The organism is Paracoccus sanguinis (assembly GCF_012689545.1).
Classification (GTDB): Bacteria; Pseudomonadota; Alphaproteobacteria; order Rhodobacterales; family Rhodobacteraceae; genus Paracoccus; species Paracoccus panacisoli.
In genome coordinates this window covers 2,686,546-2,740,600 of the sequence record NZ_CP051542.1, presented here as the reverse complement: position 1 = coordinate 2,740,600, position 54,055 = coordinate 2,686,546, and the positions used below count along the sequence as shown (strand labels likewise).

Here is a 54,055-nt window from a genome sequence, read left to right as displayed (position 1 = left end):
TTCGGCAGCATCCAGTCCAGCACCATCAGGTCCGGGTTCTCTTCGGCCACCAGCAGCAGCGCCTCGTCCCCGGTCTCGGCCGAGACGACGCGGAAGCCCTCGGCCTCGAGGTTGTAGGTCAGCACCTCACGCTGGGCGCCCTCATCCTCGACGAGGAGGATGCAGGGTTGCTGAATGCTCATCGGGTCTCCTCCGTGTCATCAGGGCGCGCGCGGGAAAATGCCGGCGCGCGCCGGGTTGGCAGCGGCGGGCGCGGCTCAGCCGGCGCCGGGGGCCGGACGCGGCGCCGGGCCTGCGCCGGGGTCGGCGGCGCGATCGGCCGCCGGGTCGGCTGGCACGGGGGGCCGGGCGACGCTGTCGCTTTTCGGGCGCGCATCCTCGGGCAGCGTGCCCGAGATGAGATACAGCACCTGCTCGGCGATCGAGGTCGCGTGGTCGCCCATGCGCTCGATGTTCTTGGCGATGAAATGCAGGTGCATGCACGAGGTGATGTTGCGCGGATCCTCCATCATGTAGGTGAGGAACTCGCGGAACAGCGCGTTGTACATCTGGTCGACCTCGAGGTCGCGCGCCCGCACGTCGGCGGCCAGCGCCGCGTCGCGGTGGACGTAGCTGTCGAGCGCGTCCTTGAGCATCGTCTCGACCGTCCCCGACATCCGCCGCAGCGCCATGCCGGCGCCGTCGATGGCCGGCAGATGCGACAGCACATGGGTGCGCTTGGCGATGTTCTTGGCGTAGTCGCCCACCCGCTCGAGGCTGCCCGAGATCTTGATGACGGTCAGCACCACCCGCAGGTCGGTGGCGTTCGGGGCGCGCAGCGCGATCACCCGCGCGGCTTCCTCGTTGATCTGCTGCTCGAGCGCGTCGATGGCGCGGTCGCGGCGACGGACCTCTTCGGCCAGCTCGTCGTCGCGGGTCTCGAGCGCGCGGGCGGCCTCGTTGATGGCGGTCTCGACGAGCCCGCCCATCTTGACGACCAGCGCCTGCACGGTCTCGAGGTCGCGGTCAAACGCCGAGGCGATGTGGCGGTCGGTGGTGTTCATGGGGCAGTCCTCCGGTCGCGTGCCTGCGGGTCAGCCGATACGGCCCGAGATGTAGCTTTCCGTCCGCGGGTCCTGCGGGCGGGTGAAGATGTCGTCGGTGTTGCCGTATTCCACGAGGTTGCCGAGGTGGAAGAACGCGGTCTTCTGGCTGACGCGGGCGGCCTGCTGCATCGAGTGGGTGACGATCACCACCGAGAACTCGGACCGCAGCTCGTCGATCAGCTCTTCGACCTGGGCGGTGGCGATGGGGTCGAGCGCCGAACAGGGCTCGTCCATCAGCAGGACCTCGGGCGAGGTCGCCACGGCCCGCGCGATGCAAAGCCGCTGCTGCTGGCCGCCCGAAAGCCCGGTGCCGGTCTCGCCCAGCCGGTCCTTGACCTCGTCCCACAGCGCCGCGCCGCGCAGCGCGCGCTCGACGATCTGGTCAAGCTCGGCCTTGTTGCGGGCCATGCCGTGGATGCGGGGGCCGTAGGCGACGTTGTCGTAGATCGACTTGGGGAACGGGTTCGGCTTCTGGAACACCATGCCCACCCGTGCGCGCAGCTGCACCGGATCGACGCGGCGGTCGTAGATGTCGTCGCCGTCGAGCAGCATCCGCCCCTCGACCCGCGCGATCGGGATGGTGTCGTTCATCCGGTTCAGGCAGCGCAGGAAGGTGGACTTGCCGCAGCCCGACGGGCCGATGAAGGCGGTCACGGTCTTGTCCAGCAGATCGACGTTCACGTCCTTGATGGCGTGCTTGGTCCCGTACCAGACCTGCACGTCGCGGCACTCGAACTTGATCTCCTTCGCGTCGGTGTCCACGGTTCTCTCCGCCAGTCGCATATCGTTCATCTTAGGGATCCCCGTGATCGCTCACCAGCGCCGTTCAAAGCGGCGGCGCAGATAGATGGCCAGAAGGTTCATCGCCAGCAGGAACACCAGCAGCACGATGATGGCGCCCGAGGCGCGCTCGAAAAACGCAGGGTCGGCGCGCTGGGTCCAGTTGTAGACCTGCACCGGCAGGGCCGAGGCGGGCTCGAACAGGCCCTGCGGCGGGGCCGAGGGGTAGTTGGCGACGAACGCCACCATGCCGATCAGCAAGAGCGGCGCGGTCTCGCCCAGCGCCTGCGCCAGCCCGATGATGGTGCCGGTCAGGATGCCCGGCATGGCCAGCGGCACGACGTGGTGAAAGACCGTCTGCATCCGGCTCGCCCCCACGCCCAGCGCGGCGTCGCGGATCGACGGCGGCACCGCCTTGAGCGCGGCGCGGGTCGAGATGATGATCGTCGGCAGCGTCATCAGCGTCAGCACCAGCCCCCCCACGATGGGCGCCGAGCGTGGCAGCCCCACCAGGTTGATGAAGATCGCCAGGCCCAGGATCCCGAACACGATCGAGGGCACCGCCGCGAGGTTGGCGATGTTGACCTCGATCAGGTCCGTCAGGCGGTTCTGGGGGGCGAACTCCTCGAGGTAGATGGAGGCCGCGACCCCGATCGGCAAGGACAGCACCAGCACGATCAGCATCATGTAGAACGACCCCAGGATGGCGATCCCGAGGCCAGCCGCCTCGGCCCGGTTGTCCGAGCTGTCGGTGCCGGTGATGAAGCTGGGGTTGAAGCGGGTTTCCAGCTCGCCGCGCGCCTTCAGCGCCTCGGCGAGATCGAACTGCGCCACCGAGGTGCGGGCGTCGCCGGCCGCGGATTCGCGGCTGACCCGGCCCTTGAACATCCCGTCCACGCGCGAGCTGGTCAGCGCCGGCACCTCGATCACCGAGCCCACCAGCCCCGGATCGGCCAGCACCGCCTGCCGCAGGTCGGCGCGGGCCTGGGCCGAGAAGAACCCGGCCAGGTCCTTGTCCGCGAGGTCGGGGATGGCGATGCCGTTCGTCTCGACGAAGCCGCGCAGCGAGTTCTCGAGCAGCTTGCCGTAGCTCGTGGTCAGCACCTTGCTCATCGCCGCCGGGTCGCGGCTGCCCTGCGGATCGACGACCGAGGCCTCGATGGTCACCGGGATGGTGGCATAGGTCTGCACGAAGGCCGTCGAGCCGTCGCGAATGATGGTGAAGAGCAGGAACACCAGCGCCAGGATCGCCGTGGCGATGGCCGCGACGCCATAGGCGCGGAACCGCCGCTCGGCCGCGTTGCGGCGCTTGGTGCGGGCGTCCTGCACCAAAAGCGACTTGCGGGCGCGCGGCGCGGCGCTGCCGCCCACGGGGCGCGGCGGGGTCGAGGTGACGTCGGTCATTCGTACTGCTCCCGATAGGTGCGCACGATGTAGAGCGCGAAGACGTTGAGCCCGAGGGTCAGGACGAAGAGCGTGAGGCCCAGGGCAAAGGCGACCAGCGTCTCGGGGCTGGCGAAGTCGTTGTCGCCGGTCAGCTGGCCGACGATCTTGACGGTGATGGTGGTCATCGCCTCGAACGGGTTGGGGCTGATGCGCGCCATGGCGCCGGCGCCGAGCACGACGATCATCGTCTCGCCGATGGCGCGGCTGGCGGCCAGCAGCACGGCGCCGACGATCCCCGGCAGCGCCGCGGGCAGCACCACCTGGCGCACGGTCTCGGAGGGCGTCGAGCCCATGGCGAGGCTGCCGTCACGCAGCGACTGCGGCACCGCGTTGATGATGTCGTCCGAGAGCGAGCTGACGAACGGGATCAGCATCATCCCCATCACCAGACCCGCGGTCATCACCGAGGACGCGCTGTTGCCCAGCCCCATCGGCTGCGCCAGCCAGTCGCGGATCAGCGGGCCGACGGTGACGAGCGCGAAGAGGCCGTAGACGATGGTCGGGATGCCGGCCAGCACCTCGATCGCGGGCTTCACCAGCGAGCGCACCCGGGGCGTGGCGTATTCGCTCATGTAGATCGCGGCGAACAGGCCGATCGGCACCGACACCAGCAGCGCGATCAGCGAGATGTAGAGCGTCCCCCACAGAAGCGGCAGCATCCCCAGCTTCGAGCCGCCGCCGAAGGACGGCGTCCACTCGGTCCCGAAGAAGAAGTCCTGCCACGGGTAGAGCTGGAAGAAATGCACCGATTCGAAGACCAGCGAGAGCACGATCCCGATGGTGGTGAAGATGGCGATCATCGAGCAGAGGATCAGCAGGCCGCGCACGACCTGCTCGACCACGTTGCGGGCGCGGAACTGCGGCGTCGTCCGCATCAGCGCGAAGGCCAGCCCGCCCAGCGCCAGCACCAGCGCGAGCCCGGTCAGGATCCGCCCGCCGGTGCGGGTGAAGTCGCCATAGGACTGCGCGGCGCGCAGGATGTGGGGCGTGGTCGAGACGCGCAGCCCGGCGGCGCTCAGCCGGTCGAAGGCGGCGCTGTCCTCGGGGGTGAGGGCGGCGACCTCGGCCGGGGTCAGCACGTCGCGGGCGACGGCGGCGTTGAGCTGGCTGGCCGAGCGGCGCACGTCCTCCATCACCAGCCGGCGGCTGTCGCTGTCCGACATCGCCTCGGCCGGGATGGCGCGGTGCACCACGCGGTCGATGACCAGCGGCTGGGCGATGCCCCAGAGCAGCAGCACCAGAAGCGCCGGGACGGCGGTGAACAGCGCCACGTTCCAGCCATAGTAGGTCGGGCGCGAGTGCAGCGCCCTCGTGTTGCCGTCCACGGCCCGGACCGAGCGAGTGCGGCCGAGGACATAGCCCACGACGGCTAGGGCCAGGACGATGAGGGTGATCCAGAGGGTCGGCATGGTGCCTCGCAACATGGGTGCGCCCGTCGAGCGGCCGGGACGCGGGGAAGCCGGCCCCGCCGGGCGGACGCGGGCCAGCCTCGGAAGGCGGCGCGACGGACGCGGCGGCGGCGGTGCCGGCAGTCTAGCAGATGCGAACGCCCGAGATCACGAGGGCAGACTCGGTCCGGGCGTCCGGGGTGAGGCGGCCCCGGAAGGGACCGCCCGTCGGCATCGGGTGGCGCAGGCCCGGCCCCGCGGGGCCGGGCGCGCGCCGTCCCGGATCAGGGCATGGTGATCGTGGTGCCGTCGGCGACGGTCTTCTGCACGTCGGCCAGCTTGGGATCGGGCACCAGGCCATAGGTCGCCAGGGGGCCGCCGGGGCCGGCGATGGCGTCCGAGACGAAGAACTCGGCATATTCCTTGAGGCCCGGGATGACGCCGATGTGGTCCTTCTTGACGTAGAAGAACAGCGGGCGCGACACCGGGTATTCGCCCGACGCGATGGTGTCGGTCGAGGGGGTCACGCCGTTGATGGTGGCGACCTTCAGCTTGTCGGTGTTGTTCTCGTAGAACGACAGGCCGAACACGCCCACGCCGGTCTTATTGCTGTCGATGCGGGCCAGGGTCTCGGTGTAGTCGCCGTCGATGTCGACCGACTTGCCGTCGGTGCGGACCGCCTTGCAGGCGCCCTCGCCCTTCTTCTCGTCGCCGCCGTTGGCCGCGACCAGCGCCTCGAGCGCGCCGGCTTCCTTGCAGCCCGCGATCAGGACCTTTTCCTCGAACACTTCACGGGTGCCGTGCTTGGTGCCGGGGATGAAGGCCGTGATGTCCTGGTCGGGCAGCGACGGGTTCACGTCCTTCCACTTGGCGGCGGTGTTCGGGACCACCTTGCCGTCCACGACCACGTCCTTGGCCAGCGCCAGGAACACGTCCTTGGGGGTCAGCGCGAAGTCGGCGCCGGCCTTGTCGCTGGCGAAGACGATGCCGTCGTAGCCGAACTGGACTTCGACGATGTTGGTCACGCCGTTGGCCTTGCAGGTCTCGAGCTCGGCCGGCTTGATCGGGCGCGAGCTGTTGGCGACGTCGACGGTGTTCTCGCCCACGCCCTCGCAGAACTGCTTGAGACCGGCCGACGAGCCGCCGCCCTCGACCACGGGGGCCGGGAAGTCGGTGTTTTCGGCGAAGGCCTCGGCGACGATGGTGGCGTAGGGCAGCACGGTGGACGACCCGGCGACCTGGACGTTGTCGCGGGCGGCGGCGGCGGTCGCCGACAGCGCGACGATGGCCAGCGCCGAGGCGGAGAAAGTCAGCTTGTTCATGGCAGGCTCCTGCAGTTGGGTGGCGTGGCCGCCACGCGGCGCGACCTATCGCGGAAGTGCGACGGTTTCGTGACAGTCTCTTGACGGTTTCATGGCGCCGCCGTCGCCAACGCCGGTTGACGCCGCGTCGGAAACCCGCGTTGTCTGGGCCACGCCCGATCCGGGCCGCCCTCACGGAGAATACCGCAGATGCTGACCATCCACGGCGTCACCCGCTCGCGCGCGTCGCGGCTGATCTGGCTGTGCCACGAGCTGGACCTGCCCTTCCGGCAAGAGCCGGTGATCCAGGCCTACCGGCTGGCCGACGCCGACGCGCCCGACGCGCCGTTGAACACCCGCTCGCCCGCGTTCCTTGCGCTGTCGCCCGCGGGGGCGATCCCGGTGATCGAGGATGACGGGCTGGTGCTCTTCGAATCACTGGCGCAGACGCTGTATCTGGCGCGCAAGCATGACGCGAACGGCATCGGCCCGCGCGATCCGGCCGAGGACGCGCTGATGATGCAGTGGTCCTTCTATGCCGCGACCGCCATCGAGCCCGACGCGCTGACGATCCTCTTCCTGCACGCCCGCGGGCAGGAACAGTCGGGCGAGGATGCCGCGATGGTCGCCAACGCCGCCGAGCGGCTGGTACGCCCGCTCAATGTGCTCGAGGCGCATCTGCCCACCCACGGGCACCTCGTCGGCGAGCGGTTCACCGTCGCGGACCTGAACATGGCCGAGGTCATCCGCTACGCGCAGGGCTACGGCACGCTGATGGCGCAGTTCCCGGCCGTCGAGGCGTGGCTGGCCGCCTGCCAGTCCCGCGACGGCTTCCGCCGGATGTGGGAAGCGAGGATGGCCGAGCCGGAATAGCGGCTTGGGGCGCAGGCGGGGGTGCCGATGGAAATATGCACCCGGATATGCAATATTCCGTGCATCCACCCGGAGAGAGCCATGACCCGCCTGCTCACGAACCACATCGCCACGATCACCGAGCTGCGCGAGCCGCACAAGGTGCTCGAACGCTCGGGCGGCAAGCCGGTGGCGATCCTCAAGAACAGCGCCGTGGTCGCCTATCTGGTGCCTGAGGAGGCGACGGTCCCGAACGTGCGCTATGCGACGATGGACGAGGTGATGGAGTCGCTCGAGCGCACCCGCGAGATCGCCCAGCCGGTGCTCGACTATCTCAAGGACAAGTAATGTCCGCCTATCTGCTTCCCTCGGCCGCGATGGTCGAGGCGATCCATGATGCGGTCCTGAACCCGGGCGAGCTGGCCGGCCGGGCCCGCGACAAGTCGCTCGAAGGCGCACTGGCGCGGGTCGAGAGCCGTCTTGCCTACGGCCTCGTCGAGGATGTCGTCGGTCTGGCTGCGGCCTATGCGATGGCCATCGCGCAGGGCGATTGCGTCAACGATGCCAACAAGCGGACGGCGTATCGGGTGCTGATCGTCGTGCTCGACATGAACGGGGCGCCGGTCCCGGTCATGGCCGAAGACATCATCGGCCAACAGATCATCGCGCTGGCGCAGGGCAAGATCGACGACGGCGCGCTCGCCGACTGGCTGCGCGAGCGGACCTGACCCGCCCTGCCCCGGCGGCGCTGCGGGTCGCTGGCGCCCGTCCGGGGTATTTGGGCCAGAAAGCCCCCCCACGCCCGCAAGGGTTGCCCCGCCGCGGCCCGGCGTGGGATAAGCCCGCAAACGACAAGCCGAGCAGCCTTCATGTCCGATGATCTTCTCAGCGGCGCCAGCGCCGCGACCGACAGCTATTCCGCCGCCTCGATCGAGGTGCTGGAAGGGCTGGAACCCGTCCGCAAGCGGCCGGGGATGTACATCGGCGGCACCGACGAACGCGCCCTGCACCACCTGGTCGCGGAAATCCTCGACAACGCCATGGACGAGGCCGTGGCCGGCCACGCCAGCCGCATCGAGGTCGAGCTGCTGGCCGACCACTCGGTCGTCGTGCGCGACAACGGCCGCGGCATCCCGGTCGATCCGCACCCCAAGTTTCCGGGCAAGTCGGCGCTCGAGGTGATCCTCTGCACGCTGCACGCGGGCGGCAAGTTCACCGAAGGCGCCTATCAGACCTCGGGCGGTCTGCACGGCGTCGGCGCTTCGGTCGTCAACGCGCTGTCCGACCGGATGGTGGTCGAGGTCGCCCGCAACCGCGAGCTGTGGCGGCAGAGCTTTTCCCGCGGGATCCCGCAGGGGCCGGTCGAGAAGATCGGCCCGGCCCCGAACCGGCGCGGCACCACCGTCACCTTCCACGCCGACGAGCAGATCTTCGGCCACCACCGGCTCAAGCCCGCGCGCATCATGCGGATGGTCAAGTCCAAGGCCTATCTGCATTCCGGCGTCGAAATCCGCTGGCGGACCGAGATCGACGACGGTGAGACCCCGCGCGAGGCGACCTTCCACTTCCCCGGCGGCCTCTCGGATTACCTCGCCGAGCAGCTGGGCGGCGCCACCACCTATGCCGACCGCCCCTTCGCCGGGCTCGTCGAGTTCCGCGAGCGCTTCGGCGTGCCGGGCAAGGTCGAGTGGGCGATCAACTGGACGCCCTCGCGCGACGGCTTCATCCAGTCCTACTGCAACACCGTGCCGACCCCCGAGGGCGGCACGCATGAGGGCGGGTTCTGGACCGCGATCCTCAAGGGCATCCGCGCCTATGGCGAGCTGACGAAGAACCGCAAGGCCGAGAACATCACCCGCGACGACCTGCTGACCGGCGGCTGCGCGCTGGTCTCGTGCTTCATCGCCGAGCCGGAATTCGTCGGCCAGACCAAGGACCGCCTCGCCACCACCGAGGCCGCAAGGCTGGTCGAGGGCGCGGTGCGCGACCATTTCGACAACTGGCTGGCCGCCGACACCAAGTCCGCCGGCGCGATCCTCGATTTTCTGGTGCTGCGCGCCGAGGAACGCCTGCGCCGCCGGCAGGAGAAGGAGACGGCGCGCAAGTCCGCGACCAAGAAGCTGCGCCTGCCCGGCAAGCTGGTGGACTGCTCGGCCACCGCGCGCGAGGGCACCGAGATCTTCATCGTCGAGGGCGACTCGGCCGGCGGCAGCGCCAAGGCCGCGCGCGACCGGGCGACGCAGGCGCTGCTGCCCCTGCGCGGCAAGGTGCTGAACGTGCTCGGGGCGGCGTCCTCGAAGCTGTCGCAGAACGCGGAATTGAGCGACCTCTGCCAGGCGCTCGGCGTCGGCATGGGGACGCGCTTCAACGTCGACGACCTGCGCTATGACAAGGTCATCATCATGACCGACGCGGACGTGGACGGGGCGCATATCGCCTCGCTTCTGATGACGTTCTTCTTCACCCAGATGCGGCCGCTGATCGACAAGGGGCACCTCTACCTCGCCTGCCCCCCGCTCTACCGGCTGACGCAAGGGGCCGAGCGGGTCTATGTCGCCGACGAGGCCGAGAAGGAGGCGTGGCTTGCCAAGGGCCTTGGCGGCAAGGGCAAGATCGACGTCCAGCGCTTCAAGGGTCTGGGCGAGATGGACGCCAAGGACCTGAAGGACACGACGATGAACCCGGCCTCGCGCAAGCTGATCCGGGTGTCGATCGACGACGAGGACGGCGGCGAGACCGGCGATCTGGTCGAGCGGCTTATGGGCAAGAAGCCCGAGCTGCGGTTCCAATACATCAGCGAGAACGCGCAGTTCGTGGAGGAGCTGGACGTGTGAGGGGGGGACGGTCGGGAGGCGGCTGTTGCCTAAGGCGCGACCTGATATTGGTCGTCTCTGCCACGGCCCGCAGCTGACAGACCTGTTTTCGCTATCTAAGTCCGCAGGGCAAGAACGTTGTCGCGGCAGGCTTCAAGACGACGGGTAGAAGCCGGTCAACCCTCCGTTCCAGGGTGAGGGTTGAATAGCCAGACCGGCCGGAGGGCCTCTTCGGCATCGGCCTTATCTTCGACCGATCGGGAACTGTGCCAAGCGCTGACCCGCATTTGCTGCTCTTCAAGTCCGATGCGAACGATGTTCACGAACTCGATTGCCTCATCCTTCCCGCGTGCCCACCAGCTTGAGTCAGTCTCTTCGACGCCCAAGGTCCTCGCGACCACGGACAAGATATGCCCGATTTCATCCAGCACAGCCGTTATGTCCGCACGACAAACGTCCGGCAGATCCTTGGCGCCGAGCCGCCACGTCCGGTCCGTGTGCGCCAGTCGACTGCTCCTGTGCTTTCGGACGTGTCCGCACAGGCTAGAGAGCCGTGAAGTGACGTCCTCCGACAACCCGGTGTCGGCAACCAGCGCGTGAAGTGAGGCATTTCGGTTGGAACCCTGTCGGGCAGGGTCGGTGAGCTTTGCGATGCCCAGAAACACCAGACTGTCTATCGCCTCCTGCATCAGACCCGTCGTCGGGCCCGACGCTTCGTTGAGAAGCTCGACAACCCCTCTCTGCCCGTAGACAAACTCGTAGAAGGCCCAGTCACTTCGCAACTTGATGAAGTCACTTTGGATGGCGTCGTAGAGCGGCCGGACGCAAAGGTCACTGCAGGGCTCATCCGCATCAAGCGTTGATGCAACCCACCCGGCACGCCCGGTCGTCATCGCCTCACCTTCGGCTGCCCCCTACCGCTGCAACGTCTCCACATACCCCTGCAGCGCCACCAGCCGTGCGGGCGTGGGCACACGCAGGCCGTCGCCCGCGTCGAACATCACCTTCGGGCCGCGGCCGATCTCTTCGCCGAACTGCGGCATCGGGCTGTCGGTCTTGCCCATCGTGTAGCCGTCGATGCGCGCCATCACCCGCAGCCGCGGGAAGGTGCCGCCGTTGCGGCGCGCAAGCTGCGTGAGGTCCGTGGGCCGGGGCGAGAGGCCCGCGGCCGCCGGACCGTCGCCGCGACCTGTCGGGCCGTGGCAGGCGACGCAGTATCGGGCGTAGTCGGCGGCACCTTGCGCGGCCTGAGCGGCGGCGGGGCCGGTGGGGCGCGGGGCCTCGGCCTCGGGCACGCAGCCGGTCAGCAGCAGGGCGGCGCCCATTGCGGCCAGGGTCGGTCTGGCAAACATCATCCTCGGTCCCTCGCTGGTTTTGCCCGCGACTCTGCCCGCCCGGGCCACCCCGCGCAACCCTCGCGCGGCCTCACCCCAGCCGCACGACCCGGTCCATCCGCCCCGCCAGCTCCATGTTGTGGGTGGCGATCAGGGCGCTGAGGCCGGTCTCGCGGACGACCTCCATCAACACCCCGAACACCTGATCCGAGGTGGCGGGGTCGAGGTTGCCGGTCGGCTCGTCCGCCAGAAGCAGCGCCGGCCCGTTGGCGAGCGCGCGGCAGAAGGCCACCCGCTGCGCCTCGCCGCCCGACAGCTCCGCCGGGCGGTGATCGGCGCGGGGGCCAAGGCCGACGCGGCCCAAGAGGCCCGCCGCCCGCGCCCGCGCGGCCGCGTCGGGCACGGCGTTGGCGAGCTGCGGCAGGACGACGTTTTCCAGCGCGGTGAACTCGGGCAGCAGGTGGTGGAACTGATAGACGAAGCCCAGCTCGCGCCGCCGCGCCTCGGTCCTCGCGCGGTCGCCAAGGCCCGTCATGTCGCGCCCGTTCAGCCAGACCCGGCCCGCGTCGGGCGTGTCGAGCAGCCCCGCGATGTGCAGCAGCGTCGATTTCCCCGCCCCCGAGGGCGCGACGAGCGCCACCACCTCGCCGCGCGCCACGCTCAGGTCCAGCCCGCGCAGCACCTCGACGGCGGCGGGCGAGCCGGGGTTGTAGGTCTTGCTGACCCCCTCGAGCCGCAGCACGTCCTCTCGCACGTCACTCATGGCGCAGCGCCTCGACCGGGTTCATCCGGGCCGCGCGGCGGGCCGGAAAGATGGTGACGAGGAACGACAGCACCAGCGACAGACCGACCGCCTTGGCGATGTCGATGCCCCTGAGCTCGGCCGGCAGGCGATAGATGCCGCGCACCGCGGGGTCCCACGCCCCCCCGCCGGTCAGCCAGTTGATGCCCGCCATGATGCCGTCGATGTTGAGCGCGAGGAGAACGCCGAGGATCACCCCCGCGATGGTCCCGATCACCCCGGTGAGGGCGCCGCAGAGGAAGAACACCCGCAGGATTGCCCCCTCGGTCAGCCCCATCGTCCGCAGGATGCCGATGTCGCGGCCCTTGTTTTTCACCAGCATGATCAGACCCGAGGTGATGTTCATGGCCGCGATCAGCACCAGCACCGACAGGATCACGAACATCACGTCATCCTCGATGTCGAGCGCCGAGAGGAACGACCCCGAGGCGTCGCGCCAGGTCCAGACGACGCTGCCCGGCACCGCCTCGGTCAGCGCAGGCGTCAGGCGGTCCACCCGCTCGGGGTCGGAGGCGTAGACCTGGATCTCGTCCACCTCGCCCTCGCGGTTGAAATAGGACTGCGCCTCGGGCAGCGGCATGTAGATGCGGGTGCGGTCGATGTCGTATCGCCCGGCGGTGAAGACATAGACGACCTCATAGGTGGCGATCCGCGGCGTGGTGCCGAACGCCGTCTGCGCCCCTTGCGGCGAGATGAGCTGCAGCCGGTCGCCCACCGAGGCGCCGAGGTCGCGGGCGATGCCCGAGCCGATGGCGATGCCGCGGTCGAAGGCGTCGATGTCGCCCGCCCCCGTCTCGGGATCGGCGACGCGGGGGATGGCCTTGAGGTCCGCGAGCGACAGCCCGTGCACCTCGGCCACGTTCGATCGGTCGCCGACGCTGGCCATCACCTGCCCCTTCACCACCGGGTCGGCGCGGGTGACGCCGGGGATCGCCTCGATCCGCGCCACCGCGTCGGGATAGTCGCTGATGGTGCCGGCGACGGTATAGACCTCGTCGGTCAGGTCATTCACGATCTGGCCGGGCGGCATGTAGACGGTGGTGTGCGCGTTGGCGCCGAGGATCGTGTCCACGAACTCGGTGCGAAAGCCCGAGCGCACGGCGAGGGTGGCGATCAGCGCCATCACCCCCAGCGCGATGCCGATGAGGCTGATCCAGGTCATGGTCGAGACCCCGCCCTCGGCGCGGCGGGCGCGCAGATAGCGCCAGGCGATCAGGAACTCGTAGCGCGAGAACGGAGGGGGGTTCGCCATGCCGGGCGGCCTTTCGTCGGGGTCGCGGCAAACTGGCCGCGGCGGACGGGGTTGGCAAGCCGACATTGGCGTGAGGCGGGGGCGAGGGCGCCGCGCCCCGACACGACAAGGCGCGCGCGCCCCCATGCAGCGCGCGCGCCCGTCGAACCGTCGTGCGCCGAGGCAACCCATGCCTGCCCCGCGCTGTCGCCGGGCCGCGCGGCTTAGGCCCCGCGGCCCGGCGTGATCTCAGAGCAAGAAGTCTCCGCTGGTATAGGCGCTCGCCACCACGGCGCCGTCGAGGATGCGGATCGCCATCTCGGCCACCGCATCGGCGTCGGTGTTGAAATAGACGAGCGTGTCGGTGCCGCTGGTCCCCGCCCAGGCGGTGCCGGCGCCGCCGGGGGCGGTGCCGCGCCAGATGAAGGCCTGGTTTCCGGCGATCAGGTCGTTGGCGTCGATGGCCTGGACGTTGATCCGGTCGCCGCCCGCGACGCCGGCGCCGTCGAACCCGTCGATCCAGTCGATGCCGCCGGTGGTCGAATCGGTGGTGGCGAGGAACTGGAAGATGTCCTCGCCGATCCGGCCCATCAGCCGGTCCGACCCGTCGCCGCCCTGCAGCACGTCGTTGCCCGCACCGCCGACGAGGATGTCGAACCCGCCGCCGCCACGCAGCACGTCGTCGCCGCCGTTGCCCCAGATCCGGTTGCTGTCGCCCGACCCGATGATCGTGTCGTTCGCGCCCCCGCAGGTGACCCATTCGAAGCCGGTGAAGCTCTCCCCGGCCTGGTTGGTGGCCCCGCTCGCCATGTCCATGAAATAGGCATAGTTGCCGTTGCTGATGTAGAGCAGGTCCGTGCCGGCGCCGCCGTCCATCGTCTCGGTGCCCACCGGGGCGCCCGCCACCAACACGTCGTCGCCGTCCTCGCCCAGGTAGGTGCCGAACCCGCCCGAGATGATCCGGTCGTTACCGGTCCCGCCCCAGATCGAGTTGACCGACCCGCCGCCGTTCAGCGTGTCGTTGCCGGCGTTGCCGCGGATGGTGTCGTTGTCCTCCTGTCCGAAGATGACGTCGCTGCCGTTCGACCCGGCGATCAGGTCGGACCCGGTCCCGCCATACAGCGTGTCGCCGACGGTCGACCCGAGTTCGCTGGTCGAGGTCATGGCGTAGATCGAGTCGTTCCCGTCGTTGCCGTAGATGACGTCGGCGTCGAAGTTGCCGCCGATCAGGTCGCCACCGCTGGTGCCGTAGACGGTGTCGTTGCCGGCGCCGCCGTCCATCACGTCGCCGACCCCGTTGTCGCCGCCGCCGGCATCCAGCCGGTCGGCGCCATCGCCGCCCCACATCGTGTCGGCCCCGCCGTCGCCATAGAGCGAGTCGTTGCCGTCCCCGCCGTCGAGCGAATCGTTGCCGCCGCGGCCGGCGAGCTCGTCGTTGTCGGCCTCGCCCAGCAGCGTGTCCGCGCCGAGCGAGCCGACCATGTCGTCGTTGCCGGCGCCGCCGTACATCCGGTCGGCATAGCCCGAGCCGTCGATATTGGCGGCGGTCATCGCATACATGCGGTCGTCGCTGCCACCGCCATAGAGAACGTCGGCGAAGAAGTTGCCGTAGATCGTGTCGGCCCCGTCGGCGCCGTAGATCGTGTCGTTCCCGTCGCCGCCGTCCATCAGGTCGCCCACGGCGCCCGCGTTCTGCAGCACGTCGTTGCCCAGCCCGCCGCTGAGCTGGTCATAGCCCAGACCGCCATACAGGCTGTCGTTGTCGGCCCCGCCGTCCATCACGTCGTCGCCGTTGCCGCCGCTCATGTAGTCGGTCCCGGCCGCGCCGAGCATCGTATCGGCGCCGCTCGCGCCATAGAGCACGTCATTGCCCAGCCCGCCGGTCATCCAGTCGCCGACGAACGACCCCGCCACGTCGCTCGAGGTGTTGGCGTAGATGGTGTCGGCGCCGTCCCCGCCGTTGAGCGAATCGCCGTCCAGACCGCCGTTAATGATGTCGTTGCCCGAGCCCGCCACGACGGTGTCGGCGCCGCTGAGGCAGTTGATGATGTCGCCCGACCCGTCCGACAGCCAGAAGAGCGGCGGGAAGAAGGGCTGGTCGTCGGTGAAACCGATGACGTTCGACCCCGCGATGGCGGTGTCGTTGCCGTTGGTCCCGGTAAAGATGGCCATGAAACTCGTCCTCGATAAGGCCGGCGGGACGCAAGGCGCACCGCGCCGGCGGCATTGTACACGTCGGCCTCTCGCGGGGTGCGCGGATGCGCCGGCGGCTCTGCCGGCCCCTCGCGGGCCCCACGGGCCCACGGCATCAATCTACCACCGGGGTCTGGGGGCAGCGTCCCCCGTTCGGGGGATGGGCGCGGGTCGAACGGGTGCGCGGGGGCCGGGCGCGCGAACTCTCGCGCTCCCCCCCCCCCGCGACCGGCTCACGCCTCGCGCGAGACCAGCGCCACGAGTTGCGCCTGCCGGTGGGTGTCGGTCTTCTGGAAGATCTGCTTGAGGTGATGCCGCGCGGTTTCGCGCGACATCCCCAGCGCCGGGGCCGCGTCGGCCAGCGAGCTGCCGCAAGCCAGAAGCGCGGTCAGCTCGGCCTCGCGCCGGGTCAGGCCGAACCCGTCCATCAGCGCGTGCGGGTCGCGGCTCGGCGGGTCGTCGCCCGCGGGGTCGAGCGTCACCAGCAGCGCCGCCGCCCCGTGCCAGCTCGTCGGCACCGCCTGCAGGCGCTGCTCGGGCAGCGACGGGTCGCGGGGCCTCAGCGTCAGGTCCACGCCCCGGCCGAAGCGGGCGGCGAGTCCGATGCGGGCGCGGATGAACTCGGCATTCTCCCACCCCGCCAGCGACAGCCGCCCGCTCTCGCCGCCGGTCTCGCGCACCAGCGGCGGGCGATGGGCGAGTGCAGCGGCATTCGCCTCGAACACCCCCTCGTCGGGGCCGATCAGCACCGCCGGCCCCGGCAGCGCCCCGAGCAGCGAGGGGCCCTGCGGCCGCGCCTCGGCGGTCGGGTCGCGCAGGCCCAGCGTCACGCTGCGCACCATGTGCGGGCGCAGCCGATTGAGCCGCCCCACCGCCTCGCGCGAGAACCCGGCGGCGCCGGCCTCGCGCTCGAAGGTGAAGACGAAGCGGCGGCCGTCCGGGGTCCGGTGCAGCGTCGCGGTCTGGTCCCAGAGGCCCAGCCGGTGCAGCGTCTCGACCGCCGGGCGGCGGGCGACGGCGGCGGGAAAATCGGCCTCGTGGACGAAGAGCGCGTCCCCCACCCGGTCGAGCCGCCCCGCGCACGAGGCAAAGAGCCCCGCCTCGACGAAGTCGCGCAAGGCCCGCTCGGTCCGCCGGGTGGCGTAGAAGCTGGTGCCCGACGCGCTGCCCGGGGCGGCGCTGCCCATGATCAGGCAGCCGCTCGCGAACCCGGTCGAGGCGCAGATCGCGGCAAGGATGTCCGGCCAGCGCTCGGGCTCGAGCGTCGCCTGATAGATCAGGTCAAGGATCGCCTCGGTCTGTCGTGACACGCGCAGCCCCCCCGCGTTGGCAGCGTCCACTCGAGCCTTAAAATCGCACGCCAGTATAACGCGGATCACGGCCGCGGTCGCATCATTCTTGCGTCGGACTGTGCCAGCGCCCGCCCCCTCGGCCGCGCCCATTGCCCGCCCCCGCGCGGCCTGCCACAAGGTGGGCCATGGCCAAGCCCGTCACCGCCTTCACCTGCACCGCCTGCGGGGCCGCGCACCGCAAGTGGTCCGGCCGCTGCGATGCCTGCGGCGAATGGAACTCGATCGTCGAAGAGGCGCCGCTGAGCCAGGGGCCGGGCCGCGGCCTCGGCGCCCAGCGCGGCCGCGTCGTGGCGCTGAGCGGGCTCGCCGCGGACGAGCCGCCGCCGCCGCGCACCCCCTCGGGGATCGAAGAGCTGGACCGGGTGCTGGGCGGCGGGCTGGTGCCGGGCAGCGCGATCCTCGTCGGCGGCGATCCGGGGATCGGCAAGTCCACGCTGATGCTGCAGGCTGCCGCCGCCTTCTCGCGCAAGGGCGCCAGCGCCATCTATCTGTCGGGCGAAGAGGCCGGCGCCCAGCTCAGGATGCGCGGCCAGCGCCTCGGCCTCGCCGACGCGCCGGTGCGGCTGGGGACCGAGACGAGCCTGCGCGACATCCTGACCACGCTCGACGCCGAGCGGCCCGAGGTCGCCGTGATCGACTCGATCCAGACGCTGTGGAGCGACACGGTCGAGGCCGCGCCGGGCAGCGTCGGGCAGGTCCGGGCCGCCGCTCACGAGCTTGTGACCTTCGCCAAGCGCACCGGAGTCGCGGTCGTCATCGTCGGCCACGTCACCAAGGACGGCCAGATCGCCGGGCCGCGGGTGGTCGAGCACATGGTCGACACCGTGCTCTATTTCGAGGGCGAGCGCGGCCACCAGTTCCGCATCCTGCGCGCGGTCAAGAACCGCTTCGGCCCCTCGGGCGAGATCGGGGTGTTCGAGATGACCGGCGCGGGGCTGGCCGAGGTCACCAACCCCTCGGCGCTGTTCCTGTCCGAACGCGGCCAGCCGGTCGCCGGCAGCGCCGTCTTTGCCGGGATCGAGGGCACCCGGCCGGTGCTGACCGAGGTGCAGGCGCTGGTCGCGCCCTCGACCCTCGCCTCGCCCCGCCGCACGGTGGTGGGGCTGGACGGGGGGCGGGTCTCGACCATCCTCGCGGTGCTCGAGGCGCGCTGCGCGGTGCCCTTCGCGGGGCTCGACGTGTTCCTGAACGTGGCGGGGGGGATGCGGGTCGCGGAACCCGCCGCGGACCTCGCCATCGCGGCGGCGCTGCTCAGCGCGCGCGAGGATCATCCGCTGCCGGCCGAGACTGTCTTTTTCGGCGAGATCAGCCTCTCGGGGGCGCTCAGGCCGGTGGGGCAGGCCGAAAACAGGTTGAAAGAAGCGCGGAAACTTGGTTTTTCCCACGCGATGCTGCCCGCGGTCCAGAAGGTCGAGGGCGGCGAGGGGCTGACACTCTCGCGGGTGGCTGACCTCACGAGTTTCACGGGCGAGACGTTCGGGGCCGGCTGACCCCACGCCGCCCCCAAAGCACGGGCCGCGCGGGCGGTCCGCATCGAGGGCGGAGACACATGGACGGATTCACCCTGATCGACGGCATCGTCGCCGCGATCATCATCCTGTCGGCCATCCTGGCCTATTCGCGCGGCTTCGTGCGCGAATCGCTGGCGATCCTGGGCTGGATCGGGGCCGCGGTGCTGGCCTTCATCTTCGCCCCGGCGGTGCGGCCGCTGATCGCCCAGATCCCCTATCTGAACAGCCTGATCGCCGGCAACTGCGAGCTGGGCACCATCGCCGGCTTCGCCGTGGTGTTCGCCCTCGCGCTGGTGCTGTTCTCGATCCTGACGCCGCTGTTCTCCTCGGTCGTTCAACGCTCTGCGCTGGGCGGGGTGGATCAGGGCATGGGCTTTCTGTTCGGCGTGGCGCGGGGCATCCTGCTCGTCGTGATCGCCTTCATCGTCTATGACCGGATCATGACGACCGAGCGGGTGGCGATGGTGGACCAGTCGCGCTCGGCGCAGGTGTTCCAGCAGATGAGCGGGCGGCTGAACCAGCAGATCCCGCAGGACGCGCCCGGCTGGCTGGCCGCGCGGTTCGAGCAGCTGGTGCGCGACTGCGGCCCGACCGCGACGGCCCCGGCCGCGGCGGGCACCTCGGCCGCGACCACCACGACGACGACCACGACCACCACGACTCCGGCGACCCCGGCCGCGCCGGCCAACTGACGGCGTTGCGCGCCCGCCCCGCGCGGCGGGCGTTGCGCCGGGCGTATGAACGGCGCGGGGCGGCACGGCGGAAATCCCCATTTTTGCCGGAAACGGCGATGCACGACCCGCGCGGGGTTCGTGCATCGTTCATGCGATGTTCATGCACAGTTCATGCGAACGATTTCGTCCGCCCCCTCCCCGCGCCCCGGCCCCCGCAACCGGGGGATGCGACGTCTCGCGGGCGGGGCGCCCTGACCCCGTGACTTTCCCGCGCCGAGTGCCTATCTCTGCCTCATCCCGACAGACCCTGTCCTGCCCTTCCCGACTCGGCCGCGCGTCCGGCCAGAAGCCCCGAGCCCCAGCCATGTCCCAGCAGCCTTTCCTCGCCGACCCCTTCGACAGCGACCGGCTGCACGAGGAATGCGGCGTCTTCGGCGTCAACGGCGTCGCCGAGGCGGCGAACTTCGTCGCGCTCGGGCTGCACGCGCTGCAGCACCGCGGGCAGGAGGCGGGCGGCATCGTCGCCTTCGAGCCCGACAAGGGGTTCAACAGCGCCCACCGCTTCGGCTACGTCCGCGACAACTTCACCAAGGCCTCGCTGATGGAGACGCTGCCGGGCGAGCTCGCCATCGGCCACGTCCGCTATTCGACCGCCGGCGCCAAGGGGCCGGCGATCCGCGACATCCAGCCCTTCTTCGGCGAATTCGCCATGGGCGGCTGTGCCATCGCCCACAACGGCAACATCACCAACGCGCTGGCGCTGCGCCGCGAGCTGATCGAGCGCGGCTCGATCTTCCAGTCCGGCTCGGACAGCGAGTGCATCATCCACCTCATGGCGCGGTCGATCCAGCGCAACATCCCCGAACGGATGAAGGACGCGCTGCGCCGGGTCGAGGGCGCCTTCTCGGTCATCGCCATGACCCGCACCAAGCTGATCGGGGTCCGCGACGCGCTGGGCGTGCGCCCGCTGGTGCTGGGCCGTCTGGGCGAGGGCGCCTATGCGCTCGCCTCCGAGACCTGCGCGCTCGACATCATCGGGGCCGAGTTCGTGCGCGAGATCGAGCCGGGCGAAATGGTGGTGATCTCGAAGGGCAAGGTCGAGACCTCGCGCCCCTTCGGCCCCTCGACGGGGCGGTTCTGCATCTTCGAGCACGTCTATTTCAGCCGCCCCGATTCGATCATCGGCGGGCGCTCGGTCTACGAGACCCGCAGCCAGATCGGGGTGGAACTCGCCCGCGAGGCGCCGGTCGAGGCCGACCTCGTCTGCCCGGTCCCCGACTCGGGCACCCCCGCGGCGATCGGCTATGCGCGCGAAAGCGGCATCCCCTTCGGGATGGGGATCATCCGCAACCAGTACATGGGCCGGACCTTCATCGAGCCGACCGAGCAGATCCGCAACATGGGCGTCCGGCTCAAGCTGAACGTCAACCGGGCGCTGGTGCGCGGCAAGCGCGTGGTGCTGGTGGACGATTCGGTGGTGCGCGGCACGACGAGCCGCAAGATCAAGGACATGATCCTCGATGCGGGCGCGGCCGAGGTGCATTTCCGCATCGCCTCGCCCCCGACCGCCTGGCCCTGCTTCTACGGCGTGGACACGCCCGACCGCGACAAGCTGCTGGCCGCGCACATGACGCCTGACGAGATGCGCGAGTGGATCGGGGTGGACAGCCTCGCCTTCGTCTCGCTCGACGGGCTTTACCGGGCGGTGGGCGAGGCCAGGGGGCGCGACGCCCGGGCGCCGCAGTATTGCGATGCGTGTTTCTCGGGCGACTATCCGGTGGCGCCGTTCGACCAGCTCGAGCGCGGGTTCCGCATGAAGCAGGACCCGATGTCGGGCGATTGCGAGGCGGAGGAGGACCAGTCGGGCTATGAGCCGCTGGACCACACGCTCAGCCCCAACAGCGCCACCCGCGCCGCCGAATAGGCCCCCTCAGCGCGACCAGTCGAGGACGGCGGTGGCCACGCCCCCGGCGATGCCGGTGGTCAGCCGCGCGCCGGACTGCTCGGCCAGCTTGGCGGCGATGGTCAGGCCGAGGCCGGTCCCCTCGGACGCCGGGTCGCGGTCGAGCCGGCCCATGCGGAACCGCGCCCCGGGCCCGACCGGGTTGGTGACCGTCAGCCGCGGTCCCGCCGCGAGCGTGACCCGGACCGGGCCGGTCCCGTGGCGCAGCGCGTTCTCGGCCAGGTTGCGGATCAGGATGGCGATGCCGTCGGCGTCGCCCTCGACCACCGCGGTCTCGAGGTCGCCGTCGTCGTAGCCGAGCGGCCGCCCCGCCAGCACCGGCAGGTCGTCGAGCGCCAGCGGCACCAGCGCCGCGAGGTCCACCGGCCCGCGCGCCAGCCCGATCCCCGATTCGGCGCGGGAAAGCTGCAACAGCCGCTCGGTCAGCGCGGTGATGCGGTCGAGCGCCGCGACGATCCGGCCGGCGTCGGCCGCGACCTCGGGGCGGCGGGCGAGCAGCTGCGCCTCGGCCCGCGCCGCGGCGACCGGGGTGCGCAGCTCGTGGGCGGCATGGGCGGCGAAGTCGCGCTCGGCCGTCATCAGCCCCTGGATGCGGGCGAGGTAGCGGTTGAGGTTGGCCGCCACCGGCGCCAGCTCGGCGGGCAGCCCGGCGCTGTCGAGCGGTGCGAGATCGGCCGCATCCCGCCCGGAGAGCGTCGCCGACAGCGCCGCCACGGGCCGGAGCGCCTGCCCCAGCGTGCGCCGCACCACCCACATCAGCGCCAACGCCACCGGCAGCATCGCGGCGAGGAGGCCGCGCAGGCTCTCGATCAGCTCGTGCCGGCGCAGCGCCAGCGGCTCGCCCAGTTCGAGGCGGCGGCCGTCTTGCAGCGTGACCCCGGCCACCACCCAGCCGCCGCGCCGGGTGATCTCGGCCTTGCCGGGGGGCGTGGCGGGGGGCGTGGCGGGGCCGGGCGCGGGCGGCCACGGCGGCGCGGGCGGCCCCGCCGGCCGGGGCGCTGCCCCGGACCCCGGGATATTTGCGGGCAAGGAAGAGGGGGGGATCAGGGCGAGGATGCGGTCGTCGCTGGGCAGCGCCGGCAGCGCCGCGCCATTGGCCGCCATCGCCGCGAGGAGTTGCGCCTCGCGCCCGAGCGCGTCGTCCAGCGTCTCGCCCGTCTCGTGGTCGAGGACGGCGATGGCCACCGCCACCGCGAGCAGCCAGCCCGCGCCGGTCAGCGCCAGCACCCTGAGCGAGAGCCGCCGGGTCAGGCTGTAGCCGGCCGGCGCGCGGGGCGGGGCCGAAGCGTGAGGCATGGCGGGGGGCATGGCTGGGGCGCTCACGGGATCAGGTAGCCGAGGCCGCGGCGCGTCTCGATCACCCCCTGCCCCAGCTTGCGGCGCAGGCGGCTGACGTAGACCTCGACGGCGTTGCCCTCGATCTCGGCGTCGAAGGCGAAGAGCGCGTCCTCGAGCGCGGGCTTGCCCAGCACCCGGCCGCGGGCGCCGAGCAGCGTGTCGAAGAGCGCCCATTCGCGCTGGGTCAGGCGCACCTCGGCGCCGCCGGCGTGGACCCGGCGGCGGGCGCGGTCGACGGTGACGCCGCCGAGGTCGATGACGGTCGCCGGGCTGTCCTGCCCGCGCCGGGCATTGGCGCGGATGCGGGCGGCGAGCTCCTCGAGGTCGTAGGGCTTGACGACGTAGTCGTCGGCGCCCGCGTCGAGGCCCGCGATGCGGTCGCTGATCTGGTCGCGGGCGGTGGCGATGACGATCGGCGTACGGTCCTGGGCCGCGCGGCGGGCGCGCAGGAACCCCAGCCCCGAGCCGTCCGGCAGCCCGAGGTCGAGCAGGATCAGCGCGTATTCGGCGACCGCCACGGCATCCTCGGCCTCGGCCAGGGTGGCCGCGCGGTCCACGGCATGGCCCTGCGCGGTCAGGTGGCGGGCCACGGCCTCGGCCAGGGGCGCGCTGTCCTCGACGATCAGAAGGCGCATGGGGGGTCCTTTCGGCGGGGATCGGGCTGGGTTGCGGCGGGGGCATCCTGCCCCGCGCATCCTGCATGGCGTCGCAAGCTGACCGCAAGCTGACCGGGGCAAACACCCCCCATCGCAACTGCATCTTCACGGGAGACATCCGATGCGTCTGACGATTGCCGCCGCCGCCCTGATGGGCCTGACCGCCCTGACCCCCGCCTTCGCCGCCGAGGTCGAGTGCAAGCAGCCCGAAGCGAGCTGGAAGCCCGTCGAAGAGCTGAAGACCAAGCTGACCGCCGAGGGCTGGACGATCAAGAACGTCAAGACCGACGAGGGCTGCTACGAGGTCTATGCCACCGACAAGGACGGCAAGAAGGTCGAGGTCTACTTCGATCCGGTCACCTTCGAGCCGGTCGGCGAGGACAGCTGAGATGGCCGCCGCGACCACGCCGATGGTTCCCGTCTGGGACCGCTTCGTCCGGGTCTTTCACTGGTCGCTGGTGGGGCTGATCGCCGCGGCCTGGCTGACCGAGGACGCCAAGCGGGTCCACATCTCGATCGGTTACACGGTTCTGGCGCTGGTCGCGGCGCGCCTGGTCTGGGGCGTCGTCGGCAGCCGCCACGCGCGGTTCGCCGACTTCGTCGCAGGCCCGGCCCGGGTGCTCGGCTATCTGCGCGACCTCGTCCGTGGGCAGGAGCGCCGGTACCTGGGCAACAACCCCGCCGGCGGCGCGATGATCGTCGCGCTGCTGGCCACGATCCTCGTGACCTGCATCTCGGGCTGGCTGATGGGCACCGATCGGTTCTGGGGTTCGGAGCTGATGGAAGGCATCCACGAGACCGCCGCCACCCTGATCCTGGTGCTGGTGGCCGCCCACGTCGCCGGGGTAGTGTGGGAATCGCTGCACCACGGCGAAAACCTGGTGCGGGCCATGATCACGGGACGGAAACGCGCATGACGGAATACTCGCAGGACGCCTCGGCCCACCCCGAGGCGCCGCACATGATCAACCGGGCCAACTGGCTCAGGGCGGCGGTGCTGGGGGCGAACGACGGCATCGTCTCGGTCAGCGCGCTGATCGTGGGCGTGGCCGCCGCCGACCCCTCGCCGCAGGCGATCCTGATCGCCGGCGCCGCGGGGCTCGCCGCGGGCGCCATGTCGATGGCGGCGGGCGAGTATGTTTCGGTCTCGAGCCAGTCCGACATCGAGCGCGCCGACCTCGACCGTGAGCGCACGGCGCTGGCCGAGATGCCGGACCAGGAACTCGCCGAACTCGCCGCGATCTTCGAGAGCCGCGGGATGACCGCCGCCACCGCGCTGCAGGCGGCGCGCGAGGTGACGCTGCACGACGCGCTCGGCGCCCACGCGCGCGAGGAACTGGGGCTGCATGACGTGAACCAGGCCAATCCGCTGCAGGCGGCGCTGGCCTCGCTGGTGACCTTTGCCATTGCCGCGGCGGTGCCGCTGGCGGCGGCGGTGCTGGCGCCGGCCGGGATGGTGATCCCGGTGGTGCTGGTCGTGACGCTGGTCGCGCTGGCGATCCTCGGCGCGGTGGGGGCACGGGCCGGGGGCGCGCCGCTGTTGCCGGCGACGATCCGGGTGCTCGTCTGGGGCGCCTTCGCGATGGCCGTCACCATGGGGGTGGGCCGGATCTTCGGCATCTCGGCATGACCCTGCGCACGAGAGGGTGCCCGTGAAGGGGCTCGCCACCCGGGCCGGAATGCTGGTGCTGGCCGCGCTGATGCTGGCCGTGGGCTGGTTCGGCGGGCTCTACCAGTCGGGCAACTACCACGCCGTGCTGCCGGGCGAGCTCTACCGCTCGGCCCAGCTCAGCGGCGAGGAGCTGAGCGACCGGATCGCCCGCGACGGCATCCGCAGCGTGCTGAACCTGCGCGGCTCGAACCCCGGCGCGGCGTGGTACCCGCCCGAGGTCGCCGCCGCCTCGGCCGCAGGCGTGGCGCATTACGATGTGCCGCTGCTCTCGTCGCAGTCGCTGAGCCGGGCGGATGCCGAGCGGCTGGTGGCGCTGATGCGCGACGCGCCGAAGCCGCTGCTGGTCCATTGCGAGGGCGGGGCGGACCGCACCGGGCTGGCCACGGCGCTCTATCTCGCGGCGACCGGGCATCCGCTGGACCAGGCGGCGGGGCAGCTGTCGGCGCGCTACGGCTTCGTCGGGATCGAGGGGGTCACGCGGCCCTGGCCGATGTGGGAAAGCTGGGAACGGCTCGGCCCGGCGCTGGCGGGGTCGGCACAGGTCGGGGCGCACGGCGCCGACGTGGCGTCCTCCGAGCCAGCCGAGGGGGCCGCGGACCCCATCCCGGCGCCTGCGCCGCCCGCGGGCGGCGACGGGACGGGCGGGGCCTAGACCAGCGCCTCGATCAGCGCGCCATAACGACGCTCGGTCTCGGCCTGCGCCTCGGCCACGCCGGGCAGCGCCAGAAGCCGGGCGTATTCGGCGCGCAGCCGGTCGCCGTGGCGGGCCGCGAAGCCGGTGTCCTGCACCCGCAGCCGCGCCAGCCGGTCGAAATACAGCGTGTCGTGGCGGGTGTTCGCCTCGCTCACCGGCCGCGCGCCGCGGCCGCGCAACTGCCGCAGGCAATAGGCGGCGAGCGATTTCACCGCGTAGTGGTTGTAATGCGCGAGCCCGTGGCGGATGTCGGCCACCGGCAACCGGCGCAGGTTGCGCCACAGATGCGGGTCGTCGCCCGGCAGGGTGAACCGCGTCCCGTCCCCCCGCATCACCGTCAGCGGCGCCGCCCCGGAGTAGGCGGTGACGCTGTGGTTGTGGATGGCGCCGAACCGCTCGAGCCCGCGGGCCAGCGACTTGACCGGCGCGTTGTGGGCCGAGCGCGCGGCGGCGCGGCGGGTGAACTGCTCGGTGACGAGGCCCGGATGCCAGAGCGGATCCTCGGTCGAGCCGAAGGTGTGGGGGTTGAGGATGATGATGTCGGCATCCGCGCCCGCCGCGTCGGTCAGGTCCTGCACCCGGCCCGCGCCGGTGGTCACGTCGAGGAACTCGTCGGCGTCCAGCACCATGAGCCAGTCGGCGCGGTCGAGCCCGTGCGCCTTGCGCATCGCCGCATAGGCGGCGTGCTGGGGGATGTCGCGGGGCGCGAGGGTGCTGCGGTGGTGGGTGACGGCACCCGCCGCGTCGAGTGCGTCGAGCACGAGATCGGTCCCGTCGCGGCAGTCGTTCGAGGCGATGAACAGGCGGTCGAAGCCGATGGCGCGGTGATGGGCGACGTATTCGAGGACATAGGGCCCCTCGTCCCGCATCGACGAGAGCAGGACGTGGCCGAGCCCGCTCACGCGCCCGTCCCCGGTCGAGGGCCGGCGGGGCCGCGCGAGACGGGACGGGAAGGGCGGCGCATGGCGGTGGTCCGGCTGGGGGCGGGCGGGGTGGAGAGGGAGGTAAGCCCGGGTGGACGGCGGGGCAAGGGGCGGGCTAGTGCCTGGGGGTGAGGCGGATGACCAGTGGCGCACTCTTTCGCAACCCAGCGCCCCCTACCTCGCCCCTACAGTTCAGTCGGCGTCCGGAACGGCGTTCATCGAGGGCAGGCCGTGGGCGGGCGGCTTGAAGCGGGTGGATCGCGCCGGGGGACGGCAGAGCAAGCCCGCGGCCGGCAGCCGCCGAGACGCTGGCGTCGGGTTGTCGATGCTGACCCGCGCCCCGCTTAACGCGTCCGACCGGTTGATCGTCGACCCGGCAAGGACCCGCGGCGACACCCCGCCGGGAGGCGGGGGCACATGAGCTCATGCTAGGGGCAGGAGGCGGACAGCCGAAAGATGCCCGGGGGTGGCGCTACCCCCCCGCCCCTACCCCGCCACCACCGTCCAGTCGGCGTCGTAGCGGTATTCCTCGAGGTTCGGGCCGTCGCCGCAGCGGTCCACCACCGCGAACAGCCCCGGCTCGGCCAGCGGCGTCAGCACCCCGTGCCATGCCCCGCGCCGCAGGTTGATCCCCTGCCCCGGCGCGGTCAGGAACGCCTGCGGGCGGCCCGGCACGCCGCCCTCGTCGGGGGCCACGATGACCAGGAACGGGTGCTCGGTCATCGGCAGGAACGCCTGCGAGCCGAGCGGGTGGCGCTCGACCAGACGGAAGGCATAGGGCAGCGTCACCGCGCCCGAGCGGAAGAGCGACAGCCCGACCGGCTCGGCATCCAGCCGGGCACGGTCGTGCCAGCGCCCGCAGCGCCCCTCGTTGATGATCCGGTCGGGCGCGCCCGCGGTCTCGAGCACCTCGCCCCAGGGGGCGAAGGCGGCGGCGGTCAGCGGGGCGGCGCGGAGTGTGCGGTCGGGGGGCGTCATGCGCGGTCCTTGTCCATTCTTCGCCGAAACGAGAGGCTGAATGTCGTTTCGCAATATTGTCTGCCCGCCATCCTGCGGTATCACCGGACCAGATACCATGCTTGAACGGGGGGCTCATGCCCGGTTTTCTGACCACCCACGTGCTCGACACCGCCGGCGGACGCCCGGCGGCGGGGATGCGCATCACGCTCTACGCGCTCGACGGTGAGCGGCGGCAACTGGCCGAGGTCGTGACCAACGCCGACGGGCGCACCGACGGCCCGATCCTGCCCGAGGCCACCTTCCGCACCGGCCGCTACGAGCTGGTGTTCCACGTCGGCGACTGGCTGGACGCGCAGGGGCATCAGGCGGCCGGGCCGCGGTTCCTCGACGAGGTGCCGATCCGCTTCGGGATGGCCGAGGACGACCACTACCACGTCCCGCTGCTCGTCTCGCCCTACGGCTTCTCGACCTACCGGGGCAGCTGACGCATGGACCCCATCATCCTGCACGACTGGGCGGCGCTGGCGATCCGCTGGCTGCACGTCGTCACCGCCATCGCCTGGATCGGCTCGTCGTTCTACTTCATCGCGCTGGACCTGGGGCTGCAGAAGGCGCCCGGCCTGCCCGAGAACGCCCACGGCGAAGAGTGGCAGGTCCACGGCGGCGGCTTCTACCACATCACCAAGTACCTCGTGGCGCCGGCGCGGATGCCCGAGCACCTGACCTGGTTCAAGTGGGAGAGCTATGCCACCTGGCTGACCGGCCTCGCCATGCTCGCCGTGCTCTACTGGGCGCAGAGCGAGCTGTTCCTCATCGACCCCGCCAAGATGGAGCTGGCGCGCTGGCAGGCGATCGCGATCTCGGCCGGCTCGCTGGTCGTGGGCTGGGTGATCTATGACACGCTCTGCAAGAGCCGGCTGGGCGAGAACCCGACCACGCTCATGCTGCTGCTGTTCGTGCTGCTGGTGGCGATGGCCTGGGGCTATGATCAGGTGTTCACCGGGCGGGCCGCGCTGCTGCACCTCGGCGCCTTCACCGCGACGATCATGACCGCGAACGTGGCGATGGTCATCATGCCGAACCAGCGCATCGTCGTGCGCGACCTCAAGGCGGGGCGGCGGCCGGACCCGAAATACGGCAAGATCGCCAAGCTGCGCTCGACCCACAACAACTACCTGACGCTGCCGGTCGTGTTCCTGATGCTCTCGAACCACTACCCGCTGGCATTTGCGAGCCGCTACAACTGGCTGATCGCGGCGCTGGTGTTCCTGATGGGCGTCACCATCCGGCATTTCTTCAACACCAAGCACGCCCGCAAGCCGTGGCCGTGGTGGACCTGGGGGGTGACGGCGCTGCTGTTTGCCGCGGCCGTGTGGCTCTCGACGCTCGGCACCCAGCGGCTGCCCGACGAAGAGCGGCTGACGACCGCGCAGGCGCGGCTGATCGAGGACCCGCATTTCGACGACGTGCGCAACATCGTGCTGGGCCGCTGCTCGATGTGCCACGCCGAGACGCCCGGCTGGCCCGGCATCGCCACCGCGCCGCGCCGCATCGTGCTCGAGACGGACGCCCAGATCGCCCGGACCGCGCGGGACATCCTCACGCAGGCCGGGCTGACCGACGCCATGCCGCCCGCCAACGTGAGCTTCATGGAGCCCGCCGAGCGCGCCGTGATCCGCGCCTGGATCGACAGCGCCGGGCGGGGGTGAGCCAGCGGGCGCGCGCGGCCCTTGGCCCGTCGCGCGCCGGACTGGGGCGGCGCCTCTACGCCGCCCTCCCCGTCCATGGCGCGGGTGCCTCCGCTCAGATCAGAAAGAAACTGTCGCGGAACTCGTCGAGCGTGACCCCGGTCACGATCAGGTCGTTCGCCCCGGCTGCGTCCACCATGATGCCGTTGCCCCACACGCGGCAGGCGGCGAGCACGTCGGCGCGGCTGGCCAGACCCAGCGCGTCGGCGTCGAGCGCCACGCGATCGACGCCGTCCTGAAAGTCCAGCACCACGTCGCGCCCGCCGGTGAAGACAAAGCGGTCGGCCCCGGCCCCGCCGGTCAGCCGGTCGTCGCCCGCCCCGCCCGCCAGCGTGTCGTTGCCGCCGTTGCCCCAGAGCGTGTCGTTGCCCGCAAGCCCGTCGAGCCGGTTGGCGCCGCCGTTCCCGGCCAGCCGGTTGGCACCCGAATTGCCGGTCCCGGCAAGGTTCGCGGTCCCCTCGAGCGTCAGGTTCTCGAGATGCGCGCCGAGCGTCCAGCTGACCGTGCTGCGCACGCTGTCGGTGCCGCCGCCGGCGAGCTCCACCACCGTGTCCCCCTGCGTCACCACATAGCTGTCGTTGCCGCCCAGCCCGACCAGCCGGTCGCGCCCGAGGCCGCCGTTCAGCACGTTGGCGCCGTCCGTGCCGGTCAGCACGTTGTCGAGCGCGTTTCCGACGCCCCAGGCGGCCGCGCCGGTCAGGCTCAACCGCTCGATCCCGTCGCCGAGGCGATAGCCGGTGGCGGCGAAGACGTGGTCGGTGCCGGCGCCGGGCGCCTCGATCACAACGTCGCGGCTGTCGTCCACGATGTAGCGGTCGTTGCCGGCGCCGCCCTCCATCCGGTCCACGCCGGCGCCGCCGATCAGCAGGTCGTCGCCGCCGTTGCCGAGCAGCGTGTCCGCCCCGGTCAGCCCGATCAGCGTGTCGTTCCCGCCGCTGCCCGAGATCCGGTCGGCGCCGCGCAGCACGTCGCGCAGGATGCCCTCGATGTCGCCCTGGTCCATCATCTGGACGAAGCGATAGGCGTCGAGGTTCAGCCCCGTCGCCGTATAGGAGACCGCGCCCCCGACCGTCTGCGTCACGCTGGTCAGCTGGCCGTAGACGCCATAGGCGTCGAAGGTGAAATGCCCGCCGTAGCGGGTCACGACCTGCCCGGCGGTGATGGTGATGTGGGTGCTGCCGTACGAGGTCAGCGCCCCGTAGGAGATGCCGAGGTTGCTCATGTCCGCGGCCATGCGGATGTCGATGTTCGCCATGTGCGAGGGTACCTTTTAAGAACGCGCCGGGCGGCGCCGCGGGACCAGCGTTAGCACGCCGCCGGCACCGATCAAGCGCGCCCGTTGCCCGCTGCGTCACCGCGCCACGGGCAAGGCGCCGCGCCGTCAGGCCACCGCCCCCTTCAGCGCCTTCACGGCGAAGTCCACGAAGAGCCGCACCTTGGGGTCGAGGAACTCGCGGTGCGGGGTCAGCACCCCGAACTCGACCGGCAGCGGCGGGGTCTCGGGCAGCAGCTCGACCAGCCGCCCGGCGGCGAGGTCGTCCGCCACCTCGTAGCGCGGCCGGTTGGTGATCCCCGCCCCGGCCAGCGCCCAGTCGGTCAGCACCGAGCCGTCGTCGGTGTCGAACCCGCCCGCCACCATCAGCTTCACCGGCCCCGCCGGGGTGTCGAGCACCCAGTAATACTCGGGCGAGCGCGGAAAGCGCAGCAAGAGGCAGGTGTGGGCCTTGAGATCCTCGGGCGCCGTGGGCGTGCCGCGGGCGGCGAGATAGGCGGGGGCGGCCACCAGCACCCGCGGGCAGGGGCCGATCTTGCGGCGGATCAGGGCGGATTCCTCGGGGTGGCCGAGGTAGAAGGCGACGTCGATCCCCTCTTCGACCATGTTCACGGCGCGGTCCGAGAGGCGCAGGCGGACCTGCACCTCGGGGTTCTCGGCCACGAACCGCGGGACCAGCGGCGCGACCAGCCGCCGCCCCACAACCAGCGGCGCCACCACCCGGACGATGCCCTGCGGGGTGCCCGAGGCGGTGGCGACCGCGGCCTCGGCCTCGTCCAGCGTCGCCAGCACCCGGCGGGCGTTGTCGTAGAGCACGCGGCCGATCTCGGTCGGGGTCAGGGTCCGCGTGGTGCGGTTCAGCAGCCGCACCCCGAAGCGTTCCTCGAGGTCGCGGATGCGGGCCGAGGACGCCGCCGGCGACAGCCGCATGTCGCGCCCGCCCGCGGTGATCGAGCCGAGCTCGACCACGCGGACGAACACGCGCAGGCTCTCGAGGTAGGACATGGGGGCCTTTCTTTCGCCGGGGCGTAAACTGTTCACGCACGGACGGGGTTTCTGCAAGGGCGGGCTTGCCCCAGAATGGCCGCGGCAGCAGCATGGACCGATCATGGGCGACCCGATCCGCTTTCTTCTCAACGACACCGAGATCAGCCTGACCGAGGCGGCCCCGGGTGACACGCTTCTCGACTTCGTGCGTCTCGGGCGGCGGCTCACCGGCACCAAGGAGGGCTGCGCCGAGGGCGACTGCGGCGCCTGCACGGTGCTGGTCGGGCGGCTGACCGAGGGCGGGCTGGTCTATGAGCCGGTCAACGCCTGCATCCGCTTCCTCGCCGCCTGCCACCGCTGCCACGTCGTCACGGTCGAGCATCTGAAGGGCGCGGACGGCGGCCTGCATCCGGTGCAGGCGGCGATGGTCGAACATCACGGCAGCCAGTGCGGGTTCTGCACCCCGGGCTTCGTGATGGCGCTCTACGGGCTGTGGATGACCAACCCCGACCCCTCGGTGGTCGAGATCGAGACGGCGCTGCAAGGCAACCTCTGCCGCTGCACGGGCTACGCGCCGATCGTGCGGGCGGCGCAGGCGGCGGGCCGCGCGGGGGGCCAGCTGCAGGACGCGCTGGCGGTCGAGCGCGCCGCGGTCGGGGCGCGGCTGGCGGCGATCCCGCCGGGGGCCGAGGTCCAGCGCGGCGAGGCCCGCGCGGTGGTGCCCGCCGACACCGACGCGCTGGCGACGGAACTTGTTGCCCACCCCGAGGCGACGCTCGTCTCGGGCGCGACGGACGTGGGGCTGTGGGTGACGAAGCTGATGCGCCCGATCGCGCCCGGCATCTTCATCGGCCATCTGATGAAGGACATCGAGGAAACCGACGCCGACCTCCGCATCGGCGCGGGCGTGACCTATTCCGAGTTCGCCCCGGTGGTGCGGGCGCATTTCCCCGAGGTCGAGGATTACCTTCTGCGGATCGGCGGCTGGCAGATCCGCAACGCCGGCACGCTCGGCGGCAACATCGCCAACGGCTCGCCCATCGGCGAGATGCCGCCGCTGCTCATCGCGCTCGGGGCGCGGATCGTGCTGCGCCACGGGGACGCGCGGCGCGAGATGGCGCTCGAGGATTACTTCATCGACTACGGGCGTCAGGACCGCCGGCCGGGCGAGTTTCTGGAAACCATCATCATCCCGCGCAAGGGGGATGCGATCATCGCCGCCTACAAGCTGTCGAAGCGGGTGGCGGCGGACATCTCGGCCGTGGCGGCGGGCTTCCGCCTCACCGTCGCGGACGGGCGGATCACCAGCGCCCGGGTCGCCTTCGGGGGCATGGCGGGTGTGCCGAAGCGGGCCCGGGCGGCCGAGGCGGCGCTGGAAGGCGCGCCCTTCGCGGCCGAGAGTTTCGAGGCGGCGGCCGCGGCGGTGGCGGGCGATTTCACCCCGCTCAGCGATTTCCGCGCCTCGGTCGCCTATCGGCAGGCGGTGGCGGCCAATTTCTTCCGGCGGTTCTGGCTCGAGCAGGCGGGGATCGCGGTTCCGGTGCGGCTGGACCGCGCGGTGGCGGAGGCAGGATGATGGACCAGCGCACCCCTTATGCCGAGGTCACGGCCAGCCGCGACGTGCCGCACGAATCCGCCACGCTGCACGTCACCGGGCGGGCCGACTATACCGACGACCTGCCGATCCCCGAGGGCGCGCTGCATGCGGCCTTGGGGATCGGCACCGTGGCGCACGGCACGATCCGGCGCATGGACCTCGACGCGGTGCGGGCCGCGCCGGGGGTGGTGGGGGTGCTGACCGCCGCTGACATTCCGGGGCGCAACGACGTGAGCCCGATCGGCCGCGGCGACGACCCGATCCTCGCCGAGGGCCGGGTGATGTTCCACGGCCAGCCGGTCTTCGCGGTGATCGCCGAGACGCGCGAGGCCGCGCGCCGGGCCGCGACGCTGGCCGAGATCGACTATGACGACGCGCCCTTCGTTCTCGACCCGGTGCAGGCGCTGGCCGCAGGCGGCGCGCTCGCCGTCGAAGGGATGACGCTCAGGATCGGCGAGGCCGAGGCCGCGCTCGCCGCCGCGCCGCGCCACGCAGAAGGGCGGTTCGTGATCGGCGGGCAGGACCATTTCTACCTCGAGGGGCAGATCGCGCTCGCGATCCCCGGCGAGTGCGACGAGATGACCGTGTTCACCTCGACCCAGCACCCGACCGAGGTGCAGCACATGGTGGCGCACGCGCTGGACGTCGCGGCGCACGCGGTGGTGGTCAACGTCCGGCGGATGGGGGGCGGGTTCGGCGGCAAGGAAACGCAGATGAACCTGTTCTGCTGCATCGCCGCCATCGCCGCGCGGCGCTGGGGGCGGGCGGTCAAGCTGCGCCCCGACCGCGACGAGGACATGATCTCCACCGGGAAGCGGCACGACTTCGTCGTGGACTACCGCGTGGGCTTCGACGACGCGGGCCGCATCCTCGGCGTCGAGGGCGACTGGTACGCGCGCTGCGGGTTCTCGGCGGACCTGTCGCAGGCAGTGACGGACCGGGCGCTGTTTCACGCCGACAACGCCTATCGCTATCCGGCCGCGCGGCTGACCTCGCATCCGCTGCGCACCAACACCGTGTCGAACACCGCCTTCCGCGGCTTCGGCGGCCCGCAGGGGGTGATCGTCGCCGAGCGGATCATCGAGGACATCGCCTATGCCACCGGGCAGGACACGCTCGCCGTGCGCAAGGTGAACCTCTACCGGAACGGCGACCTGACCCCCTATCACCAGGAGGTCGAGGACCAGATCCTGCCGCGCATCTTCGCCGAGCTCGAGGCGTCCTGCGACTATGACGCCCGCCGGCAGGGAGTGCTGGACTTCAATGCCCGCGCCGAGGCCGCCGGCAGCCCGATCCGGCGCGGCATCGCGCTGACGCCGGTGAAGTTCGGGATCAGCTTCACCGCCACGCATTTCAACCAGGCCGGGGCGCTGGTGCACCTCTATGCGGACGGCTCGATCCAGCTCAATCACGGCGGGACCGAGATGGGGCAAGGGCTACACACCAAGGTGGCGCAGGTCGTGGCCGAGACCTTCGGCGTCGATCTGGCGCTGGTTCGGGTGACCAAGACGACGACCGAGAAGGTGCCGAACACCTCGGCCACGGCGGCCTCCTCGGGGACCGACCTGAACGGCATGGCGGCGCTGGACGCGGCGGGCAAGATCAAGCGGCGGCTGGCCGAGTTCCTGGGCCGCGCCAAGGGTGTTGCGCCCGAGGCGGTGCGGTTCGAGGGCGGCGAGGTCATCGCCGGGGAGGAGCGGACGCCCTTCGCCGAGCTGGCGCAGATGGCCTATCTCGCCCGCGTGCCGCTGTCGGCGACGGGGTTCTATGCGACGCCGAAGATCCACTGGGACCGCAAGGCCGGGCGCGGGCGGCCGTTTTATTACTACGCCTATGGCGCGGCCTGCGCCGAGGTGGCGGTGGACACGCTGACCGGGGAATACGTGATCGAGCGCGCGGACGTGCTGCACGACGTGGGCCGCTCGATCAACCCGGCGATCGACGTGGGCCAGGTCGAGGGGGCCTTCGTGCAGGGCACCGGCTGGCTGACGAGCGAGGAGCTGGTCTGGGACGACACCGGGCGGCTGAGGACGCACGCGCCCTCGACCTACAAGATCCCGCTCGCCTCGGACCGGCCCAAGGTCTTCAACGTGGCGCTGGCCGACTGGTCCGAAAACCGCGAGCCGACCGTGCGCCGGTCCAAGGCGGTGGGCGAGCCGCCGTTCATGCTGGGGATCTCGGTGTTCGAGGCCATTGGCCATGCGGTCGCCTCGGTCGCGGGCTACCGCGTGGCGCCGCGGCTGGATGCCCCGGCGACGCCAGAGCGGGTGCTGATGGCCGTGGCGCGGCTCAGGGGCGCGGCATGACCCGCGGGGCGCGCAGGGGGACCGGTGCCGCGGGGGATGCGGGCCGGACCGACGCCATCCGGGTGCGGGTGGCGCAGGTGCGCGGCTCGGCCCCGCGCGAGGTCGGGGCCGAGATGATCGTCACCGCCGACGCGGTCACCGGGTCGATCGGCGGCGGGGCGCTGGAATACATGGCGATGGACCGCGCGCGGGCGATGCTGGCCAAGGGCGAGCGTGAGGCCACGATGGACGTGCCGCTCGGCCCCGAGATCGGCCAGTGCTGCGGCGGGCGGGTGGCGCTGAGCCTCGACCGCGCGCCCGCGACGGTGCCGCCGCCCGGGCCCGAGGTGCTGGTCTTCGGCGCGGGCCACGTCGGGCGGGCGCTCGCACGCGCCTTGACCCCCCTGCCCGTCCGGGTGCGGCTGATCGACAGCCGGGCCGAGGAACTCGCGCAGGCCGGCTGCGTCCCCCAGACCCTGACCGCGCTGCCCGAGGCCGAGGTGCGCCGCGCGGCCCCGGGCGCGGCCTTCGTCATCGTCACCCACGATCACGCGCTGGATTTCCTGATCGCGGTCGAGGCGCTGGCGCGCGCGGATGCGGGCTATGTGGGCATGATCGGCAGCGCCTCGAAACGCGCGGCCTTCCTGCGCCACGCCGCGCGGGCCGGGGTGGACGCGGGGCGGCTGACCTGCCCCATCGCCGCCCACGCCCCCCGCGACAAGCGCCCCGCGGTGATCGCTGCCTTCGCCGCGGCCGAGATCATGGCCGCGCTCATGACCCACGCGCGCGTGCCCGCATGAGCGAGACGCTGATCCGCGGCCGGGTGCTCGGCTTTCACGCCGACCCCGAGGAGGTGGCAGACGCTTACCTCTACCTCGAGGACGGCGCGGTGCTGGTCCGCGACGGGCGCATCGCCGCGGTGGGCGACGGTGCGGCGCTGTCCCGCGCCCATCCCGAGGCGCGCGAGATCGACCACCGCCCGCACCTGATCCTGCCCGGCTTCATCGACCCGCATATCCACTTCCCGCAAGGGCAGGTCGTGGCGAGCTACGCCGCGGCCCTGCTCGACTGGCTGAACGACCACACCTTCCCCGCCGAGGCGGCCTTTGCCGACCCGGCCCACGCGGCGCGGATGGCCGAGGCGTTCCTCGACCTGCTGCTCGCGCATGGCACGACCACCGCCTGCGCCTTCGGATCGGTCCATCCGGGGTCGATCGACGCGCTGTTCGCCGCCGCCGAGGCGCGGGGCATGGCGATGCTGGGCGGCAAGGTGATGATGGACCGCAACGCTGCGCCGGCGGTCCACGACACGGCGCAAGCCTCGTATGACGACAGCCGGGCGCTGATCGCCCGCTGGGCCGGGCGCGGGCGGCTGACCTGTGCCATCACGCCGCGCTTCGCGATCACCTCGAGCCCCGAACAGCTCGACGCGGCCGGGGCGCTGGCGGCCGAGTTTCCCGATCTGCCGATCCAGACCCATCTGAGCGAGAACCGGGCCGAGATCGACTTTACGCTGAGCCTCTATCCCGAGGCGCGCGACTACCTCGACATCTACGACCGCTTCGGGCTTCTGGGGTCGCGCAGCCTGATGGGCCACGCGATCCACCTGACCCCGCGCGAGATCGCGCGGATGGCCGAAACCGGCACGCGGGCGATCCATTGCCCGACCTCGAACCTGTTTCTTGGCTCGGGGCTCTTCGACCGCGCGGGCCTGCGGGCGGCGGGGATCGTGACCGGGGTGGCGACCGACATCGGCGGCGGCACCTCGTGGTCGATGCTCAGGACGCTGGACGAGGCCTACAAGGTCAGCCAGCTCCGCGGCGCGCGGCTGAACCCGCTGGCGGCGTTCCACTGGGCGACGCGCGGCAACGCGCTGGCGCTGGGGATGGCGGACCGGATCGGGACGCTGGCCGAGGGCTCGGACGCCGATCTGGTGGTGCTCGACGCCCGCGCGACCCCCGCCATGCGGCTCAGGGCCGAGCGGCTGCGGGGGCTCGAGGACGAGCTGTTCCTGCTGCAGACGCTGGGGGACGACCGGGCGGTGGTCGAGACCTACGTCGCCGGTCGGCCGGCCAAGTCCACCGCGGCCTGACCCCCGCTTCGGCCGGAACGGCGGCGGCGGCGGCGCTTTGCCCGGCGCCGCCCGAAAATCGGGCAGAGCGCCGGGTTTACAAGCGGAATCCGGCAGCTAACGTAACGTCCATTCGCCACCTGCGCGCCCCGGACAGCCTGCCGGGCGCCATCACCAAGGGATCCTTCATGAGCGCCGTCCTCACCGCCCCGCCCGCCGCCTCGTTCCGCGATTCGGTGGACCGGATGTTCACCGAGGCCGCCCAGCTCATGGACCTGCCCCCGGGGCTCGAAGAGAAGATCCGGGTCTGCAACTCGACCTATGTCGTCCGCTTCGGCGTCCGGCTGCGGGGCGAGATCCACACCTTCACCGGCTACCGCGCCGTCCACTCGGAACATCAGGAGCCGGTCAAGGGCGGCATCCGCTATGCGCTCAACGTGGACCAGGACGAGGTCGAGGCGCTGGCCGCGCTGATGAGCTACAAATGCGCGCTGGTCGAGCTGCCGTTCGGCGGCTCGAAGGGCGGGCTGACCATCGACCCGCGCGCCTGGGACGAGGACGAGCTGGAAAAGATCACCCGCCGCTTCACCTATGAGCTGAGCCGGCGGCGGCTGATCTCGCCCGCGCAGAACGTCCCCGCCCCCGACATGGGCACCGGCGAGCGCGAGATGGCGTGGATGGCCGACGCCTACAAGCGGCTTCACCCCGAGGACATCGACGCGCGCGCCTGCGTCACCGGCAAGCCGATCAGCTTCGGCGGCATCGCCGGGCGGATCGAGGCGACCGGGCGCGGCGTGCAATACGCGCTGCGCGAGGTGTTCCGCACCCCCTCGGTCCTGACCCGTGCGGGGCTGTCGGGCACGCTCGACGGCAAGCGGATCGTGGTGCAGGGCCTGGGCAACGTGGGCTTCCACGCGGCGCAGTTCCTGTCCACCGAGGACGGCGCGCGGATCGTCGCGGTGGCCGAGCGCGACGGCGCGGTTATGAACCCCGCGGGGCTCAACATTCTCGAGCTGCAGGCGCACATGAAATCGACCGGCGGGGTCCGCGACTTCCCCGGCGCGACCTTCGAGCCCGACTCGGCCAAGGCGCTGGAGCTTGACTGCGACATCCTCATCCCCGCGGCGCTCGAGGGCGCGATTCACCGCGGCAACGCCGAGGGCATCCGCGCCCCCCTCATCGTCGAGGCCGCGAACGGCCCGATCACCGCCGAGGCCGACGCGATCCTGCGCGCCCGTGGCGTGGTCATCGTCCCCGATCTCTACGCCAACGCGGGCGGCGTCACGGTCAGCTACTTCGAGTGGGTCAAGAACCTCGGTCACATCAGCTTCGGCCGGATGGAACGCCGGCAGGAGGAGGCCCGCCACCGCATCCTCGTCGAAGAGCTCGAGCGGCTGTCGGCCGACGAGGGGCTGGGCTGGACCCTGTCCGAGGGGTTCAAGCAGAAATACCTGCGCGGCGCCGACGAGCTCGAGCTGGTGCGCTCGGGGCTGGACGACACCATGCGGGGGGCGCTGCAGAACATGGTCGCGGTGCTTGAAAGCAACGACAAGGTGCCGGACCTGCGGACCGCGGGCTATATGGTGGCGATCTCGCGCATCGCCGCGAGCTATCGCGCGCTGGGGCTCTAGGGTCGCGATGGCGCTGGATGCGGGGGTGACGATCCGCGAGGCGGGACCGGCGGATGCCGGGGCGATCGCCGCGATCTACAACGACGCGGTGACGGGGACGACGGCGGTCTGGAACCTGACCCCCGTCGACGCCGCCAACCGCGCCGCGTGGATGGCGGCGCGGCAGGCGGCGGGCTATCCGGTGTTCGTCGCCACCGGCGCCGAGGGCGCGGTGCTGGGCTACGCGAGCTTCGGCGACTGGCGGGCCTTCGACGGCTACCGCTTCACCGTCGAGCATTCCGTCTATGTCCGGGCGGACGTGCGCGGCGGCGGCATTGGGGCGGCCCTGCTCACCGCGCTCATCGACCGGGCGCGGGCGCTGGGCAAGCACGTCATGGTGGCCGGGATCGCGGCCGAGAACACCGGCTCGATCCGGCTGCACGAGCGGATGGGGTTCCGCCAGACCGGGCATCTGCCGCAGGTCGGGGCCAAGTTCGGGCGCTGGCTCGACCTCGCGTTCCTGCAGCTCGAGCTCGACGACCGGCCCGCGCCCGGTCCCGACCCCGCCCCCTGACGTGCCCCGGCCCGCCCGAGCCTTGCACCGGCGCCGCGGGCGGCTTATCTGACAGTTAACTGCTCGTTGGGGCGCCCCGCGCGGGGCTGAGATGTGCCAGGCACAGCACCCATCGAACCTGATCCGGGTCATGCCGGCGAAGGGAACGGGCCACGCCGCAGACCTCTCTGCGGTCCATTCCCCCGCACCGGACGACCCCACCTTGTGGGGACGACATGGCGATTGCGCTGACCATCGCGGGGTCGGACAGCGGCGGCGGAGCCGGCATTCAGGCTGACCTGAAAACCTTTTCCGCGCTCGGCGTCTACGGCGCCAGCGCCCTGACCGCGGTCACCGCCCAGAACACCCGCGCGGTGACGCGGATCGAGGGCGTGTCGCCGGCGATGATCAGGGCGCAGATCGCGGCGGTGCTGGACGACCTCGACGTGGCCGCGGTGAAGATCGGGATGCTCGGCACGGCCGAAGCGACCGAGGCGGTGGCCGACGCGCTCGACGGCTGCGCCGCACCCATCGTGCTCGACCCGGTGATGATCGCCAAGTCCGGCGACCGGCTGATCGACGCGCCGGCCATCGCGGCGATGATCGACCGGCTTCTGCCGATGGCCACGGTGCTGACCCCGAACCTGCCCGAGGCGGCGCGGCTTCTGGACCGGATGTTGGCGCAGGACGCCACCGAAACCGCCGCGCAGGGCGAGGCGCTGCGCGCCATGGGGCCGGCGTGGGTGCTGATGAAGGGCGGCCACGCCGAGGGCGACACGCTGACCGACCTGCTCACCGGCCCCGAGCCCCGGCGCTTCGCCGCCCCCCGGATCGCCACCCGCAACACCCACGGCACCGGCTGCACGCTCAGCGCTGCCATCGCGGCGGGCCTCGCCCAGGGCCTGAGCGTGCCCGAGGCGGTGGCCCGCGCCCACGGCTGGCTGCACCAGGCCATCGTCGCCGCCGACCGGCTGCGCGTCGGCTCGGGGCACGGGCCGGTGCATCACTTCCACGCCTGGTGGCCCGCATGAGCCGCGCAACGATCCTCGGCGCCGGGGTCATGGGCCTCTGCGTTGCGACCGAGCTGGCCCGGCGCGGTCATGCGGTGACGCTGGTGGACCCCGCGTCCGGCCCCGGTGGGCACGGCTGCTCGTGGTGGGCGGGCGGGATGCTCGCCCCCTTCTGCGAGTTCGAGAACGCCGAAGAGCCGGTTCTGCGCCACGGCCAGGCCGCCCTCGACTGGTGGGAGGCGAACGCCGGCGGCGTCACCCGCGCCGGAACGCTCGTGGTGGCGCTGGGGCGCGACCGGCGCGAGCTGGACCGCTTCGCCCGCCGGACCCACGCCTTTGACCTGCTCGACCCCGGCGCGATCGGCGCGCTCGAGCCCGACCTCGCCGGGCGGTTCGAGCGGGCGCTGTTCTTCTCGGGCGAGGCGCATCTCGACCCCCGCGCGGCGCTGGCCGCGCTGGTGGCGGGGCTGGCGGCGCAGGGCATCACCGTCCAGCCGACGCTGCCCGCCGATCCGGGGCAGATCATCGACTGCCGCGGGCTCGCCTCGCGCGACATCCTGCCCGACCTGCGCGGGGTGCGGGGCGAGATGCTGGTGCTGCGCTGCCCCGAGATCAGCCTTGCCCGGCCCGTGCGGCTTCTTCATCCGCGGGTGCCGATCTACCTCGTGCCGCGCGGCGACGGGGTGTTCATGATCGGCGCCACGATGATCGAGAGCGACCGCCGCGGCGTCGTCACCGCCCGCTCGGTGCTCGAACTGCTGAGCGCGGCCTTCGCGCTGCACCCGGCGTTCGGCGAGGCCGAGATCCTCGAGCTGGGGGCCGATGCGCGCCCGGCCTTCCCCGACAACCTGCCCCGGATCGGGCGGGCCACCCACCCTGACGGGGGCGAGAGGCTCTACGCCAACGGCCTCTACCGGCACGGCTACCTGCTGGCGCCCGCGGTCGCGGTGCAGCTGGCCGACCATTTCGAGACGGGCGCACAACCGGAGTTCTGGCATGAAACTGACGATCAACGGTGAGCCGCGCGAGATCGACGCCGCGACCGTGGCCGAGGCGCTCGCCGCCGAGGGGCTGGCCGAGGCGCGCGTCGCCACCGCGCTGAACGGCGCCTTCGTTCCGGCCGGCGCGCGGGCGGATACGGCGCTGTCGCCCGGCGACGCGCTGGAAATCGTCGCGCCGATGCAGGGGGGCTGAGATGGCGGTTTTCTATGGCACCGAGGTCGCCTCGCCGTTGATGCTGGGGACCGCGCAATACCCCTCGCCCGCGATCCTGGCCGAGGCGTTCCGCGCCTCGGGCGCCGGGGTCGCCACGGTCAGCCTGCGGCGCGAAGCGGGCGCGGGGCAGGATTTCCTGCGCCTGGTCGAGGGGCTGGGGGTGCGGCTGCTGCCCAACACCGCCGGCTGCCACACCGCGCGCGAGGCGATCACCACCGCGCAGATGGCGCGCGAACTTCTCGGCACCGACTGGATCAAGCTCGAGGTGATCGGGCACAGCGACCTGCTCTCCCCCGACGTCTTCGGGCTGGTCGAGGCGGCCCGCGCGCTCAGCGCCGAGGGGTTCAAGGTGTTCCCCTACTGCACCGAGGATCTGTCGGTCTGTGAGCGGCTGCTCGCCGCGGGCTGCGAGGTGCTGATGCCCTGGGGCGCGCCGATCGGCTCGGGCCTCGGGCTGGCGAACCCGCACGGGCTCAGGGCGCTGCGCGCGGCCTTCCCCGAGGTGCCGCTGGTGGTGGACGCGGGGATCGGCCTGCCGAGCCACGCGGCGGCGGCGATGGAGCTGGGGTTCGACGCGATCCTCCTGAACACCGCCGTGGCCCGTGCGGGCGACCCGGTGGCGATGGCCCGCGCCATGGCGCAGGCCGCCGAGGCCGGGCGCGCCGCCCACCTTGCCGACCCCATCGAGCCGCGCGACATGGCCACCCCCTCGACCCCGGTGATCGGCAAGGCGTTCCTCGCATGACCGCGCGCCCCGCCCCCCTCTTTCCCCCTTTATTTCCTGCGGAAATATCCCGCGGGGGTGCGGGGGCGCGAAGCCCCCGCTGCGGCGGCGACGAAAGGACCAGACCGTGACCCTGCCCCGGTTCTACCCGATCTTCGACAGCGCCGACTGGGTGGCGCGCGGGCTGGACAGCGGCGCGCGACTCATCCAGCTGCGGATCAAGGAAGCGGACGAGGCGGCGTTGCGCGCCGAGATCGCCCGCGCCCGCGACATGGCCCGCGCCAGGGGCGCGCTGCTGGTCGTCAATGACCACTGGCGCCTCGCCATCGACCTCGGCTGCGACTGGCTGCATCTGGGGCAGGAGGATCTGGACGACGCCGACCTGCCCGCGATCCGCCGCGCCGGGCTGCGGCTCGGCGTCTCGACCCATGACGAAGCCGAGCTGGACCGGGCGCTCGCCACGCGGCCCGACTACGTGGCGCTGGGGCCGGTCTGGCCCACGATCCTCAAGGCGATGAAATGGGCGCCGCAGGGGCTGGCGCGGGTGACCGCGTGGAAGGCCCGCACGGGCGACGTGCCGCTGGTGGCGATCGGCGGGCTCACGCCCGAGCGCGGGCGCGCGGCGCTGGCGGCCGGGGCGGACGTCGTCTCGGCGGTGACCGACATCACCCTGAACCCCGACCCCGAGGCGCGGATGCGCGAATGGCTGGACGCAACCGGCGAAGGGGCATCCGGCGCCGATGGGCATTCGGACCAGACAGACAGCGGAGGAGACACCGGCCGATGAGCGACCGCCACGCCCGCCAGATCGTCCTGCCCGAGGTCGGCGCCGCCGGCCAGGCGCGCATCGCCCGCGCGCATGTGCTGATCGTGGGCGCGGGCGGGCTCGGCTCGCCCGCGATCATGGCGCTGGCCGGGGCCGGGATCGGGTCGATGACCATCCTCGATCCCGACGTGGTCGAGACCGGCAACCTGCACCGCCAGCCGATCCATGCCGGCCGCGTCGGCTGGGGCAAGGCGCAGTCCGCGGCGGCCTTTGTCGCCGCCCTCGACGATGCGGTCGGCGTCAACGCGCGGGCCGAGCGGCTGACGCCCGCCAATGCGCCGGCGCTGGTGGCCGAGGCGCAGGTCGTGCTCGACAGCGCCGACAGCTTCGCGGTGAGCTATATCCTCTCGGACGCCTGCGCGGCGGCGGGGGTGCCGCTGATCTCGGCCTCGGCGCTGGGGATGGGCGGCTATGTCGGCGGGTTCTGCGGCGAGGCGCCCTCGCTGCGCGCCGTGTTCCCCGACCTGCCCGAGCGCGCCGCGACCTGCGCCTCGGCCGGGGTGCTCGGGCCGGTGGTGGCGATGCTGGGCGCGGCGCAGGCGCAGATGGCGCTGGCGGTGATCCTCGGGCTCGCGCCCTCGCCGCTGGGACAGCTCGTCACGCTGGGGGCGGGGCTGCGCTTCGGCGGGTTCCGCTTCGACGGCGCGCCGGAACCGGCGGACCCGCTGCGCTTCATCGACGCGGCCGACCTCGGGCCGGCGGATTTCGTCGTCGACCTGCGCGGGCCGGACGAGGCGCCCGTCCCCGTCTCGCCCGGCGCCCTGCGGGGCACCGCCGACGCGCCCCCCCTGCCGCCCGAGGCCCACGCCGGCCGCACCGTCTATGCCTGCCGCTCGGGCCTCAGGGCCTGGCGCGCCGCCCGCGCCGCCGCCGCCCGGCGGCCCGGGCTGCCCATCGTCCTCATCGCAACCGGAGACCCTGGATGACCCTGACCCGCACCCTCGCCGCCGCGGCCTTCGCGCTGCTGGCCCAGCCGGCGCTGGCCGCCGACAAGATGACGCTGATGCTGGACTGGTTCATCAACCCCGACCACGCGCCGATCATCCTCGCCCAGGACAAGGGCTATTTCGCCGACGCCGGGCTTGAGGTCGAGATCGTGGCCCCCGCCGACCCCGCCGACCCGCCCAAGCTGGTCGCCGCCGGCCGCGCCGATCTGGCGGTGAGCTATCAGCCGCAGCTGCACCTGCAGGTCCACGAGGGGCTGCCGCTGGTGCGCGTCGGCACACTGGTCGGCACGCCGCTCAACTGCCTGATGGTGCGCGAGGACGGCCCGGTGAAGACGCTCGCTGACCTCAAGGGGCGCAAGATCGGCTATTCGGTCTCGGGCGTCGAGCAGGCGGTGGTGGCGGCGCTGCTCAAGACCGCGGGGCTGACGATGGACGACGTCGAGATGGTCAACGTCAACTGGTCGCTCACCCCGGCGCTGATGTCGGGGCAGGTGGACGCCACCATCGGCGCCTATCGCAACTTCGAGCTGACGCAGATGCGGATCGCGGGCGGCACCGGCAAGTGCTTCTTCGTCGAGGAGAACGGCCTGCCCGCCTATGACGAGCTGATCTTCGTCGCCAACCGCGACACGCTGGACCGCGCACGGGTGAACCGCTTCCTCGGCGCCGTCGAGCGGGCGACGCAGTTCATGCTGAACCACCCCGACGAGGCGCGCGAGGTCTTTGCCGCCCACGCCCCCGACCTCAAGGACGAGCTGAACACCAAGGCCTGGGACGACACCTTCGGCCGCTTCGCCATCTCGCCCGCGGCGCTGGATCACGGCCGCTACGCGCGGTTCGAGGCGTTCCTGCACGACGCGGGCCTCGTCCCCGAGGTGCTGCCGGTCGACCGGCTGGCCGTCGACCCGGGGGCCGCGGAATGAGCGCGCTGCCCGAGGCGCACGCCTATGGCCGCGCCTTTGCGGCCTGGCGCGGGGCCTGCGCCGCGGACTGGCACGCCTATACCCACCACCCCTTCGTCGAGGGGATGCGCGACGGCACCCTGCCCCGGGCGGCGTTCCTGACCTATCTCGCGCAGGACTACCGCTTCCTGATCCACTTCAGCCGCGCCTGGGCGCTGGGGGTGGTCAAGGCCGGCACGCTCGAGGAGATGCGCGCCTGCTCGGCCACCGTGCACGCGCTGGTCGATGGCGAGATGGCGCTGCACGTCGGCATCTGCGCCGCGGCCGGGATCGACGCCGCCGCGCTCGAGGCGACGGTCGAGGCGCCCGAGAACCTCGCCTACACGCGCTACGTGCTCGAGGCGGGGTATTCGGGCGACTTCCTCGACCTGCTGGCGGCGCTCGCGCCCTGCGTGCTGGGCTATGGCGAGATCGGGCTGCGGCTCGCCGCGACGGCCGCGCCCGACACGCCCTATCGGGACTGGATCGAGACCTACGCCGGCGACGACTATCAGCAAACCTGCCGCGAGGTGGGGGCGCTGCTCGACGCGGCGCTGGCGCGGCGGCTGGGCGCGGCGCCCGAGGCGCTGCCGCGCTGGGGCGAACTCGCCGACCGTTTCGCCACCGCCACACGGCTTGAAGTGGCGTTCTGGGGCCTGGGCAGCGCATGATGGCGGCGGCCGGCACCCCCGGCGAGGACGTGCGCGCCCGGTCGATCCGGGTCGCGGGCGAGGTGCCGGGGTTGTTCGCGCCGCTGACGCTCGATCTGGCGCCGGGGCGGGTCACCTGCCTGCTCGGCGCTTCGGGGGTGGGCAAGTCCACGCTGCTGCGGCTTCTGGCCGGGCTGCCCACCGGCGTCGAGTTCCGGGGCACGGTCGAGACGGCGCCGGCGGCGCTGATGGGGCAGGATGCGGGGCTGTTCCCGTGGCTGACGCTGCGCGAGAACGTGGGCCTCGGGGCGCGGCTCAGGGGCGAGCGGGCGGACCCGGCCCGGATCGCGGCGCTGATCGCGGCCGTGGGGCTCGAGGGGTTCGAGGCGCGGCTGCCCGCCAACCTCTCGGGCGGGCAGCGCCAGCGCGTGGCGCTCGCGCGGACGCTGGCCGAGGACCGGCCGCTGGTGCTGCTGGACGAGCCGTTCTCGGCGCTCGACGCGCGGCTGCGGCTCGACATCGGGGCGATGGCGGTGCGGCTGCTCGCGGGCCGCACCGTGCTGATCGTGACCCATGACCCGGCCGAGGCGGCCCGGCTGGGCGACCGCATCCTCGTGCTGACGCCCGCGGGCCTGACCGCCCACCCGGCTCCCGCGGGGCCGGTGCCGCGGCCCCATGACGCGCCCGGCGTGCTCGCCGCGCAGGCGGCGCTGACCGACCGGCTGATCGCATGAGGGCGCTGGCGGGCATCGGGGTGGCGCTGCTGCTCTGGCAGGCGGCGGTCTGGCTGACCGGGCTGCCGCCCTACCTGCTGCCCGGCCCCGCGCGGGTCGCCGAGGCGCTGTGGGCCGGGCGCGCCGAGTTGTGGACCGCCGCCGGCTATACCGCCCGCGCGACGCTGGCGGGGCTCGCGCTCGGGACCGCGATCGGGGTCGCGGTGGCGCTGGCGATGGCCGCATGGCGGCCGGTGGGGCGGGCGCTCTCGCCGGTGCTGATCGTGAGCCAGGTCATCCCGGTCTTCGCGCTGGCCCCTATCCTGACCCTGTGGCTCGGCTTCGGACTGGCCCCCAAGGTCGCCATGGTGGTGCTGATCGTGTTCGTGCCGGTGGCGCAGGCGCTCTATGACGGGCTGATGGCGCCGCCGGCCGCGCAGATGGACGTGGCTCGCGTGATGGGCGCCGGTCGCTTCGCCATGCTGCGGCACCTGCGGCTGCCGGCGGCGCTGCCGCGGCTCGCCTCGGGGCTGCGGCTGGGGGCGATCTATGCGCCGGTCGGCGCGGTGATCGGCGAGTGGGTAGGCGGCGCCCGCGGCCTCGGGGCGCTGATGATCCAGGCCAACGGGCGGATGAAGACCGACCTGATGTTCGCCGCGCTGATCGTGGTCGTGGCGCTGTCGCTGGTGCTTTACACCGTGATCGACCGCGGGCTGGCGCGGGCTCTGGCGCGGCGCGGGTTCTAGGCCCGTCGCAGCGCCGCGGCGATCAGCGAGGGGATCGCGTCGGTGGTGCCGATGGCGGCGGTCAGGGGCCCGCGGTCGCCCCAGTCGGCGGGGATGTCGTCGGTGGTGTGGCTGCCATTGGTGGCAAAGAACGGCAGGCAGACCGCCGGGCCGTCCGGCGCCACGTCGGCGAGATGCGGCGGCTCTTCCAGAAACACCGTCAGCACCTGCGCGAAGCCGGGCGGCAGCGCGGCGGCAAAGGCGCGGGTGGCGTCGGCGGAGGCGCTCGACTTCGACGAGCCGTGGCCGACCACGACCAGCGTGGTCTCGGCCGGGTCCAGCCCGGCCGCCGCGGCGGCCGCGCGCGCGAGGTCGGCGCCCAGCGCCGGCAGCGCCGGGTCGAAGCCGAGCGGGGGCAGGACGGCGTAGCCCTCGACCCCCGCCGCGGTCAGGCGGCGCGGCATCTCGGAGTTGACGAACCAGCCGCCGGCCATGAACAGCGGATAGATCGCCCGCACACCCCTGAGCGCCGCGAGGCTGCGCGGGCAGGCGAGCGTCGCGCCCGCGACCGGGGCGCCGAGCCGCGCCGTCACCCGCGCGGCCAGCGCCTCGAGCTCGGGTTGGAGGACGCCGGGGTTGCCGGGCTGGCCGTGCGCCACCACCGCGAACTGCGGGTCGGTCACCGCGGGCGCCTCGCAGGTGCAGCCGGCGCAGCGGGGCGGCAGCGCGGTCATGCCGCGTCCTCGCGGAAGGCCGCGGCGAAGGCCTCGGGCATCGGGAACTCGGCCAGCGCACGTTCGCGGGCGGCGGGCGACATCTTGCGCGCGGTCTTCTGGACGATCCGCAGCAGCTGGTCGGGGTCCTGGGTGGTGGCGAAATCGCCGAGGTAGTGGCGGATGAAGGTGAAGCAGGCCACGTCCTCGAGCGCCTGCACCTCGGCGTCGCGCTTGATCCCCTCTTTCCGCAGCATCCGCCCGGCGGCCTCGACCTCGGGCTCGGGGTAGCCCGCGTCGCGCATCAGCCCCATCACCCGCTCGGCATGGCGGCGGCCCTGCTCGCGCCGCCAGGTCAGGTAGCCCTCGCGCCCCTCGGGGTAATCCTGCCGCGGCAGCGTCCAGCGCTCGATGTGCTGACCGCGGCAGGCGATGGCGAGCGCATCCGACGCCTCGGGGTAGAGCAGCGCCTGCTCGGCGGTCATCCGCTGGCCGTAGAGCAGCTCGACCGGGGCGCCGTCCTCACGCCGCGGGTCGGCGGCGTTGGCGGCGTCGATGGCGGCGAAGACCGCGTCGCGGCGGGGGGAGGGCGAGGTCATGGGCAGGTCCGGGTTGGGGTCGTCAGGCCCAAGGGATGCCACGGGCCCGGCCCGGGGTCCACCGCCCTGCCGCGCCCTGCCCTTGCCAACGCCGCCCCCCGCGCGGATACCCTGCGCCATGCTCGGTTTCGTCGCCCCCCGCCTCGTCCTGCTGTCGGTCCCCAAGACCGGCACCACGGCGCTCGAGGAGGCGCTGGCCCCCCATGCCCAGCTCGCGCTGCGCGGGCGGGCCGAGATCAAGCACCTGACGCTGGCGCAGTATCACGCCCGGATCGCGCCGATCCTGCGGGCCATCCCCGGCCCGCCCTTCCGCACCGTCGCGGTGATCCGCGAGCCGCAGTCGTGGCTCGACAGCTGGTATCGCTACCGGACCCGGCCGCAGCTTGCGGGGCGGCCGCGCTCGACCGCCGGGATCGGATTCGCGCAGTTCGTCGAGGAATACCTCGCCCCCGACCCGCGCCCAGCCCGCGCGGCGCTGGGGCGGCAATCGGGGTTCCTCGACCCCGGAAAGGGCGCGGGGGTGGACCTGCTCTTCCGGTACGAGGCGCTCGACGCGCTGGTGGCGTTCCTCGAGGGGGCGCTGAAGACCCGGCTTGCCCTGCCGCGGCGCAATGTCTCGCCCCCCGGCGACACGGCGCTGCCGCCGGCGCTGGCCGCGCGGTTGCAGGCGGAACTGGCCGACGATTACGCGCTGTGGGACGGCGCGCTGGTCGCTCCGCCAGCCCCGTCAGCCCCGTAAAGCGCCCGCGCCCGGTCCTCGAAGGCGCGGACGATGCGCGACATCGCCTCGCCGAAGACGACGCCGATCACCCGGCGCAGGATGGCGTTGCGGAACTCGAAATCGACGAAGAAACGGACCTCGCAGCCGCCCTCGGGGCGGTCGGTGAACTGCCAGCCGGAATGCAGGTGGCTGAACGGGCCGTCCAGATAGCGCGTGTCGATGCGCTTTTCGGCCGGGAACAGCGTGACCCGGCTGCCGAAGCGTTCGCGGAACACCTTGAAGCTGATGACGAGGTCTGCCTCGATCACCTCGGACCCGTCCGGTCCGGGGCTGCGCGAGCGGATGCGGGCGGCGCTGTTCCACGGCAGGAACTGCGGATAGCTTTCCACATCGGCCGCGAGGTCATACATCTGCTGCGCCGACCACGGCAGGATTCGGGTTTCGGCGTGTTGCGGCACGGGCAGTCCTTCGCAGTCCGTCACGGGCGACGGCGGGGGCTGTCTAGCAGACCAGAAAGGCGGACGACAACATGATGTGGCTGCTCAGGGCGGTTCAGTGGGTCCGCAACCCGCCTTCGGGCGCGCAGGTGCGGGTGGTGGTGGCGATCGTGGCGGCGGTGATCCTGCTCGGCACGGTCGAGTGGATGGGCTGGTGGCCCGAGTGGGCGACGCTCGACGCCCGCAGCCACCGGATGCTGCGGCCCTGAGGCGGCTCAGCCGCCCAGCGGCACGCGGCGGATCAGGTGGAAGCGGCCCTCACCGTCCTCGCCCATCAGCGCCAGCGCGGTCAGCGGATGCGGGTCGGGCAGCAGCGGGGCAAGCCGCGGCGCGAGAGTGTCCATGACCCCGGCGGCCCCCTCGGGCGAGAGCGGGCCGGTCAGCGTCATGTGATGGCGGAAGCGGTCGAGCACCTGCGGATAGCCCCAGCGGTCGAGATAGGCGCGCCCGGTCGCGTCCAGACTGGCCGGGTCGCGGCGGGCGATCTCGGCCGGCGAGAGGGGGGCGCGGAAGCGGTCGAGGTCGGTCACGACGCGGGTCGCGAGCGCCGTCAGCGCGGGGGGCTGGGGGGCGGGGATCAGCGCCACGAAGCGTGTGTCGCCCCCGCCCAGCGCCGCCAGCGTCAGGCGCGGCAGCACGACCGGAGTGAGGGTGGCGCAGAGGGCGGCGAACGCCTCGGCCAGCGCGGCGGGGGTGGTGCCGTCAGCGAGGCGGAACGGCGCCTTGATCGTGGCGTGAAAGCCGTAGTGGCGGGGGACGGCGGTGATCGCCTCGCCTCCTACGGGGGGCAGCGGGACGCCGGCGATGGCGTCCCAGCCGAGCCACGCCGCACCGAACCGCGCCAACGGGTCAGGGCCGAGGTCGTAGATGGCGTAGCGTCGAAACTCCTGCATCATCCCCTCGCCGGCAGCCGATGGTCACTCCGTGTCAGCGCATCCATCGTCAGCATAGGAAAAGGGGCGCCCCGCAGGACGCCCCCTCATGTCGATCGCCGGGCGATCAGCCGTGGCGACGGAAGAAGTCGTTCATCTTCTCGTCAACCTCGGTCTTGGTCCAGCCATACTTCTCCTGAAGCTTGCCGGCCATCTTGTCGCGGTTGCCCTCGATCTGGGTGATCTCGTCGTCGGTGAGGTCGCCCCACTGCTCTTTCACCGAGCCTTTGAGCTGGTCCCACTTGCCCTGGATGATGTCCCAGTTCATGTCGCACACTCCATGTTGATGCGTCTGGGCTAACAACGTCGCGGGAAGGGGTTGGTTCCCCCCCACGCCACCCGGTCGCGCGGATCGGCGCCGTCCCGCACGGCTGTCAGATTGGCCAGCGCCCGCAGCGCCATGTCAGTGCGGACGGCCTCGGCGGCGGTGCCGAGATGGGGCAGCAGCACCACGTCCTCGCGCCGGGTGAGCGCCTCGGGCACCTCGGGCTCGCGCTCATAGACGTCGAGCCCGGCGCCACCGATCCGCCCCGCCGCGAGCGCCGCGATCAGCGCCGCCTCGTCCACCACGTCGCCGCGGGCGATGTTGACCAGGATCGCGCCGGGGCGCATCGCGGCCAGCTCGGGCGCGCCGATCAGGTGGTGGGTGGCCGCCCCGCCCGGCACGGCCAGCACGACGATGTCGGCGGCGCCGAGCAGTTCGGCCAGCGGCACCTGCCGCGCGGGGAACGGCAGGCCCCCGACGGTCGAGCGGTTGTGGAACAGCACCTCCATCCCGAAGCCCGCGTGGCAGCGCCGGGCGATGGCCTGGCCGATGCGGCCCATGCCGACGATGCCGACGGTGCGGCCGGTGACGTGCATCCCCAGCATCTGCGTCGGGTGCCAGCCGGTCCAGCGTCCGGCGCGGACCAGCCGCTCGCCCTCGCCCGCGCGGCGCGCGGTCATCAGGATCAGCGTGAGGGCGAGGTCGGCGGTCGCCTCGGTCACCACGCCGGGGGTGTTGGTGACGATGACGCCGGCGGCGCGGGCGGCGTCCACGTCGATATGGTTGTAGCCGGCGCCGAAGTTCGCCAGCACGAGGGCCCGCGGCGGGGCGGCGGCAAAGGCCGCGGCGGTGAAGCGGTCGCCCAGCGTCGGCATGATCGCGTCATGGGCCGAGAGCGCGGCGGCGGCCTCGGCCTCGGTCAGCGGCACGGTCGAGTCGCGGAAGGTGGCGTCGAAGGCTTCGGCGATGGCGGCCTCGGCCGCGGCGGTCATGCGGCGGGTGACGAGCAGGCGCATCAGAACATCCGCCCGCCGTTCGGAACCGGCTGGCCGGGGCCGATCAGCACCACCTCGCCCTCGGCGTCGGGCAGGCCGAGGACCAGCACCTCGGACAGGAACTTGCCGATCTGCCGGGGCGGGAAGTTGACCACCCCCAGCACCTGCCGCCCGACCAGCCCGGCGGGGTCGTAGTGGCGGGTGATCTGGGCCGAGCTGCGCCGCTCGCCCACGCCTGGGCCGAAGTCCACCCACAGCTTGATCGCGGGCTTGCGGGCCTCGGGGAAGGGCTCGGCGCGCAGGATCGTCCCGACGCGGATGTCCACGCGGGCGAAATCCTCCCACGCGATCGGGGCGGCGGGGCCGGCGTCGGGCGCGCCGCTCATGCGCCGAGCTCGCGGCCGCGGGCGGCGGCGGCGGCGACGGTGCGCCGCATCAGCGGCGGCAGGCCGTCGGCCGCGTCCATCAGATGCGCGAGGCCCGCGGCGGTGGTGCCGCCGGGCGAGGTCACCGCCTCGCGCAGCCGCGCCGGGTCCTCGTCCTCGGCCACGGCGAGCGCCCCAGCCCCGGCGACGGTCGCGCGGGCGAGTTCCAGCGCCAGCGCCGGCGGCAGCCCCTCGGCCGCACCGGCGGCGGCGAGCGCCTCGATCAGGTGGAAGACATAGGCGGGACCGGAGCCCGAGACGGCGGTGACGGCATCCATCTGCGCCTCGTCGTCCAGCCGCACGACCCGGCCCACGGCCGCCATCAGCGTCTCGGCCAGCGCCATCTCGGCCGCCCCGGCGCGGGCGTTGCCGACGATGGCGCTGATCCCCTGGCCGATGGCGGCAGGGGTGTTCGGCATGGCGCGCACGATGGCGGCGTCGGGGAAGGCCCGCTCATAGGCGGCCAGCGTCACGCCCGCGGCGACCGAGAGCACCAGCGTGTCCCCCTGCCCCGCCGCCGCGCGCTCGCTCAGCACCCCGCCCATCATCTGCGGCTTGACGGCCAGCACCAGCACCGCGGGGTCGTCGGGCAGCGGCCCCTCGGTCGCCACGCCGCGCTCGGCCAGCCACGCGGGCGCGTTCGGGTCGATCACCCGCACCGCCTCGGGCGCCAGCCCGCGCGCGAGCCAGCCCTTGAGCAGCGCGCCGCCCATCCGGCCGCAGCCGACGAGCACCAGCCCCCTGTCGTTGAGTTCCGCCAGTTCCATCCGCGCCCCCTTCCTGTTGTGCCGGCAGGGAAGCGGATCGCGCCTTGGGTGTCCAGAGGCAGGGGGGTGGTTCATCGTGCAGGGAGAAACGCTTGGACCCCAAGCGCCCGGCCTTCACGCGCCCCGATGGCCCCGCGCCTAGGCCCGGCCGTAGGCCTCGGCCAGCGCCACCTCCATCGCCGCCTGCGGCGTGGCGTCGCCCCAGCAGGCGAGCTGGAAGGCCGGGTAGAACCGCTCGCAGCCGTCCAGCGCGCTGCGGATCATGTGGTCGATCTGCTCGGGCGAGGCGACCATCTCGCCCGCCAGCACCAGCCCGTAGCGCCAGACCATCAGCCGTTGCGGCGCCCAGAAGGTGAAGCCGCCGTCCCACACCGCGTCGTTGGCCAGGTTCAGCACCTCGTAGAGCGCGCCGAGCCGCGCCTCGGGCGGGTCCATGTCGAAGCTGCAGACGAGGCGCAGCACCTCCTCGCGCGGGGACCAGGCGAGCGTCAGCGAGTAGCTGCGCCACTGGCCCTCAACCGTCAGGGCGATCTGGTCGTCGGCCATGCGGTCAAAGTCCCACGCGTGATGGGTGGCGACCGTCTCGGCGATGTCGATCGGGTGGATCTCCTCGCTGTGGATATACGTCTCCAGCTGCGCCATCTGCCTGTCCCTTGCCTCAGGTGGCGGGGTTTATCCCCAGCCCTTGGTTGCTGGCACCATACCGGGCGGTCTGGGGCCGGACTGCTACAAGATGTTGGTCAGGCCGAATCGCAGGATTTGTAAAGTGAATTCTGCATGACGGGCGCCCGCGCAGGCCCCGGTTTCGCCCGGCGGCGGTTGCATCGGCGGCCCGCGCTTGCCACATCCTTGGGCACGAGCAGTCAGGATGGCCAATGCAGCGCGTGACACTTCCCGAACGGCCCGGCTGGCGCGAGCGCGCGGCCGAGCTGGGCTTCACCTTCGCGGACATGGGCGGCGAGCCCTACTGGGACGAGACCTCGGCCTATCGCCTGACCCTGCGCCAGGTCGAGGATGACATCGAGGATCCCGCCACCGCGCTGCACGCCATGTGCCGCGAGGCGGTGGCCCACGCCGTCACCTCGGAGGAGTGGCTGACCCGGCTGGCCATCCCCCGCCCGCACTGGGATTTCGTCGAGCGGTCCTGGGCGAACGGCGAGCCCGAGCTCTACGGCCGCTTCGACCTCGCCTATGACGGCCGGGGTCCGGCGAAGCTGCTGGAATACAACGCCGACACGCCGACCTCGCTTTACGAGAGCGCGTCGTTCCAGTGGCTCTGGTTCGAGGAGAGCCGGGAC

59 protein-coding genes and 1 riboswitch (2 of these 60 running past the window's edge) are annotated in these 54,055 nt (G+C 72.1%); of the genes, 32 read left to right on the top strand and 27 right to left on the bottom strand.

Annotation, left to right across the window (positions count from 1 at the left end; genetic code table 11):
• From phoB to HGN31_RS13090, 6 genes are all read right to left on the bottom strand, one after another.
• On the bottom strand, window positions 1-182 hold the 5' end (the start) of the coding sequence (phoB, locus tag HGN31_RS13115) for a phosphate regulon transcriptional regulator PhoB (RefSeq protein ID WP_036710320.1). The gene continues 508 nt to the left of window position 1, outside the view; 182 of the gene's 690 nt are visible here — the first part of the coding sequence; its start codon is at window positions 180-182; the stop codon falls past the left edge of the window.
• A gap of 75 nt (window positions 183-257) precedes the next feature.
• Window positions 258-1,043: a phosphate signaling complex protein PhoU gene (gene phoU, locus HGN31_RS13110; protein WP_168783480.1), complete on the bottom strand. Its 786-nt coding sequence runs from the start codon at window positions 1,041-1,043 to the stop codon at window positions 258-260.
• 30 nt (window positions 1,044-1,073) lie between these two features.
• Window positions 1,074-1,877 carry a phosphate ABC transporter ATP-binding protein PstB gene (pstB, locus tag HGN31_RS13105; RefSeq protein WP_036702391.1) on the bottom strand — a complete coding sequence of 268 codons (804 nt, stop codon included), beginning with the start codon at window positions 1,875-1,877 and terminating at the stop codon, window positions 1,074-1,076.
• Between the two features lie 21 nt (window positions 1,878-1,898).
• Entirely contained in the window at window positions 1,899-3,269 is a 1,371-nt protein-coding gene (gene pstA / locus HGN31_RS13100) for a phosphate ABC transporter permease PstA (RefSeq protein ID WP_168783479.1), read from the bottom strand.
• Complete coding sequence (pstC, locus tag HGN31_RS13095; protein ID WP_168783478.1) at window positions 3,266-4,720, bottom strand: phosphate ABC transporter permease subunit PstC; 1,455 nt, start codon at window positions 4,718-4,720, stop codon at window positions 3,266-3,268. Before pstC ends, pstA begins: the two co-directional genes overlap by 4 nt.
• Before the next feature lie 263 nt (window positions 4,721-4,983).
• Window positions 4,984-6,021, bottom strand: a complete 1,038-nt coding sequence (locus HGN31_RS13090; RefSeq protein ID WP_168783477.1) for a PstS family phosphate ABC transporter substrate-binding protein — start codon at window positions 6,019-6,021, stop codon at window positions 4,984-4,986.
• 189 nt (window positions 6,022-6,210) lie between these two features.
• On the opposite strand from HGN31_RS13090, the gene HGN31_RS13085 reads away from it, so the two are divergent.
• The 4 genes from HGN31_RS13085 (at window position 6,211) to parE (ending at window position 9,686) form a co-directional block, all read left to right on the top strand.
• Window positions 6,211-6,873 carry a glutathione S-transferase family protein gene (locus HGN31_RS13085; RefSeq protein WP_168783476.1) on the top strand — a complete coding sequence of 221 codons (663 nt, stop codon included), beginning with the start codon at window positions 6,211-6,213 and terminating at the stop codon, window positions 6,871-6,873.
• Between the two features lie 81 nt (window positions 6,874-6,954).
• Window positions 6,955-7,200, top strand: a complete 246-nt coding sequence (locus HGN31_RS13080; RefSeq protein ID WP_036702382.1) for a hypothetical protein — start codon at window positions 6,955-6,957, stop codon at window positions 7,198-7,200.
• Window positions 7,200-7,580 (top strand): type II toxin-antitoxin system death-on-curing family toxin, encoded by a 381-nt coding sequence (locus tag HGN31_RS13075; protein WP_168783475.1) that lies wholly within the window; start codon window positions 7,200-7,202, stop codon window positions 7,578-7,580. The genes HGN31_RS13080 and HGN31_RS13075 overlap by 1 nt, the downstream gene beginning before the upstream one ends.
• 141 nt (window positions 7,581-7,721) lie before the next feature.
• Entirely contained in the window at window positions 7,722-9,686 is a 1,965-nt protein-coding gene (parE, locus tag HGN31_RS13070; RefSeq protein WP_168783474.1) for a DNA topoisomerase IV subunit B, read from the top strand.
• 155 nt (window positions 9,687-9,841) lie between these two features.
• Here the strand turns inward: parE and HGN31_RS13065 are convergent, their stop codons facing one another.
• The 6 genes from HGN31_RS13065 to HGN31_RS13040 form a co-directional block, all read right to left on the bottom strand.
• Window positions 9,842-10,558: an AbiU2 domain-containing protein gene (locus HGN31_RS13065; protein ID WP_168783473.1), complete on the bottom strand. Its 717-nt coding sequence runs from the start codon at window positions 10,556-10,558 to the stop codon at window positions 9,842-9,844.
• Window positions 10,559-10,579: 21 nt separating this feature from the next.
• Complete coding sequence (locus HGN31_RS13060) at window positions 10,580-11,020, bottom strand: c-type cytochrome (RefSeq protein ID WP_074825996.1); 441 nt, start codon at window positions 11,018-11,020, stop codon at window positions 10,580-10,582.
• Window positions 11,021-11,090: 70 nt separating this feature from the next.
• Window positions 11,091-11,762 (bottom strand): ABC transporter ATP-binding protein, encoded by a 672-nt coding sequence (locus HGN31_RS13055; protein ID WP_036710335.1) that lies wholly within the window; start codon window positions 11,760-11,762, stop codon window positions 11,091-11,093.
• On the bottom strand, window positions 11,755-13,053 hold the full coding sequence (locus HGN31_RS13050; RefSeq protein ID WP_168783472.1) for a lipoprotein-releasing ABC transporter permease subunit: 1,299 nt from the start codon (window positions 13,051-13,053) through the stop codon (window positions 11,755-11,757). The genes HGN31_RS13055 and HGN31_RS13050 overlap by 8 nt, the downstream gene beginning before the upstream one ends.
• 228 nt (window positions 13,054-13,281) lie before the next feature.
• On the bottom strand, window positions 13,282-15,204 hold the full coding sequence (locus HGN31_RS13045) for a calcium-binding protein (RefSeq protein WP_168783471.1): 1,923 nt from the start codon (window positions 15,202-15,204) through the stop codon (window positions 13,282-13,284).
• Window positions 15,205-15,458: 254 nt separating this feature from the next.
• Entirely contained in the window at window positions 15,459-16,535 is a 1,077-nt protein-coding gene (locus HGN31_RS13040) for a helix-turn-helix transcriptional regulator (RefSeq protein WP_168783470.1), read from the bottom strand.
• A 167-nt stretch (window positions 16,536-16,702) separates the two neighbouring features.
• Between HGN31_RS13040 and radA the strand changes: the two genes are divergently transcribed.
• The 3 genes from radA (at window position 16,703) to purF (ending at window position 20,686) form a co-directional block, all read left to right on the top strand.
• Window positions 16,703-18,067, top strand: coding sequence for a DNA repair protein RadA (gene radA, locus HGN31_RS13035; RefSeq protein ID WP_036702365.1), 1,365 nt, complete (start codon window positions 16,703-16,705; stop codon window positions 18,065-18,067).
• Between the two features lie 59 nt (window positions 18,068-18,126).
• Window positions 18,127-18,780, top strand: a complete 654-nt coding sequence (locus HGN31_RS13030) for a CvpA family protein (RefSeq protein WP_036710341.1) — start codon at window positions 18,127-18,129, stop codon at window positions 18,778-18,780.
• A 346-nt stretch (window positions 18,781-19,126) separates the two neighbouring features.
• Entirely contained in the window at window positions 19,127-20,686 is a 1,560-nt protein-coding gene (gene purF, locus HGN31_RS13025) for an amidophosphoribosyltransferase (protein WP_244961020.1), read from the top strand.
• 6 nt (window positions 20,687-20,692) lie between these two features.
• Here purF and HGN31_RS13020 read toward each other — a convergent pair whose 3' ends face one another.
• Together HGN31_RS13020 and HGN31_RS13015 are read right to left on the bottom strand one after the other, a co-directional pair.
• Window positions 20,693-22,021, bottom strand: a complete 1,329-nt coding sequence (locus HGN31_RS13020) for a sensor histidine kinase (protein WP_168783469.1) — start codon at window positions 22,019-22,021, stop codon at window positions 20,693-20,695.
• Between the two features lie 23 nt (window positions 22,022-22,044).
• Window positions 22,045-22,698 (bottom strand): response regulator transcription factor, encoded by a 654-nt coding sequence (locus tag HGN31_RS13015; protein WP_036705463.1) that lies wholly within the window; start codon window positions 22,696-22,698, stop codon window positions 22,045-22,047.
• Window positions 22,699-22,840: 142 nt separating this feature from the next.
• On the opposite strand from HGN31_RS13015, the gene HGN31_RS13010 reads away from it, so the two are divergent.
• The 4 genes from HGN31_RS13010 to HGN31_RS12995 are packed head-to-tail and all read left to right on the top strand — an operon-like array spanning window position 22,841 to window position 25,043.
• Complete coding sequence (locus HGN31_RS13010) at window positions 22,841-23,107, top strand: PepSY domain-containing protein (protein WP_052172129.1); 267 nt, start codon at window positions 22,841-22,843, stop codon at window positions 23,105-23,107.
• 1 nt (window position 23,108) lies between these two features.
• On the top strand, window positions 23,109-23,636 hold the full coding sequence (locus HGN31_RS13005; RefSeq protein ID WP_168783468.1) for a cytochrome b/b6 domain-containing protein: 528 nt from the start codon (window positions 23,109-23,111) through the stop codon (window positions 23,634-23,636).
• On the top strand, window positions 23,633-24,349 hold the full coding sequence (locus tag HGN31_RS13000) for a VIT1/CCC1 transporter family protein (protein ID WP_036705459.1): 717 nt from the start codon (window positions 23,633-23,635) through the stop codon (window positions 24,347-24,349). Before HGN31_RS13005 ends, HGN31_RS13000 begins: the two co-directional genes overlap by 4 nt.
• A 22-nt stretch (window positions 24,350-24,371) precedes the next feature.
• Window positions 24,372-25,043, top strand: a complete 672-nt coding sequence (locus tag HGN31_RS12995; protein ID WP_211096300.1) for a tyrosine-protein phosphatase — start codon at window positions 24,372-24,374, stop codon at window positions 25,041-25,043.
• On the opposite strand, the gene HGN31_RS12990 is transcribed toward HGN31_RS12995, so the two are convergent.
• Window positions 25,040-25,987, bottom strand: coding sequence for a glycosyltransferase family 2 protein (locus HGN31_RS12990; protein ID WP_168783467.1), 948 nt, complete (start codon window positions 25,985-25,987; stop codon window positions 25,040-25,042). The genes HGN31_RS12995 and HGN31_RS12990 overlap by 4 nt on opposite strands.
• Before the next feature lie 507 nt (window positions 25,988-26,494).
• A complete protein-coding gene (locus HGN31_RS12985; RefSeq protein ID WP_036705687.1) occupies window positions 26,495-26,986 on the bottom strand; it encodes an ureidoglycolate lyase in 492 nt (163 codons plus the stop codon).
• Between the two features lie 116 nt (window positions 26,987-27,102).
• Between HGN31_RS12985 and uraH the strand changes: the two genes are divergently transcribed.
• Complete coding sequence (uraH, locus tag HGN31_RS12980) at window positions 27,103-27,453, top strand: hydroxyisourate hydrolase (RefSeq protein WP_036705685.1); 351 nt, start codon at window positions 27,103-27,105, stop codon at window positions 27,451-27,453.
• A 3-nt stretch (window positions 27,454-27,456) separates the two neighbouring features.
• Window positions 27,457-28,677 carry a urate hydroxylase PuuD gene (locus HGN31_RS12975; protein ID WP_168783466.1) on the top strand — a complete coding sequence of 407 codons (1,221 nt, stop codon included), beginning with the start codon at window positions 27,457-27,459 and terminating at the stop codon, window positions 28,675-28,677.
• Between the two features lie 94 nt (window positions 28,678-28,771).
• Here the strand turns inward: HGN31_RS12975 and HGN31_RS12970 are convergent, their stop codons facing one another.
• Entirely contained in the window at window positions 28,772-29,971 is a 1,200-nt protein-coding gene (locus HGN31_RS12970) for a calcium-binding protein (protein ID WP_168783465.1), read from the bottom strand.
• A gap of 126 nt (window positions 29,972-30,097) precedes the next feature.
• Window positions 30,098-30,994: a LysR family transcriptional regulator gene (locus tag HGN31_RS12965; protein ID WP_168783464.1), complete on the bottom strand. Its 897-nt coding sequence runs from the start codon at window positions 30,992-30,994 to the stop codon at window positions 30,098-30,100.
• 103 nt (window positions 30,995-31,097) lie between these two features.
• On the opposite strand from HGN31_RS12965, the gene xdhA reads away from it, so the two are divergent.
• From xdhA to HGN31_RS12885, 16 genes are all read left to right on the top strand, one after another.
• On the top strand, window positions 31,098-32,552 hold the full coding sequence (xdhA, locus tag HGN31_RS12960) for a xanthine dehydrogenase small subunit (RefSeq protein WP_168783463.1): 1,455 nt from the start codon (window positions 31,098-31,100) through the stop codon (window positions 32,550-32,552).
• On the top strand, window positions 32,552-34,879 hold the full coding sequence (xdhB, locus tag HGN31_RS12955) for a xanthine dehydrogenase molybdopterin binding subunit (protein WP_211096299.1): 2,328 nt from the start codon (window positions 32,552-32,554) through the stop codon (window positions 34,877-34,879). The genes xdhA and xdhB overlap by 1 nt, the downstream gene beginning before the upstream one ends.
• Complete coding sequence (gene xdhC, locus HGN31_RS12950) at window positions 34,876-35,658, top strand: xanthine dehydrogenase accessory protein XdhC (protein WP_168783461.1); 783 nt, start codon at window positions 34,876-34,878, stop codon at window positions 35,656-35,658. The genes xdhB and xdhC overlap by 4 nt, the downstream gene beginning before the upstream one ends.
• Window positions 35,655-36,950: a guanine deaminase gene (gene guaD, locus HGN31_RS12945; RefSeq protein ID WP_168783460.1), complete on the top strand. Its 1,296-nt coding sequence runs from the start codon at window positions 35,655-35,657 to the stop codon at window positions 36,948-36,950. The genes xdhC and guaD overlap by 4 nt, the downstream gene beginning before the upstream one ends.
• 167 nt (window positions 36,951-37,117) lie before the next feature.
• On the top strand, window positions 37,118-38,560 hold the full coding sequence (locus tag HGN31_RS12940; protein ID WP_036702294.1) for a Glu/Leu/Phe/Val family dehydrogenase: 1,443 nt from the start codon (window positions 37,118-37,120) through the stop codon (window positions 38,558-38,560).
• Between the two features lie 7 nt (window positions 38,561-38,567).
• On the top strand, window positions 38,568-39,113 hold the full coding sequence (locus tag HGN31_RS12935) for a GNAT family N-acetyltransferase (protein WP_211096298.1): 546 nt from the start codon (window positions 38,568-38,570) through the stop codon (window positions 39,111-39,113).
• Window positions 39,114-39,170: 57 nt separating this feature from the next.
• Window positions 39,171-39,275: riboswitch (TPP riboswitch) on the top strand.
• Between the two features lie 53 nt (window positions 39,276-39,328).
• Window positions 39,329-40,123 (top strand): bifunctional hydroxymethylpyrimidine kinase/phosphomethylpyrimidine kinase, encoded by a 795-nt coding sequence (gene thiD / locus HGN31_RS12930; protein ID WP_168783459.1) that lies wholly within the window; start codon window positions 39,329-39,331, stop codon window positions 40,121-40,123.
• Window positions 40,120-41,121: a glycine oxidase ThiO gene (thiO, locus tag HGN31_RS12925; RefSeq protein ID WP_168783458.1), complete on the top strand. Its 1,002-nt coding sequence runs from the start codon at window positions 40,120-40,122 to the stop codon at window positions 41,119-41,121. The genes thiD and thiO overlap by 4 nt, the downstream gene beginning before the upstream one ends.
• Complete coding sequence (gene thiS, locus HGN31_RS12920; protein ID WP_036734770.1) at window positions 41,099-41,296, top strand: sulfur carrier protein ThiS; 198 nt, start codon at window positions 41,099-41,101, stop codon at window positions 41,294-41,296. Before thiO ends, thiS begins: the two co-directional genes overlap by 23 nt.
• A 1-nt stretch (window position 41,297) precedes the next feature.
• Window positions 41,298-42,062 (top strand): thiazole synthase, encoded by a 765-nt coding sequence (locus tag HGN31_RS12915; RefSeq protein ID WP_168783457.1) that lies wholly within the window; start codon window positions 41,298-41,300, stop codon window positions 42,060-42,062.
• Window positions 42,063-42,168: 106 nt separating this feature from the next.
• Window positions 42,169-42,828, top strand: a complete 660-nt coding sequence (locus HGN31_RS12910) for a thiamine phosphate synthase (protein ID WP_168783456.1) — start codon at window positions 42,169-42,171, stop codon at window positions 42,826-42,828.
• Window positions 42,825-43,793 carry a HesA/MoeB/ThiF family protein gene (locus HGN31_RS12905; protein ID WP_211096297.1) on the top strand — a complete coding sequence of 323 codons (969 nt, stop codon included), beginning with the start codon at window positions 42,825-42,827 and terminating at the stop codon, window positions 43,791-43,793. Before HGN31_RS12910 ends, HGN31_RS12905 begins: the two co-directional genes overlap by 4 nt.
• Complete coding sequence (locus HGN31_RS12900; RefSeq protein WP_168783454.1) at window positions 43,790-44,737, top strand: ABC transporter substrate-binding protein; 948 nt, start codon at window positions 43,790-43,792, stop codon at window positions 44,735-44,737. The genes HGN31_RS12905 and HGN31_RS12900 overlap by 4 nt, the downstream gene beginning before the upstream one ends.
• On the top strand, window positions 44,734-45,426 hold the full coding sequence (gene tenA, locus HGN31_RS12895; RefSeq protein WP_168783453.1) for a thiaminase II: 693 nt from the start codon (window positions 44,734-44,736) through the stop codon (window positions 45,424-45,426). Before HGN31_RS12900 ends, tenA begins: the two co-directional genes overlap by 4 nt.
• A complete protein-coding gene (locus HGN31_RS12890) occupies window positions 45,423-46,139 on the top strand; it encodes an ABC transporter ATP-binding protein (protein ID WP_168783452.1) in 717 nt (238 codons plus the stop codon). Before tenA ends, HGN31_RS12890 begins: the two co-directional genes overlap by 4 nt.
• On the top strand, window positions 46,136-46,864 hold the full coding sequence (locus HGN31_RS12885; protein ID WP_036735417.1) for an ABC transporter permease: 729 nt from the start codon (window positions 46,136-46,138) through the stop codon (window positions 46,862-46,864). The genes HGN31_RS12890 and HGN31_RS12885 overlap by 4 nt, the downstream gene beginning before the upstream one ends.
• Here HGN31_RS12885 and HGN31_RS12880 read toward each other — a convergent pair.
• The gene (locus HGN31_RS12880; RefSeq protein ID WP_168783451.1) at window positions 46,861-47,577 is read right to left on the bottom strand and encodes a cobalamin biosynthesis protein CbiX; all 717 of its coding nucleotides are present in this window, start codon (window positions 47,575-47,577) and stop codon (window positions 46,861-46,863) included. The genes HGN31_RS12885 and HGN31_RS12880 overlap by 4 nt on opposite strands.
• Window positions 47,574-48,155 carry a DUF4202 domain-containing protein gene (locus tag HGN31_RS12875; RefSeq protein WP_168783450.1) on the bottom strand — a complete coding sequence of 194 codons (582 nt, stop codon included), beginning with the start codon at window positions 48,153-48,155 and terminating at the stop codon, window positions 47,574-47,576. Before HGN31_RS12875 ends, HGN31_RS12880 begins: the two co-directional genes overlap by 4 nt.
• A gap of 118 nt (window positions 48,156-48,273) precedes the next feature.
• Here HGN31_RS12875 and HGN31_RS12870 point away from each other — a divergent pair, with 118 nt between their 5' ends.
• Window positions 48,274-48,894, top strand: coding sequence for a gamma-glutamyl kinase (locus HGN31_RS12870; protein WP_168783449.1), 621 nt, complete (start codon window positions 48,274-48,276; stop codon window positions 48,892-48,894).
• Here HGN31_RS12870 and HGN31_RS12865 read toward each other — a convergent pair.
• The gene (locus HGN31_RS12865) at window positions 48,840-49,334 is read right to left on the bottom strand and encodes a type II toxin-antitoxin system RatA family toxin (protein ID WP_168783448.1); all 495 of its coding nucleotides are present in this window, start codon (window positions 49,332-49,334) and stop codon (window positions 48,840-48,842) included. The two genes, HGN31_RS12870 and HGN31_RS12865, sit on opposite strands and share 55 nt — an antisense overlap.
• A 71-nt stretch (window positions 49,335-49,405) precedes the next feature.
• Here HGN31_RS12865 and HGN31_RS12860 point away from each other — a divergent pair, with 71 nt between their 5' ends.
• Window positions 49,406-49,582, top strand: coding sequence for a hypothetical protein (locus tag HGN31_RS12860; protein ID WP_036735425.1), 177 nt, complete (start codon window positions 49,406-49,408; stop codon window positions 49,580-49,582).
• Between the two features lie 6 nt (window positions 49,583-49,588).
• Here HGN31_RS12860 and HGN31_RS12855 read toward each other — a convergent pair whose 3' ends face one another.
• The 6 genes from HGN31_RS12855 to HGN31_RS12830 form a co-directional block, all read right to left on the bottom strand.
• On the bottom strand, window positions 49,589-50,266 hold the full coding sequence (locus HGN31_RS12855; RefSeq protein ID WP_168783447.1) for a DUF1045 domain-containing protein: 678 nt from the start codon (window positions 50,264-50,266) through the stop codon (window positions 49,589-49,591).
• A gap of 106 nt (window positions 50,267-50,372) precedes the next feature.
• A complete protein-coding gene (locus HGN31_RS12850; RefSeq protein ID WP_036702322.1) occupies window positions 50,373-50,573 on the bottom strand; it encodes a CsbD family protein in 201 nt (66 codons plus the stop codon).
• A 29-nt stretch (window positions 50,574-50,602) separates the two neighbouring features.
• Entirely contained in the window at window positions 50,603-51,586 is a 984-nt protein-coding gene (locus HGN31_RS12845; protein WP_168783446.1) for a 2-hydroxyacid dehydrogenase, read from the bottom strand.
• The gene (locus HGN31_RS12840) at window positions 51,586-51,951 is read right to left on the bottom strand and encodes a tRNA-binding protein (RefSeq protein WP_168783445.1); all 366 of its coding nucleotides are present in this window, start codon (window positions 51,949-51,951) and stop codon (window positions 51,586-51,588) included. The genes HGN31_RS12845 and HGN31_RS12840 overlap by 1 nt, the downstream gene beginning before the upstream one ends.
• Window positions 51,948-52,757 carry a pyrroline-5-carboxylate reductase gene (gene proC / locus HGN31_RS12835; RefSeq protein WP_168783444.1) on the bottom strand — a complete coding sequence of 270 codons (810 nt, stop codon included), beginning with the start codon at window positions 52,755-52,757 and terminating at the stop codon, window positions 51,948-51,950. The genes HGN31_RS12840 and proC overlap by 4 nt, the downstream gene beginning before the upstream one ends.
• A gap of 138 nt (window positions 52,758-52,895) precedes the next feature.
• Window positions 52,896-53,399, bottom strand: coding sequence for a type III secretion system chaperone family protein (locus tag HGN31_RS12830; RefSeq protein ID WP_036735434.1), 504 nt, complete (start codon window positions 53,397-53,399; stop codon window positions 52,896-52,898).
• A 233-nt stretch (window positions 53,400-53,632) separates the two neighbouring features.
• Between HGN31_RS12830 and HGN31_RS12825 the strand changes: the two genes are divergently transcribed.
• On the top strand, window positions 53,633-54,055 hold the start of the coding sequence (locus HGN31_RS12825) for a glutathionylspermidine synthase family protein (RefSeq protein ID WP_168783443.1). 795 nt of this gene lie beyond the right edge of the window; 423 of the gene's 1,218 nt are visible here — the first part of the coding sequence; it begins with the start codon at window positions 53,633-53,635; the stop codon falls past the right edge of the window.

Bases quoted from the DNA above. Each gene is read 5' to 3' on its own strand.
- phoU (WP_168783480.1), bottom strand. From the start codon at position 1,043: ATGAACACCACCGACCGCCACATCGCCTCGGCGTTTGACCGCGACCTC.
- pstB (WP_036702391.1), bottom strand. From the start codon at position 1,877: ATGAACGATATGCGACTGGCGGAGAGAACCGTGGACACCGACGCGAAG.
- pstA (WP_168783479.1), bottom strand. From the start codon at position 3,269: ATGACCGACGTCACCTCGACCCCGCCGCGCCCCGTGGGCGGCAGCGCC.
- pstC (WP_168783478.1), bottom strand. From the start codon at position 4,720: ATGCCGACCCTCTGGATCACCCTCATCGTCCTGGCCCTAGCCGTCGTG.
- HGN31_RS13090 (WP_168783477.1), bottom strand. From the start codon at position 6,021: ATGAACAAGCTGACTTTCTCCGCCTCGGCGCTGGCCATCGTCGCGCTG.
- HGN31_RS13085 (WP_168783476.1), top strand. From the start codon at position 6,211: ATGCTGACCATCCACGGCGTCACCCGCTCGCGCGCGTCGCGGCTGATC.
- HGN31_RS13080 (WP_036702382.1), top strand. From the start codon at position 6,955: ATGACCCGCCTGCTCACGAACCACATCGCCACGATCACCGAGCTGCGC.
- HGN31_RS13075 (WP_168783475.1), top strand. From the start codon at position 7,200: ATGTCCGCCTATCTGCTTCCCTCGGCCGCGATGGTCGAGGCGATCCAT.
- parE (WP_168783474.1), top strand. From the start codon at position 7,722: ATGTCCGATGATCTTCTCAGCGGCGCCAGCGCCGCGACCGACAGCTAT.
- HGN31_RS13065 (WP_168783473.1), bottom strand. From the start codon at position 10,558: ATGACGACCGGGCGTGCCGGGTGGGTTGCATCAACGCTTGATGCGGAT.
- HGN31_RS13060 (WP_074825996.1), bottom strand. From the start codon at position 11,020: ATGATGTTTGCCAGACCGACCCTGGCCGCAATGGGCGCCGCCCTGCTG.
- HGN31_RS13055 (WP_036710335.1), bottom strand. From the start codon at position 11,762: ATGAGTGACGTGCGAGAGGACGTGCTGCGGCTCGAGGGGGTCAGCAAG.
- HGN31_RS13050 (WP_168783472.1), bottom strand. From the start codon at position 13,053: ATGGCGAACCCCCCTCCGTTCTCGCGCTACGAGTTCCTGATCGCCTGG.
- HGN31_RS13045 (WP_168783471.1), bottom strand. From the start codon at position 15,204: ATGGCCATCTTTACCGGGACCAACGGCAACGACACCGCCATCGCGGGG.
- radA (WP_036702365.1), top strand. From the start codon at position 16,703: ATGGCCAAGCCCGTCACCGCCTTCACCTGCACCGCCTGCGGGGCCGCG.
- HGN31_RS13030 (WP_036710341.1), top strand. From the start codon at position 18,127: ATGGACGGATTCACCCTGATCGACGGCATCGTCGCCGCGATCATCATC.
- purF (WP_244961020.1), top strand. From the start codon at position 19,127: ATGTCCCAGCAGCCTTTCCTCGCCGACCCCTTCGACAGCGACCGGCTG.
- HGN31_RS13020 (WP_168783469.1), bottom strand. From the start codon at position 22,021: ATGCCTCACGCTTCGGCCCCGCCCCGCGCGCCGGCCGGCTACAGCCTG.
- HGN31_RS13015 (WP_036705463.1), bottom strand. From the start codon at position 22,698: ATGCGCCTTCTGATCGTCGAGGACAGCGCGCCCCTGGCCGAGGCCGTG.
- HGN31_RS13010 (WP_052172129.1), top strand. From the start codon at position 22,841: ATGCGTCTGACGATTGCCGCCGCCGCCCTGATGGGCCTGACCGCCCTG.
- HGN31_RS13005 (WP_168783468.1), top strand. From the start codon at position 23,109: ATGGCCGCCGCGACCACGCCGATGGTTCCCGTCTGGGACCGCTTCGTC.
- HGN31_RS13000 (WP_036705459.1), top strand. From the start codon at position 23,633: ATGACGGAATACTCGCAGGACGCCTCGGCCCACCCCGAGGCGCCGCAC.
- HGN31_RS12985 (WP_036705687.1), bottom strand. From the start codon at position 26,986: ATGACGCCCCCCGACCGCACACTCCGCGCCGCCCCGCTGACCGCCGCC.
- uraH (WP_036705685.1), top strand. From the start codon at position 27,103: ATGCCCGGTTTTCTGACCACCCACGTGCTCGACACCGCCGGCGGACGC.
- HGN31_RS12975 (WP_168783466.1), top strand. From the start codon at position 27,457: ATGGACCCCATCATCCTGCACGACTGGGCGGCGCTGGCGATCCGCTGG.
- HGN31_RS12970 (WP_168783465.1), bottom strand. From the start codon at position 29,971: ATGGCGAACATCGACATCCGCATGGCCGCGGACATGAGCAACCTCGGC.
- HGN31_RS12965 (WP_168783464.1), bottom strand. From the start codon at position 30,994: ATGTCCTACCTCGAGAGCCTGCGCGTGTTCGTCCGCGTGGTCGAGCTC.
- xdhA (WP_168783463.1), top strand. From the start codon at position 31,098: ATGGGCGACCCGATCCGCTTTCTTCTCAACGACACCGAGATCAGCCTG.
- xdhB (WP_211096299.1), top strand. From the start codon at position 32,552: ATGGACCAGCGCACCCCTTATGCCGAGGTCACGGCCAGCCGCGACGTG.
- xdhC (WP_168783461.1), top strand. From the start codon at position 34,876: ATGACCCGCGGGGCGCGCAGGGGGACCGGTGCCGCGGGGGATGCGGGC.
- guaD (WP_168783460.1), top strand. From the start codon at position 35,655: ATGAGCGAGACGCTGATCCGCGGCCGGGTGCTCGGCTTTCACGCCGAC.
- HGN31_RS12940 (WP_036702294.1), top strand. From the start codon at position 37,118: ATGAGCGCCGTCCTCACCGCCCCGCCCGCCGCCTCGTTCCGCGATTCG.
- HGN31_RS12935 (WP_211096298.1), top strand. From the start codon at position 38,568: ATGGCGCTGGATGCGGGGGTGACGATCCGCGAGGCGGGACCGGCGGAT.
- thiD (WP_168783459.1), top strand. From the start codon at position 39,329: ATGGCGATTGCGCTGACCATCGCGGGGTCGGACAGCGGCGGCGGAGCC.
- thiO (WP_168783458.1), top strand. From the start codon at position 40,120: ATGAGCCGCGCAACGATCCTCGGCGCCGGGGTCATGGGCCTCTGCGTT.
- thiS (WP_036734770.1), top strand. From the start codon at position 41,099: ATGAAACTGACGATCAACGGTGAGCCGCGCGAGATCGACGCCGCGACC.
- HGN31_RS12915 (WP_168783457.1), top strand. From the start codon at position 41,298: ATGGCGGTTTTCTATGGCACCGAGGTCGCCTCGCCGTTGATGCTGGGG.
- HGN31_RS12905 (WP_211096297.1), top strand. From the start codon at position 42,825: ATGAGCGACCGCCACGCCCGCCAGATCGTCCTGCCCGAGGTCGGCGCC.
- HGN31_RS12900 (WP_168783454.1), top strand. From the start codon at position 43,790: ATGACCCTGACCCGCACCCTCGCCGCCGCGGCCTTCGCGCTGCTGGCC.
- tenA (WP_168783453.1), top strand. From the start codon at position 44,734: ATGAGCGCGCTGCCCGAGGCGCACGCCTATGGCCGCGCCTTTGCGGCC.
- HGN31_RS12890 (WP_168783452.1), top strand. From the start codon at position 45,423: ATGATGGCGGCGGCCGGCACCCCCGGCGAGGACGTGCGCGCCCGGTCG.
- HGN31_RS12885 (WP_036735417.1), top strand. From the start codon at position 46,136: ATGAGGGCGCTGGCGGGCATCGGGGTGGCGCTGCTGCTCTGGCAGGCG.
- HGN31_RS12880 (WP_168783451.1), bottom strand. From the start codon at position 47,577: ATGACCGCGCTGCCGCCCCGCTGCGCCGGCTGCACCTGCGAGGCGCCC.
- HGN31_RS12875 (WP_168783450.1), bottom strand. From the start codon at position 48,155: ATGACCTCGCCCTCCCCCCGCCGCGACGCGGTCTTCGCCGCCATCGAC.
- HGN31_RS12870 (WP_168783449.1), top strand. From the start codon at position 48,274: ATGCTCGGTTTCGTCGCCCCCCGCCTCGTCCTGCTGTCGGTCCCCAAG.
- HGN31_RS12860 (WP_036735425.1), top strand. From the start codon at position 49,406: ATGATGTGGCTGCTCAGGGCGGTTCAGTGGGTCCGCAACCCGCCTTCG.
- HGN31_RS12855 (WP_168783447.1), bottom strand. From the start codon at position 50,266: ATGCAGGAGTTTCGACGCTACGCCATCTACGACCTCGGCCCTGACCCG.
- HGN31_RS12850 (WP_036702322.1), bottom strand. From the start codon at position 50,573: ATGAACTGGGACATCATCCAGGGCAAGTGGGACCAGCTCAAAGGCTCG.
- HGN31_RS12845 (WP_168783446.1), bottom strand. From the start codon at position 51,586: ATGCGCCTGCTCGTCACCCGCCGCATGACCGCCGCGGCCGAGGCCGCC.
- HGN31_RS12840 (WP_168783445.1), bottom strand. From the start codon at position 51,951: ATGAGCGGCGCGCCCGACGCCGGCCCCGCCGCCCCGATCGCGTGGGAG.
- proC (WP_168783444.1), bottom strand. From the start codon at position 52,757: ATGGAACTGGCGGAACTCAACGACAGGGGGCTGGTGCTCGTCGGCTGC.
- HGN31_RS12830 (WP_036735434.1), bottom strand. From the start codon at position 53,399: ATGGCGCAGCTGGAGACGTATATCCACAGCGAGGAGATCCACCCGATC.